Below are 57,671 nucleotides of genomic sequence, written 5' to 3' on the forward strand. Positions count from 1 at the left end.
CGGATTCTAAATCCCCTATATGTACCGCACTGGGAGAGCGCGTCGCTCTTTTCTTTTCAACCTAGAACAGTCAAATGAAGAAAACATTATTTTTGCTTTCTTGTGTAGTAGCTTCTTCCCTCATGGTTCAGGGGGCAACCGTCCTTACTTTGGATTCCAGTGAATTGCAGGCAGCAGGCGGATCATATACCCTGACGGAGGGTATAAACTCCGGTTACGGCAATTTCTCCGTGACCATGGCCCTGGACGCTCAGGCTTTCCAAAACGCCATTCTGGCAGGTAACGTCAAGGCGAATATTTTTTCCGCCAATAATAATATGATCGGCCTGGGCCTCAACTACGTTTCTTCAGGAACTCCCACGGCGGGCATTTATGGTTCCTGGCAAGGAGAGAACTACAACCGCACGATTACTTCTGTCAACGGTTCTGAACTCAATTTGAATACGGGATTGAAGGAATTGTTCACCGAAAACAGCTATGAATCCGCCGCCATCACTTATCAGATTACCAGCACCGGAACCTGGACTTACCTGACCCTGGTTGATTCCGAAGGAACCGCCACCACTTATGGTGGTCAGGATTCAGGGTTGAAAGCGAGCGGGTTCGGAGCCCTGACTTCATTTACCTATGGCACGGATTACGTCAAATACCTTGTCGTGGATAATACCACGTTGCAGGCTAATGCTTCCCAGGAAGCCAATCTTAATGCCATTGAGGCGGCTGCCGTTCCCGAACCGGCCACGGCATCCCTCAGCCTGATTGGTCTGGCTGCCCTCATGATGCGCCGCAGATGTGCCTGAGCCGGGGAGTCCAATTGCTGTTTTACAGGAGGCGGGAAAGATCCCGCCTCCTCTTTTATTATCATCAGGAGGGAAGTATCCGTATCCGTCAAATCATTCCGGGAACTCCCAGGCATGGGCTTTCCAACGGCAGCTTCACCAGTTCCGCTGGGCTGTTTTGGATGATATTTATTTGTTTTTTCCTGACCTGGAAGCGGCAAAATTGCCGTTTTCATGTGTTTTAGAGGAGGCATTTCCGCGCTTCATGCAAAGATGCAGGGTGGAAAATAAGTTTTTCCCATGCCGCTGCCGTGGAGAAACGGTGGCGGAGAAAGCGTTGAAACGTGTGTTCGGCCTTTATTAGCTGACAATAAAAAAGCAGTTCCGCCATGTATGCGGAACTGCTTTGAAGGAAATAATAACGAGAACTGCCGAGGTTTATTGCACGGCAATCGTCTGTTCGCGGTCGGGGCCTACGCCCACGGTTGTGACGGGGCAGCCGATGAGCTCGCTCATGCGTTTGACGAATTTCTTGGCCTGTTCCGGAATCTCTTCCCAGGAACGGCAGGAGGAAATGTCCTGCATCCAGCCGGGCACCGTTTCATACACGGGCTTGCAGCGTTCCCATTCATCCACTGTGGCGGGCGGATAAGCCAGGATTTCCCCGTCCAGATCGTAACCCGTGCAGATTTTAATTTCCGGGCACTTGTCGTAGCCGTCCAGGTTGGTCATGGCCATTTCATCAAAACCGTTGAACATGGCGGAGAAGCGCAGCAGCACGCCGTCAGACCAACCGCAACGGCGGGGGCGGCCCGTGGTGGCGCCGAATTCGCGGCCCATGCTGTGCAGATGGTTGGAGATGTCTTCATCCTCCGTGACGAAGGGGCCTGCGCCCACGCGGGTGGTGTAGGCCTTGCAGACGCCGATGATGCGGTCAATTTTGTGCGGAGGAACACCCGTGCCGGTGCAGGCGCCGGCGGAAGAGGTGTTGGAGGAGGTGACGAACGGATAGGTTCCGAAGTCCACATCCAGGTAAGCTCCCTGGGCCCCTTCAAAGAGGATGCTTTTTCCGGAGGCCACGGCTTCGTGCATAACCGGAATGGTGTTGGTGATGTGGGGGCGCAGCACATCCGCGGCGGCGCTTACTTCCGCCACCATTTTTTCTTCATCCATAGCGGGAAGGCCCATGCGTTCCATTTCCGCATTCGCCATCTTGATGCGGCGGCGCAGCACTTCGTCAAAAATCGCGGGATCCCTCATATCCGCCATGCGCACGCCGATGCGGCGTGCCTTGTCCGCGTAAGTGGGGCCGATGCCGCGCTTGGTGGTGCCGATGGCTTTTTTGCCGAGGGCGGATTCCTGGGCGGCGTCCATTTCCTTGTGGAAGGGAAGGACCACGTGGGCGCGGTCGGAGATGAGAAGGTTGTCTTTTGTAATGGTCACGCCCTGGCCGCGGAGTTCATTGATTTCCTCCACCAGGCCGATGGGGTCCAGCACCACACCATTACCGATGACGCAAAGCTTGTCCGGCCACAGGATGCCGGAGGGAACCAGGTGGAGAATATATTTCTTTCCATTGGCAATTACAGTATGGCCGGCGTTGTTGCCGCCCTGGCCGCGTGCCACCACGTCGGCGGATTCCGTCAGGAAATCGATCATTTTGCCCTTGCCTTCGTCGCCCCATTGGGAGCCGATAATAATGGTATTCATGATAAAAATGGAACTCGAAGACCTTAATGAGATTCCTGCCTTATGGCAAGACAATCTTACGGAATTGTTAAGTTTTCCTGACCAGTGGCGGGAAGCCCGGCAGGGCAGGCGGGAGGGGCCGTGCCGGATTATCCGGTTTCAGGAACGGAGAGACCGCGGCATTGGGAGGGCCGTGCCGCGGGGAGGAAGGGGCGGCCTGCTGAAAAGGAACTCAGCGGAAGTGGAGGGCGGAACGGTGCGCTTCCTCCGGAACCAGCGTTTTCCAGATGTCTTCATCCGCAGCGATCATGCGCTGGATGTCCCGCGGCGTGTGGCGCAGCAGGAATTCATTGAAAAAGGGCACGTCCACCACCAGGCCGTTCGCCAGGAAGTGCTGGTACAGGTGCACGTATTGTTCCGGCGCGCGGAAAGTGCGTGCCGTGACGAATTCCCCGGATTTGCGGTTGAGCCACGGGGAGACGTACAGGCGCGTTTTGTTCTGGAAGGTGCGTCCGAAGGATTCCAGAATGCCTCCGGGAATGTCCTCCGTCCATTTTTCCTTGAACAGCTCATTCAGCAGGCCGATGGAGAGGGCGATGGCAATGGGTTCTCTCGTGTAGCGCGCCAGCAGCCCGGACAGGTTGTCGAAACGGGCCATTTTGGTAATCAGAACGTTTTTGCCGAGAGCCTTGAGGCTGTCCGCCCTGTCCAGGAATTCCAGATGGTCCACATCATCGCCGCGGAGCAGGTTATTCATGGATATTTCACAAATTTCCATGCAGCGGTCCGCCTGCGTCTCATTGATGTGGGAGAGGAAGGTTTTTTTCACCTGGGCCATGACTTCCAGATGCAGATTGCAGACGGGGTTGAAACTGCCCCTCATCAACACGATGGGGCGCTTGTACAGCACATCCGCCGCCTGGGCCACCTGGCCGTTCGCCAGGAACAGGGTGGCCGGCGTCAGGCCGGACTGGACGAGCTGGAGCGCGAAAAGACGGTTGTCCACCATGGAAAAACCGTGGCCTTCAAAACGGACGACATCTATTTCCACCAGCCGGGGATCCAGATTGTCCACCAGGGATTCAATGAATTCCTCCAGACGGTCCCTTTTGAAAAAGACGGCGTGCAGGATGTTGACGCCCAGGATGCCCAGGTCCTTCATCTGGCGGTCGTGGTCCGGGTCGTTCAGGCGAACGTGAATAATCAGGTCGGACGGTTTTGCCTCCGGTTTCAGCTGGAAGCGCACCCCTATCCAGCCATGCCAGGGGCCGTTGTCCCGGTAGCCTTTGACTTTTACCGTATTGCAGAAGGCAAAGAAGCGGGTGTCTTTGCCACGCTGGGGGCCCAGGCGGTTGACGAGCTGGGTAAATTCGTAGTCCAGCATGCCTTTCAGTCGTTCTTCAGAAACGTAGCGCTTGACCGGCCCGTACAGGGTGTCGCTGACGGTCATGTCATAAGCGGAAATGGTTTTGGCCACTGTTCCGGCGGCTCCGGATGCCCGGAAAAACCAGTTGGCCGTTTCCTGTCCGGCTCCGATTTCCGCAAAGGTGCCGTAAATGGTGGAAGCCAGGTTGAGTTGGAGGGCTTTGTCCTGTGTTTGCGCTAGTGCTTTGGAACTCATGGAAAGCGGGAACCGATTTTTGATTTTCAATTATTGGTGGGAAGAAGCCTGCGGGTGGCGTCGCTCATCCAGCCGGAGTGCAGAAGCTGGTCAATAATAACGGCCCGGTTTCCGGGCAGGTCTTCCGGATAGCGGATGAGCACGCAGGTGCGCACGGGGCCGTTGTAAAGCAGCCTGGTCAGTTCCAGGGCAAGCGGGGAATACCTGTCCACGTACGCATTCAGGCGTTCCCCGTTGGGGAACTCAAGGGTGAAGTTGAGATATGACGTGTTGCGGTAGCTTTCCGCGGAGGATTCCTCCAGGAAAGGGGGCTGATAAATGCCGGACATGCTTAGGATGATTCTGACGGGAACGGGGGTGGAGGGCTTTTTGGCTTCCAGCTCCGCCGGAAGCATGGGGGAATAGCCCTCCCAGGCTTCCCAGTCCAGCTTCCATTTTCCTGAATTCCGGTCATACAGGAAAACCGCAGGGCGGATAGTGTTGTCGTCCATCAGCACGGAGATCTGAAGCAGGTCCCCGTTTTTGGAGCTTCTGCCCGCTTCCTGGGGCAGGTAGTCCTTGTATTGGCCGTAGGAGGCCCAATAGGCCATTTTGGGGGCTACGGCTGCGGGATTCATTACGTAGTTGAGCCTCTCTTCATCCGATTCCGCCATGCAGTAGAGGGCCAGTTCATTCATGGCCGCCGTAATATGGGGGGAAATGGATTCCGCCTTCCGGTCTTCCTCCCTGCGGCTGTGGGCTATGAGGTATTGCCGCTCCCTCTGCTGCAATTGCTCCAGCAGGTCTTTATTCACTTCCTGTGAAAAGAGCGCTTCATGATCCACGAACCGGTCTGAGATATTCAGAAGTTTGGAGTTTTCCGCTTCCATATCCCTCCCGCGCAGGAACATGAACACGCCCAGAAGGGAAAGAACCAGTCCCGCGACAAAAAGCCATATATGCCAGGTGGGCCGGCGTTCACTGCGCATGGTATCCGCGGCGGCAGCGCGGTATTCCGGCTCTTCCGGGGCCAGGGCGGCGCAGCGTGGCGCGGCAATGGCCGGAGCGGCGTTTCCCTCTTTCCTTTTACGGATTTTTGTCGTGGATTTATTGGGGCCCGGAGTGGTGGGCCCGTGAACGGAAATGGTCCGTTTGTCCGTCTTTTTCTTTGGTGCGAGCGGTGTATGCGGAGCGGAGTACGCGGAAGTGTGCGGAACACCGGCGGCAAATGGCGGAATAGCCGTGTGTTTCGGATTTCCGGGCGCTTTCTCTGCAGCTTCAGGCGTCCGGCCCGGGAATGTTGAAAGCGCTTCTTCCCGTTTGACGGCCGTGACAGCGGAGTGGCAGACGGGGCATTCCACACGGCTGCCTACGCAGGCGGCCCTGACGGCAAAGGAATTGCCGCAAATATGGCAGAGGCAGGGGACGGCGTCCTGTTCTTCCGTTTCCGGCCTGGGCTTTTCTTCCTGCCTGGCTGTGACTGAAGCGGTGCAGATGGGGCATTTTACCTGGCGTCCCAGAAAAGACGCCTTCACGGCGAAGAGGTTGCCGCATGACGGGCATGTGCAGGCTACCGTGTCCTGGGATGGGGAAGGCATGAGGGGAAAAAGTTACAGGTGGATGAATTCCGGCACGGGAATGGTGATGGGCCTGGGCGCCGGCAGCGTAATGCTTGTATCCGTATGGTCTGAAGAAACGGGATCTGCGGAAATGGCTTGCGCTTCCGGCACGTTTTCGCCAGCCCCCAGCAGTTCAAAGTTGCGGTTGGCCGGGACCTGGTTCAGCTCCGTATGGTAGGGATCGTCCCCCTGGAGGATGGGCCTGGTGGGCAGGATGGGCGGCAGGGGAAGAATGCGGTTCTGGGCCGTGAAGGTGGAGACGGGTGCGGAGACGTCCTCCCCGTGGAGGTCGCAGAAAGGCAGGCTGGAATCCCCCTTGCGGAGGTATTCGAATATGGTGTGTCGGCGGTATTTTTTATCCGACGGGTCAATGTCATAACAGCTGTGCGTGGCCCTCTTCCCGGTGGTCAGGCAGATTTCCACCCGTTCTACGCTGGGGGGAGGGGCCAGTTCTCCGGCAGGGAACTGCCGTTCCGCTTCCGTGATGGCGGCGCCCAGCACGGAAGCGCAGGTGTCTGACGAGAAGGCTCCGTGATAAATGGGCTTTTTGCCTTCCAGGAACCCTACCCAGATGCCGCAGGTAATGCGGCTGTCATACCCAAACAGCCAGTTGTCCGCGAAGTCGTACGTGGTGCCTGTTTTCACGCCGCCCTTGAAGTTTTTCGGCAGATACGGGGCAACGCGCTGGGCTGAACCGTTTTTCAGGGAGGAATTCAGGATGTTGTGAAGCTGGAAAGCCGTGGCTGTGGATGTGGCCCCCTTCCGTATCTGGGCATTGTTCCGGGTTTCAATCGCCTGGGTGGATTCCCAGATCAGCTGGCCGTCTTCATCTTCTATCCTGTCCAGATAGTAAATATCCTGAGGGCGGGAACCCCCGTTCGGGATGGCAGTGTAGGCCAGCGTCATTTCCTTCAGGGAGGCAGGCTCCGTGCCCACGAAAATTTTGGGGCGGTAAACGGGATTTACTTCCGTGCTGCCCGCTTCCCTCACGGGCTTGCGGATGCCGAAATCCGTCAGCTTCTTGACGAACGGGGCCGTGCCCATCTCCATCCCCATGCGCAGGGATGCGGCGATTTTGGAGGCGGACAGGCCGCGGTGGGCGGTAATCATGCCTTCATAACGGTTTTTGGAGTTTTCCGCCCCCCATTCCCCCAGGATTCCTTCCGAACCGCCGATGCCCGTCAGGCGGTTGTCGATGGCATCGTCCAGAATGCGGGTGACAGGGCTTTTTCCCGTGTCAAAGGCTGTAGCGTACAGGAAAGGGAGGATGGAGGTGCCGGTGGGGCGGGCTCCGTCCCTGATGGCGTCATACTGGCGCTTGGTGTAATCCCTGCCTCCGTGGTAGGCCAGGACGGCGCCTGATTTGTTGTCCACCACCAGCAGCGCTCCTTCCAGATAGCGCGGCTTGTTCGCGGAACCGCTGTGGTAGTCTGCGGCCTTCTGATGACGGTAACCGGGTTGTTTTTCAATGTTTTCCAGAGCCTGTTCCAGGGCTTTTCCGGTAACTTCCTGGAGCTGCCTGTCAATGGTGGTGTAAATTTTAAGCCCGGCGGCATTGACGCGCTCCTCCCCCAGGTATGCGGTGATTTCTGAGGAAATGCGGTCGTAAATGTGGGAGACGCCGCGTTTCAGCGGCTTGGGATTCAGCCCCAGCTCCATGGCGGAGAGGCGTTCCGCTTCATCCGGCGTAATGTATTTCTCCTTGGCCATGCGGTTGAGAACGTGGTTGCGCCATTTCAGATTGCTAGCCGGATTATTCAGAGGGGAAAGTCCGTTCGGGTTTTTGATCAGGGCGGCGATGGAGGCGGCCTCCCGGGTGGTCAGATCCGCCGGCTCTTTGCCGAAGTAGCCCAGGGAAGCGGCCCGGATGCCGTAAAACCCACTGCCGAAGTAAACGCGGTTCAGGTAAAATTCCAGAACCTGGTCCTTGCTGTACCGTTCCGTAATGCGGCGCGCCAGCGCTATTTCCACGAATTTGCGGCCAAAGCTGCCCTCATTCCTGGCTTTGGCACGGTTTTTCAGGTCATACGCATTTCTGGCAAGCTGCTGGGTGATGGAGGAGGCGCCCTGGTTGGCGTCCCCGCTGTTGTGGATATACTCCCGGCCTGCCCGCAGAATCCCCAGGAAGTCATAGCCCGGATGTTCCCGGAAGCGGGAATCTTCCTGGGCAATCAGCGCATTAATCATGGCGGGGGAGATTTTGTCCAGCGTGACGTAGCTGCGGTTCTCCACATAAATACGGCCTATTTCCTCCCCGTTCCGGTCATAAATAATGCTGGGTTTTTCCAGGTCATTGATGCGTTCCAGATCAAATTCCGCCGCCCAGTTGTCATAACGTTTCCAGGCCATCATGAATCCGAAGTATCCCACGGCCGCGCCGATAGCCGCCATCACCAGGCACCACAGGACAAGCTTTCGGATAAAGCTCCAGAATCGTTTCCTGGGCTTTGCCTTGGGATGCCGCCTTTTGTTGGCCTGCATGTGCCTGCGGGGAGCTTGTGAACTTAATTCAGCCATGAAGATGAAGCAGGATTGGTCCTGAGGAGAGGGGAAAAGGTGCAAAAATCCTAACGGATTCCCGTTTGTTTAGCAATACCGTACATGGCGGGCGGGCGAAAAAAGAAGGCATGCGCGCCCCCTGAGTATTCCTGGACGCCGCCGGGCGCCTGAGGCAGCCGTATCATCCTGCAGCCCGGACTGCTCCGTCTTCAGGAAAAAACGCTCTCCGGCCCGTCCAGGGATGCGTCATGGCGCAAATGGGGCGGCCTTTCATGCGGCTGTCAGCCTGGAACAGCGTTGAAAATATTGCCTGCCCTGGTAATGCCGTGTTCCATGGTGTACAGCACGGCGTCCTCCGCCTTGCCAAGCGTCACGTCCAGAAGCTCGCGTTCCTCCGGGCGGAATTTGCCCAGCACGTGCCCTATCATTTCCCCTTTGCCACGGGGCTGGCCGATGCCGAAACGGAGGCGCGGGAATTCCTGGGTGCCCATGTGGGCGATGAGGGATTTAATGCCGTTGTGGCCGCCTGCGGAGCCTTTTTCCCGCAGCTTGATCACGCCCAGGGGGAAATCCACTTCATCATGAATGACGAACACGCTGCGGGGATCCAGTTTGAAAAACCGCATCATGGGGCCCACGCACAGACCGGATTCATTCATGAACGTGGAGGGTTTCACCAGCAGGACGCCGGGGCCGGCGGCCACCTCGCACTTGCGCTGCCTGTCCGCCTTGAATACGGCCCCCCACCGGGCGGCCAGGCGGTCAAGCACCATGAACCCCGCGTTATGGCGGGTGTCTTCATAGGTTCTGCCCGGGTTGCCCAGGCCCACGATCATTTTAACGGGTGCATCCACAATGGAAAAAGGGAAAGAGATGAAAAACAGACGCTTCCTGCAATCCGGGGAGCGTCTGGGTGCATCCTGCATCCGTTCCGCGGAGCAATCAACCGTTCCGTGAGACAGCCGGGCATTTATCCGGCCGCCTTCTTTTTCTGACGTCCCATCAGGAAGCCGGTCAGCACGTCTTCCAGGGAATCTCCGGTTCCGACCAGGCGGTAGTCCGCATTGATATCCGTGCAGATCCGGCGCGTTTCTTCCAGATAGCTGGCCACGATAGCCCGGTACTCGTCCGCGATAAGGTCCGGCTCCGTAATCAGGGAGCCGCCGCCTTCCATGTCCACGAAGCGGATGGGGCGGTCAAAGTCAAAATCTATTTCCAGCTGGTCCACCAGATGGAATACGGCTACGTCATGCTTGCGGAAATGGAGGTGGCGGAGGGCGTTTTTAAGCTCCGCCGTATCTGTGAACAGGTCTGAGAAAATCAACACCAGGGCGCGGCGGCCGACGCGTTCCGCCAGTTCATGCAGGGTATCGGGAAGGACGGTCTCCCCCTGCGGAGAATGCGTGTCCATCTGGCTGATGAGCACGTTCAGGTGGGCGGGGCGGCGGGAGGCGGGGATGTGCAGCGCGGCGCCGTCCTTCGTCTGCCGGGCAAAACTCAGTCCCACCGCGTCTCCCTGCCGGATGGCAATGTAAGCCAGGTTGGCCGCCAGCCTGCACGCGCGCATATACTTGGTCTCCACCTGCTCCGGATGATAATTCATGGAGCCGGAAAGATCCATGACGATGTAGGCGCGCAGGTTGGTATCCGCTTCAAACTCCTTGATGTAATACCTGTCCGACCGTGCATACGCTTTCCAGTCCAGACGGCGCGTATCGTCTCCGGCCACGTATTTGCGGTATTCCGCAAACTCCACGGAGGAGCCGCGGCTGGCGCTTCTGTGGCGGCCGGATACGTTCCCCGTCATGCTGTGGCGCGCTTCCAGGGGAAGGTTCCCCAGGCGGCTGAGCAGGTTGTGATTCAGGTATTTCATGGGGCAGGGAAAGGGGATTGATGATGCCGGGACGGCGGTCAGATTTCCGCCGTCAGGCGCGCCACGGCCTTACGGGGCGTGATGCCCTGGGATTCCGCGGCGAAGTTGGTGACCACGCGGTGCATCAGCACAGGTTCCACAATGGCGTCTATGTCTTCCCTGCGGACGATGTAGCTGCCCTGGAGAGCGGCGCGGGTCTTGGCCCCAAGAATCAGGAACTGGACGGCGCGGGGGCCTGCGCCCCAGGCTACATACTGCTTTACCCATTCCGGGGAAGTTTCCAGGGTGGGGCGGGTGGCGCGCACCAGTTTCACGGCATACTCGTAAATATGTTCCGGAACGGGAACGCGGCGCACCAGATCCTGGTAAAAGATGATTTCCTCCCCGGAGAGGATGTGCTTGAGTTCCTCGCTCCGGGTTCCGGTGGTTTCCCGGGCGATGCGCATTTCCTCCTCCTCCGTGGGGTAGTCCACTTCAATCAGGAACATGAAGCGGTCCAGCTGGGCTTCCGGCAGGGGGTAGGTGCCTTCCTGTTCAATGGGGTTTTGGGTGGCAAGCACGAAAAAGGGGAGGAGCAGGGTGAAGGTGCGGCCCATGACGGTGACGCGGCGCTCCTGCATGGCCTCCAGCAGGGCGGACTGGGTTTTGGCGGGGGCGCGGTTGATTTCGTCCGCCAGCACGATGTTGGCGAACACGGGCCCCTTGATGAACTCGAACTGGCGCTTGCCGCCGGCGGAATCATCCTGGATGATGTCCGTGCCGGTAATGTCCGCGGGCATCAGGTCCGGCGTGAACTGGATGCGGTTGAAACTAAGGTCCAGCGTTTTTGCCACGGAACTGACCAGCAGCGTCTTCGCCAGGCCCGGAACTCCCATCAGGAGGGCATGCCCGCGGGAAAACAGGGCGATGCTCAGCAGCTCCACGACGCGCTGCTGGCCAATGATCATTTTGCTCAATTCCGAGGAAAGCTCCTTGTAAATGGCGCCGAGCCGGTCAATGGCGGCTACGTCGTCGTCGGGCAGAGTGGGGGGGACGGGTTCCATATTGCAATTTCATAGCACTTTCCGGGCCGTTTTCCACCAAATAATCGCGCCACGTTCATTTTCCCTGCTTGGAATGGGAAGGGAAACGGGGTAAGGAAGGGGCATGCCGAAAATTGCACTCATTCAACTGTCCGTAGATGCCCGGCCTTCCGTGAACAAGGAAAAGACGGAATCCGCCATCCGTGAAGCCGCCGCCAACGGCGCGCAGATTGTCTGCACCCAGGAACTTTTTACCACGGAATACTTTTGCAGGACGGAGGAATGCGATTTATTCGACCTGGCGGAACCTGTTCCCGGGGAATTGACGGAAGCCCACAGGAAACTGGCGGCGGAACTGGGCGTGGTGATTGTTGCCTCCGGCTTTGAAAAGCGCGCCACCGGGCTTTACCACAATACCGCCTGGGTGGTGGATGCGGACGGTTCGTTCCTGGGCATGTACCGCAAGATGCATATTCCGCAGGATCCCGGGTTTGAAGAAAAATTCTACTTCACCCCCGGCGACCTGGGCTATAAGGCGTTCGACACCAAATTCGGCCGCATCGGCGTGCTCATCTGCTGGGACCAGTGGTACCCGGAAGCCGCGCGCCTGACGGCCATGCAGGGGGCGGAAATCATTTTTTACCCCACGGCCATCGGCTGGCTGCCGGAGGAAAAGCCCCTGCTGGGGGAACAGCAGCACTGCGCGTGGGAAACCGTACAGCGCGGCCATGCCGTAGCCAACGGCTGCTATGTCTGCGCCGTCAACCGGGTGGGGACGGAAGGGGAAAGCGAATTCTGGGGGCAGTCCTTTGTGGCGGACTACTATGGCCAGATTGTGGCGAAGGCTCCCGTCAGCGATGAAGCCATCCTGTACGCGGACCTTGACCTGGACGCATTGGAAGACCACCGCCGCATCTGGCCCTTTTTCCGTGACCGCCGCATTGACTCCTACGGCGGCATTACGGAACGCTGGGGCAGGTGAACCTTCCCCCTTTGCCCGGTTTATGTATTCCGAGGAACCATTGGAGCGGCAGTGGGCGCAGGTCCGGGAAGTTCTCCTTGACATGGAAGAACAGTGTGATGATTTGGTCATCGACTGCCTTCAGGGCATGGTTGGGGAGCTGGGATGCCAGGTAACCGTGCGGAGGCGTGAGCATATTCTGACCCTGTTGAGGGAACTCAATCATCTGTATGATTGCGGAATTCCTGCCAGGGAAATGATTTGCGAAGAGGACGAAGAATACTGTTTTTCCTGGATTTATGAGTTTGATTTCTACCTTGGAGATGCTGATTATCTGCTGCATTTCGTCGTTGACGCCGCCCTGAATTCCAATGGCATCGTCAATAAATATCTGACGTTGGAAAGGCAGGTGTACCGGAAAGGTTTGTGCCTTAAAGCGAGCGAACCCATGGTTCTTGACCCTGATGCACTGGAGCGGTTGAAGGAAAAAATCGTTTCCGCTATGGCCTGTCCTCCCAATACGGGCCGTTTTCTGGATTGGGATGATGATTAATCTTTGGGAGGCTGAGTGTTTTTTACGGGGAAAGATGGCGTAAAAAAGCCGCCGTTTTTGAAAAACGGCGGCATGGGAAGAAATGAAGAGTTTTCCGGCTAGCCGCAGATGACGGCAATCTTGATGCCTTTCATCTGGACGTTGGTTTCCAGGGCTTCCGCGATTTCATCCAGCTTGAAGCGGTGGGAGATCAGCTTGGTCAGCGGCAGGCCGATGCCGTAGGCTCGCTTCAGAAAGTCGAATGTAGTTGGGTAGTCCTGCGGGGAGTACACCCAGGAGCCTACAGCGGTCACCTCCTTGTTGCAGAGGTCGTAATGGTGGTTGATAACGCTTTCCCCTCCATCCATGAAAAAGCCCACTTCGCACAGGCCGCCGCCGCGCTTCACGAACTTCCAGGCGTTGGCCCCGGCCTTGCCTACGCCCGTGCACTGAAAGACGAAGTCCGCCAGGCGGCCGCCGTTGTCCTTTTTCACGGCATCCAGCAGTTCGTTCAGATCCGCGTACCGGGTGAAATTATACGTGCGGGAGGCTCCCATTTCCCTGGCCAGTTCCAGGCGGGAGTCATTGCCGTCCACAGCGATGATGGTTTCAATGCCCAGCGTGCGCAGCGTGGCGATTTGAAGAAGGCCGATGGGGCCGCAGCCCTGCACGAGCACCACGGAATTGAACTTGAGGAGCCCGGTGGACTTGGCGCGTTCCAGGGAATGGACCACCACTGCGGCGGGTTCCACCAGAATGCGCTGGTCCAGCGTCATGCCGGAAACATTGAAAAATGTGGAGCCCTTGCGGATGACGAGGTACTCCCCGAAGTAGCCGTTCAGATGCACGTCGTCGTCAGGCATCAGGCCATACACGCCCACATTTTCGCACAGGTTGGTGCGGGCCGGAGTATTCAGGCAGGCGTCACAGGTGCCGCAGGGAATGATGCAGGTGACGATCTTGTCCCCCAGCGCTACGGGATTTCCGGCGGTGTCTTTAGTGATATTCCTGCCCATGGCGACGATTTCCCCGGTGCCTTCATGGCCCAGAACCACGGGGCAGAGGCCGAAGGGGTCCCGGTTGTATTCGTGGCCGTCCGTTCCGCAAACGCCGCAGGCTTCCACCTTGATCAGCATTTCATCGTCTCCGATGGCGGGAATGGGATATTCACGGATTTCAAATGTCTTTGGTGCTGTCAGGACAGCGGCGCGTGCGGTTTGTTGCATGATGTCCTTACACTATCCTTAGCCGCCCGGATTCTTCAAGAACAAATAGTGATGAAAGGAACTCCGCCTGTTGAAAACGGGAGGAATTTCCTTCCCGGTCCTTCCTGCAATACACCCTGGCGCCGGATGTCCATGATTCCCGGAAACATGGAGAGTCCGGTCCTCCTGCTGTACGGTTTTCCTGAGAAGGAAAAAAATCATTGTCTGACACGGGAAAAACGGTAGTTTCCGGAAAGGGGCGGCATTCGGGAAAGCATGCCTCTGCGCGCAGCGTTTTTCCGTGAAAGGGTAACGTTTTTCCATGGAAGGCCGTTCATTTGGCTTGCGTGGCGGGGGGATGGAGTGCAAGCTGTGCGCGTTATGCTCGACATCCGTGTAATACGAGAAAATCCGGAAGAAGTGAAAGCGCGGTTAAAGCCCCGCAGCGGCGACGCGTGGAAGCTTGTTGATGACGTTCTGGCCTGCGATGAGGCGCGCCGCAATGCCGAAACGGAAAAGCAGGCCTTGCAGTCCGAGCGCAATGCCACCTCCAAGCAGATCGGCATGCTCAAAAAGAAGGGGGAAGACACGTCCTCTATTGAAGCGCGCGTGCGCGAAATCGGGGACCGCATCCGGGAACTGGACCGTGTCGCGGAGGAAAATGCAGCCCAGCTCACCTCCCTGCTGATGAACATTCCCAATCTGCCGCACCTGGAATGTCCCGTGGGCGCGGATGAAACGGCCAACCCGGAAATCAAGCTGTGGGGAGAAAAGCCCGCCATTGAAAACCCGAAGGACCATGTGGAACTGGCCGCGAATCTGGGCATGATTTCCTTTGAAGACGGAGCGCGGATTACGGGCTCCGGTTTTGTGGTGTACCGTGGGGCGGGCGCCCGTCTGGAACGCGCCCTGATCAACTTCCTGCTGAATACGCAGACCGTGGAAAACGGTTATCAGGAAGTGGGCGTTCCGTTTGTGGTGAAGAGGGAGTGCATGGAAGGCACCGGCCAGCTTCCTAAATTTGAGGAAGACATGTACGGCACGGAAGACCAGCAGATGTTCCTGATCCCCACGGCGGAAGTTCCGGTCACCAACCTGTACCGGGATACCATTTTACAGGAAAGCGACCTGCCCATCAAGATGGCCGCGTACACGCCCTGCTTCCGCCGGGAAGCCGGAAGCGCCGGCCGCATCAACCGCGGCATGATCCGCGTCCACCAGTTTGACAAGGTGGAACTGGTGCAGATTTTAAAGCCGGAAGACTCTTTCCGGGAGCTGGAAGTTCTCCGCGGCCATGCGGAATCCATCCTTCAAAAACTGGGGCTGCATTACCGCGTGATTGAACTTTGCACGGGCGACCTCGGCTTTTCCTCCGCCAAGACGTATGATATTGAAGTATGGGCTCCGGGACAGGGGCAGTATCTGGAAGTTTCCTCCTGTTCCTGTTTTACGGACTACCAGGCGCGCCGCATGCGCCTGCGTTACAAGGATGCCGACGGCAGGAACCAGTTCTGCCACACCCTGAACGGTTCCGGCACGGCTCTGCCGCGGCTGTATGTGGCCCTTCTGGAAACTTACCAGCAGCCGGACGGCTCCATCCGGATTCCGGAGGCGCTTGTGCCGTATTTCGGCGCGGACTGCATCCGCCCGGAACAGGCCTGAACCGACGTTTCTCCCGTCCCAACCCTGAATCAGCCCATGCCTGACGAGGGCCCTCTGGAACATTACCTGACTGTTTCCCATGAGCCGGAACCGGACATTTCGGAACCGGCTCCGGAACGCAGTCCTGGACCGTGGCGGGAAAGGGGCATCATGCTGGGCCTGGGCTTTCTGCTGGGGTGCATCGGGGCTTATGCGCTGGTTTACTCGGAAATGTCCGGCGGCATGCGGTCGCTGAAGCAGTCGCTTTCAGAAGAACGCGACTTGAACGCGTCCCTGCAGAAAGAACGTGCCCATCTGCGGGAAACGTTGGAACAGGCACGCATGGACGCTCTGCTGGAGGAACGCTCCCCCCTTTCCGTGACGGTCGGCGGTATTCCCAAGACAAGCCGCAGGCCCGTTCCCCAGCCTCCGCCGCTTACGTCATTATCCTCCGGAGGGCTGGCATCCCCGTCTTCCGCGCCGGTTCCCGGTTCTTTGGATGACCGTCTGGTCAATCCGGGGCCGGAGGACTGGAAGGAGCGTTACCAGTACGCCGCTTTGAAATATAACCAGGTGGTGGAGGATTACAACAGGCTGAAGAAACTTTACATGAACCTGGTGGGTCGGAGCGGTGCAGCCGGCGGGCTGGTGACGGGGGCCCAGTTTTACAAAGCTCTGCGGAAAGATACCCGTGCGGAGGCGCGCAAGCTGGATGAACGCTATATGAAGGGAGGGATGCGGGGCAGCGAGCTTCGGGAACTGGAACGCAGCCGGGACGAGATGAGGCACCGGGACTGGTGGTTGAAAAAAATGGCACGCCAGTTCCAGATTGATTAGATACGTGGGTGTTGCCGGCGTGAAGTATTGTTTTTGTGAAGCGCCCCTTGCTGAAATTCCCGTTGCATGGAATCTTTTTGCAGAGAGCCGCATGGTCACAAAAAGAAATCCCTTTCCCAAAGAGCCGGGATAAAAAAACAAAATCCGAATACGCAGATACCGGTATCTTTTTTTGCGGGATGCTCCTTGGATATTGAAAATCAGGGAACAAAGTAGACCATGCCCGCTTATTTCAGTGTTCGGTTCGCATCGGATTCCGCAGACTGCTGATCTCTGAGGCGGAAAAACTATCCGTCAGCACAGTTCCGCTGCAATGGCGTCCACGAGCAGGCGTCCGCGGCCTTTCAGGATGAGCCTCTGTTCCGGGGAAATGTCCGCCAGGCCCAGTTCCCGGTATTGTTCCAGCAGAGGACGGGATTCCGGAAAGATGCTTTTCACATCCTGCGCCAAATAAAGGTTAGAATAGTTGCACTATTAATAATTTATTCGGCAGATGTGAACCAGGGCTCTTTAAATGAAGCTTCTATATGCTCTTGGGATTCATTCCGGGAATCAATGAATTTGGCAACGTCCAGGGCTGATTGAGCTGTAGGTTCCAGAATAGTATCGAAAAGAAGATCACTGCCTCGGTAACAGGTGTTGTCGTCCATTTCCCTTTCACTCTGCATAGGTAGGAAAATGACCAGCAGACGGCTTTGAAGCTGAAGAATGCGCAAAAGAATAAATTTTTGCATCTCGGATGAAGCAGGAATAGATAAAACCTGCTTTTTCATATCGGCAGCGGGTCCTGTAAGTTTTTTAAGGATAGGTGAAACTTCCGTAGAAAAAGATTTTGCCGCTGCGTCTGCGGAATTTTTATCCACGATGGAATTATACCAATTCTGTACCTTGCCTACAGGTATTTCATAGGTTTCAACGAATGTCTGCCATGCCTTTTTATCTTGTGCCTCAGAAAGCAATTCATTCCTTGGAGGGTCATAAGAGAGATTTTTCAACTCTTCCTGGCTCAGACCGTTAATTTGGCAGGCGTCTCCATAGCATGTTGAATCATAAATAAGGAGGGAAGATGCAAATGTGAGGATGATGGAATATTTCATGATTATCAGGTATTGAATCATGATGGAACGGAAAGGGGAGGAAATGGTAATCAGCACAATTCTGCTGTAAACTGCTTTTTAAGCAGATGGAGTTTCAGGCCATGATTCCTTGAAAACGGTTTCAAAACTTTCCTGTGATTCGTTCTGAGATTCAATAAATTTTGAAATGTCAATCATTGATGGGGATGTTAATCCCAGAATAATTTCAAAAAGTTTTGTGCTTCCACGGTAGCATGTTTCTGGACTCGCCTTTTCTTCATTTTGCATAGGCAGGAAGATAATTAGCAGTCGTCCCTGCAGCTGAGAAATGCGTAAGAATATGAATTTCTGCATTTCAGAAGAAGCTGGAATAGCAAGAGCCTGTTTTTTCATGTCTGCAGCTCGTCCCGTTAGTTTTTTAAGAATAGGCAGAACATCCTTGTTGAAAGAATCGGCTGCGGCATCGGCAGATTGTTTATCGACAATGGAATTATACCAATCTTGAACCTTACGGATAGGGATTTCATAGTTTTCAATGAAAGTCTGCCATGCTTTTTGATTTTGTCCGGTGGAGAGCAATTCCTTGTTGGGCGGTTCGTAAGAAAGGCTTTTCAGTACTTCCGGCTCCAGTCCATTGATTTGGCAGGTATCCCCATAGGATGCTGAACATAAATAAAAATGGAAGATGCAACCGGTGAGGAAGATTGAGTATTTCAAGATCATCAGATTATGGAAGCATGACAGGGTTCCTGAATGAAGGGGAATAAAAGAAGGATGGAAATTCAATAGAGATCAACGCAATTTCTATGTAACCTGCTTTTTAAGAAGATGATGTCTCTGTCCATGGTTCTTTGAAAGCTGCTTCAATGCTTTCCTGGTCTTCATTTTGAGTTTCAATAAATTTTGAAATATCCATGGCTGTTGTTGACGTTAGACCTAGAAATATGTCAAAGAGTTTTTCACTGCCATGATAATAAGCATCGGAACTTGACTTTTTACTGTCTTGCATAGGAAGAAAAATTATTAGCAAGCGGCTCTGCAATGTGAGGATACGTGAAAGAATCAGTTTTTGCATTTCAGAAGAAGCTGGAATAGCAAGGACTTGTTTCTTTATATCAGCAGAACGTCCCGTCAGCTTTTTAAGAATGGGCAGGACATCTCTCTTGAACGCATCGGCTGCAGCATCAGCGGAATCTTTATCCCTGATGGAATTATACCAATCCTGTACTTTACCTACAGGCACTTCATAGGTTTCAACGAATGTCTGCCATGCCTTTTTATCTTGTGCCTCAGAAAGCAATTCATTCCTTGGAGGGTCATAAGAGAGATTTTTCAAATCTTCTGGACTCAGACCATTGATTTGACAAATATCTCCTTGGCAAACTGAGAAATATATAAAAGCCGACGATAAGAATGCTATGGTGGTTGATTGTATCATGAAAATTAGGGATTAAAACGTTTAATAGGGATAAGATGGCGTTCTCCAACATCAATGCCGTTTGTGTCAGCTGATTCAAGTATCTGTTCCCAAGTGGCTCCGCTATACTGTAAAATAGAAGAAACTAAGGAAGCACAATTTGATCCATTTTCTGTACTTTCTGGATTTCGGTTAGTTGATGGATTGGTTAGATATCGTTCCTGCTCATTATAACTTTGTGAAAAATGAAGAACTTTTTGAAATAGTTCCTTGTTTTGAATGGCTATGATATTTGTAAAATTTGTAAATTTTTTATCATGGTTGTTTTTGAACCAGTTTTCAACAGCTACTATATCAGGATTGTCATTTTTATGGTAAACCATGTTAGTTAAGCAATCAATATATTTGCTGGCTACACCTGCTTGAGCAAATGGAGGAGATAGGGATTCATAAATCCACTTATAATAAACGGTTCCGGCAGCTGGGATGATTTTGAGTTTTTTTCGGTATTTGATTTCTGGCCCTGCATCCCCTCCGATAGTGATGATTTTCATTCCGGGGATAGCGGTGCAGTTAGCAAGCCCAGGGTTCGGAAGATTTAATTTTACCGGGTCGTCAGGGACAAAGAGCAGAAAGTGATGGTTTGCCATGGGCAGTCCCTGGCAGGGGCGGATGGCCCAGTAAATTTCTCCTAAACGATTGGGAATGCCTTCGTAATAAAAGCTTTTATCACCGATGGTCACACGAATTAGTTCTGCTTCCGTTGGAGTATAGGTGATGCATGGGCCTTTGCCGATGGGTTTCCAGGCGCCGTTGTTTGGTTGGAACGTATGGTTGCACGCCAGAATAACTCCATTAAATCGTTGCGGGCATTTGGAGTAAGTTTGAGCTTCCCATGTGATGGATATGTCTTCGGAGTTTTCGGAAGGCCCTTTTGCCAGGTAAATTTTGTTGATAGCGAGCCGGAGTTCTGTTTTTTTCTCCAAGAAAAGGTGGCTTTTACTATATGGGATCGATTTTTCTCCAATGCAAATGTCCACGACAATGGGAGCGACTACAAGGCTGATGCCGTCCAAATCACTTGTGCCCGGCTTGGGATTGTAATAGGTTTGCGAATATTTGATTTGGAAATTGTAAGAACCTGCTTTCAGGACATGCGGGCAATCCCGGCGCCCTTTGGAAATGTCATGCCCTTTTCCGTATTCTTTTAACCAGTCTGTTTTTTCTCCGTTCCCTGTGGTATAAGAAATGTCGCACCCATCGTCGGAAACCAATGAAAGCCACGCAACAGTAGTAGGTTGGCTAATACGTTCATCCTTAAAATCCTTGAGGGAAATTTTTCCATTATAAGGAATAGTAGAGGGAGATTTTGGGTCAGTGACTTTCGTTGTATTTGGGATTTTCACTTCTCCGGCGCAGCATTGTTTCAATTTATCTGCAAGCTGGGAAAGATTGGCTACCACTTCAACCGGAGACAGGGAATATTCCAATGTTGTCTTCCCTTCATAAATTTGTTGTCCTTTTGCGAGGAGGGCAGATAGTGCAGCAATGCCGGCAATTGCAAGCAAAACAGGCATTTGAAGAAAACATCGGGAGATGAATGCGTTGTCCATATGATGATCAGGCAGGTTGAATGAGATTATTTTTTACGCTTTTTTTTGTTGGAAGCGGGTGTTGTCCATTTCCGGATTAAAGCACGGGCGCCTTCCATGCCCCGAATAGGCGGAATAAAGGATGCTGCCCACTGGGCTTTTTGCGGTTCATTCATGCGTATATAAAGATTGGCTAACCGGTATCCGCAACGGGCCATTAAATAAGGATCTTCTTTTCCATGCCGCAGTGTCCTTATAAATAAAAGAGCTGCCAGTTTTCTTTGCATGCCGGTTCCTTTTTCCATGGATATAGCTGCGCTTTCCCAAATTTTTAAAATGCGAGACCGAAGGATCAATGGGCATCCTTCCTCCATTTCCAGTTCCATCAGGGCGCAAAGCGATAAAGCTTCCATATCCAAGGGGGAGTACGTCCGGAGAAAGGCATTTTCCAAAAATCCGGTAAGGCAGGAGCGGCGTTGCCCTGATTGCATATTTTTATGCTGCATCAGGGCTGTCAATTCATTGAGGCGGGCACAAACATCACCAGGTGTTTGTCCCATGGCGGTCCGTTGAACGAAAAGAGATACGCCTTCGTCAAAGGTCAAAGCCGGATATTCCCGGACAAATTGATGGATTCTCGGATTCTTTTTAGCAAAAGGAAAGGCGGATAGGGATTTCCGGAAGACCTGCCTTTTTTCAGAAAGAGGCGTGGATTTCAGGTAAAGGGGCAGGATGAACGTTTGGGGCTCCTGTGGTGATGCCGGCGGCTTACTACTTCCCCATGCGTGGTTAAAGGAGGCCTGCAACAGGAAAAGAAGTCCTGCCAGCAAAGAAACAGAGGAAATGTTGAACAGCGGATGCATGGAACATATCTGTCTATTTATGGAATAATGGGAGATAAAAATTGAAAAATGTCAAGAAATTAATTTTAATCGTTTTTCTAATTTATTTCCAACTTATTGATATTAAGTTAGGAAAATAATGCCATTCAGCACAGTTCCGCCGCGATGGCGTCCACGAGCAGGCGGCCGCGGCCTTTCAGGATGAGCCTCTGTTCCGGGGAAATGTCCGCCAGGCCCAGTTCCCGGTATTGTTCCAGCAGAGGACGGGATTCCGGCAGAATGTATTTCAGCGGCAATCCTTCATCCGTCCGGAGCATCAGGGCAATGCGTTCCAGACGGTAGTCTTCCTCGGTGACGGGTTCCTGTTCGGAAAGGGGGAGGCCGTTTTCCAGCGTGCTGCGTATGTAGGCGTCCGTATCCCGCGTGTTGGAGTACCGTATGCCGTTGATGGTGCTGACCGCGCCAGGCCCTATGCCTACATAGTCTTCTCCCTTCCAGTAGGCCATATTGTGGGGGGAGAGGCAGCCCTCCCGGGCGTAGTTGGATGTTTCATAGTGGCGCATGCCTGCCGCCTCCAGCATGTGTTCCGCCAGTTCAAAAAAGGATGCGTCTTCGTCCGGATCCTGCCTTTTCTCCCCCCGCAGCAGGCTCCGGAAGAATTCCGTGTCTTCTTCATAGGTGAGGTTGTAGGCGGAGATATGGTCCGTTCCGGCGCGGACAGCTTCCTTCAGGGTGGCTTCCCATATGGAGAGGGTTTGCCCCGGAATGGCGAACATGAGATCCATGTTGATATGGGCCATTCCCGCATTTTTCAGCATTTCCACGGAGTGCAGAGCCTGGGCCGGGGTATGTTCGCGCCCCAGCAGATGCAGGATGCCGGAATCCAGGGATTGCACACCCAGGGAGACGCGTGTCATGCCCAGGCTGCGCCAGAAGCGCACTTTTTTTTCCGTAAAGGTGGCGGGGTTGGCCTCAAAGGAGAATTCGTCCAGTTTGTCCACGGGCACGAGACGGTCCAGGGTTTCCATGAGACGCCCCAGATGCGTGTCCGAGAGCATGGAGGGCGTTCCCCCGCCAAAGTAAAGCGTGGCCGTTTCCCCTCCGCGGTTCGTGGCCAGAGCGGTTGCGCGGGATTCCGCCTCCCTGCCCAGAGCTCGGATGAATGATTTCATGTCCGTGGAGGCCGGCGTGTGCTTGAAGAAAGCGCAGTACGGGCAAATACGGTGGCAAAAGGGAATGTGGACGTAGAGGTGCACGGAAGCGGGGGATCAGCGTCTCCGGCGGCGTCCGGAGGACCCATTCCCATCGCCTTTCTTGTCCTGGGAAAGCTCCAGAATTCTGTCGGAAGCCTCTTTCATTTCCGACTTGACGCGGGATTTCTCCGAATCGTCAGCCAGAGACATGTAGTTTTTCGTCAGGGCGCTGTAGAATGGGTGGATTTTCGTTTCCTTCTTGTTTTTGGGCTTGTATTTGAACCCGTCCGGACAGGTGTCCAGCATGTTTTTCATCCAGGGGACCAGTTCTTCCTTGGGCAGGGCCTGGCACAGGGCGTCCAGAGAAAAGGACATTTCCTCCTGATCCACATCCTTAGGCTCCTTCAGGGCGTTGTTGTCGTCCCGGTAGAAGTTGAGGGCTTTCTTGAATCCCCTGTCTACGGTTCTTTTGAGCCTGTCTGCGCCTTGGGCCTTGGCATACGCTATCTGATACGCGGCCTGAGGCTCCGGGTAGGAGTTGCGCTTGGATTCAGACTTGAGCCAGGACATGAGTTCGGCCCACTGGAAGGTCTTATAGTCATATTCCTGTTTCAAGGCATTTTCCAGAATTACGGAGCAGAGCACATTGACGTATTCCTTGGCGTGGCTGGCAAGCATTTCCTTGCCGTTCTTGTCGCCACGGCCTACAGAGGGAACGTATTTGCGCGTTTTCCAGAGTTTTCTGATGCCCATGCCGTCCGGCAGGGCCTCCCTTACTTCATCCACCATCTTGGTGGCTCCCATGAGGTCCTGAGGTTCCTGCTTGAAGAGCGTGTACCAGGCTTCCGTATAAAACGGGTTGGCTTTGAGCACGGTCCTCATGGCGGTCTGCGTGAATTCCTTGGGGAGCGTGACGGAAGGGGCGGCCGTCTCTTCCGTGGTGGAGCCGATGGCCGCCAGTTTGTAAATGTTCATGGCGAAGCGGCTGTCGATGAACTTTTCATAGTCGATGTTCATGGACAGGGCCAGTCCGGACTGGTATTCCGCATTGCCGGTGCGCGGTGCGTTGGAATCCCGGAAGTACCAGAATCCCGTGGTGGCTTTCAGGGTGTCCACGCTTTGCCCCACGCTCAGCCAGCAGCCGTTACCGTTGAAATGGGTGGTCATCAGATTGCCGTGGCCGGGCTGCCCGGCGGGGGCGGCGGGAATGCCGCGCGCAATCTGGGAATTGCGGGAGATAAGGGACATGGTGCCGCACACACCGCCTTCATGAAGCTTGCGTTCGTTGGATTCCCTGGACCATTCCGGATCCGGGTCAAAGCTGAACAGGATGGGCGGTTCCTTGTCGTCATCCGCCCGGTAGGGGCCGTACAGCCACAGGCGGGTCGGGCCCCGCTGGCCCATGTAGCGTTCCCACACGCTGTCGCACTCACGCAGAGGTCGCGTTTCCGAAAGGGCCATCATGGCCGGCCAGGGCGTTCCTTCCAGGGAAACGCCGGTCCATTCCACACGCTTGCGGTCCACGTCGCGCAAATCACCGCAATGTTCATATTTATCCACAAGGTAGGAAAAGAATTCCACCGGAGTGGGGAAGGGGTCCCTTTTGCGCCTCAGCTGGCCGTGGCGGTACATGTATTCGTGCAGAAAGCCGGCCAGGTTGTCTTCCGTAATGGCGGAGTCCCCGATTTCCGAGACGGTGGGGTATTTCCTGAGCCAGGCCTGCTTTGGGGTGATTTTTTTGCGGTCCAGATAGGCTTCCACCTTTTTGTAGCATTCCTCATCCACGGTGCGGGGAGCGTTCCCATACCAGTTGACGGGCGGTTTTCCGGCGCAATACAGGTCCGCTGGCGGAGGCATGACTCCGGAGGATCTCAGGTCATTCAGCTTGCCCTGGGCATCAATGTAGCGGCCCTGCTGGGTAAGGTCGAAGGCCCCCATGCCGAATTCGCGGCGTCCTACTGCGAACGCCAGAACGAGCTGGTCATATTTTTCCGTCGTTTCCAGCCCCAGTTCATCAATCATGAAAGCCACATTGGTGGCGACGCTGGGGTCCGGCGGGAAAAACATGGCGAAGACCTCACGATTGTTTTTCGTGTTTTTCAGCCATTTTTCAAAATCCGGAGAAAAACTGCCTCCGCGTTTTTTTACGTAATCCCGTACGTAGGCTTCCGCGTAATAGGGATATTTGTTCAGCAGTTTTTCAGAAAATTTCCCCTTGGACGCGATAGCTTCCTCCCGTAAAGCCTTTTCCATGGCAATGACTTCCGGGGAGGGGGAAAGGTCGGGAGCAGGCGGTTCCGGTTCAGGCTCCGGTTCCGGTTCGGGAGCGACCACCACGGGTTCCGGTTCGGGAGCGACCACCACGGGTTCCGGTTTTGGCGCAGCGGGCTTGGATTTGGGCTTGGGCGGAGCCGGTACGGGCACGGTAACGGCTTTAGCGACGGGTTCTTCTTTATCCTTGAGTATCTGGTAGCCCAGAAATCCGAAGAGGGCGAGCATCCCGGTCACAATGACCGTGATGACCGGGAACCCTCCGGAGTGCTTTACCCGCGGCAGCGGCGTTCCGGGGATGGCGGCGCCGACTACGGGTTTCCGCAGTTGCGGTTGCTGCGGTTTTTTGGCGGGATGGAGAGCCTGGGCATGCGCTACAGCCGGCTGGGGCTGCGCCGGAGAAAGCGGGTAAAGGAAGAGCACGGTGCCGAATCCCCTCAGCTTGCTTTCTGCATTTGCTGCGTATTGGGTTTCAAAAGCTTCCCGGGCCTGGGCGAATTGGGATTCATTTTCCGGAAAGACAGCCAGTTCTCCGCTGGCCAGGTCACGCGTAACGAGGCCCCCGGGGCAGAATTCGCGTATCAGGACGGCATGGCCTTCCGGGGAAAGAGCCTGGTACAGATGATAGTCCGGACCGCTTTCTACAAGCGCCGTGATTTTATAGCCGCCTATGTTGAAATGGGGCGGCAGGGCAGGGGGAAGAGGGATTGTCATGACTAATCAAGAGGTCAAAGATCCCGTATATTCAAAAAGGTTCGGAGCCGTTTGTCAATGCCGGAGTGAGGAAGCTGCGCCATGAAACGGGAGCAGTTATCAGCACGGAACGCTTCCGGACGGCGGGAATACGAAACACGCCGGTTTCCGGAAAGTGTGGCATTTCTGCGGCGCGATGCCGCGCAGGAAACGGCTAACGGATGGTGACCTTGGTGCCGATGGGAGTGTGTTCAAAGAATGTCTTGGCCATGTCCTCCGGCAGGCGCACGCAGCCGTGGCTGACCGGATATCCGGTGACAAAACCCACATGCATGCCGTAGCCTCCCGTAATCCGCATCCAGTAGGGCATGGGGGCGGGGTCGAAGTAGGTTCCTGCCGGCGCTCCGCCAGCCCTGGCGTTGTAATCCCCGTTGACGACGGCTCCGGTGGATTTGCTGCGCAGAACGCCGTATGTGCCGGATTTGTAGTTGGCGTCTTTCTGGATGATTTTGTATGTTCCCCTGGGAGTGCCGTAGCCTTCCTTGCCGGAAGACATGGGGGAAACGCCCACGAGCGTGGTTCCCACGTAGTAGAAGACTTTCTGCTGCTTGAGGTCAATGATGATGTGCTTTTCCCCCTGGGTGCCCGCCGGCAGGTCCCAATATCCCTGGCCCAGACGGGCTTCCGGAGGCAGGTCCGTGTTGACGCCGGAGGTAGAGCCCACCCCGGACAGGTAATCGTCCCGCCCGGACACGCCCTGGATTTTTCCGGCGATTTGGTCAAACAGCGGGGGCCTCTCGTACGATGTGCAGGAAACAAGAGCGGAACTGATAGAAACTAGCGTCAATATGCCGGATTTCATGGGAACGGGAAAATGACAGGCAGGTTATGGGGCCTGTCCTCCTTTTTGTCAAGATTTGCATGCTGTTATCCGTTGCTTATTCCAAGGGTATCTGTTATATACGGCGGACCACTTCATTCATCCCTATTTTCATGAGCGAACAATACGATCTTCTTAAAAGCATTCTTCTGGAAAAATCCGTGCGTACGGGAACCTTTACGCTGGCTTCCGGCAAGGTGTCCGACTTGTATGTGGACTGCCGCATGACAGCCCTGGACCCCGTAGGGGCCACCCTGGTGGGCGCTCTGGGCTGGAAGCTGGTGAAGGAGGATATTCTGCCCCGTTTCCCGGAGGTGGCGGCCATCGGCGGCATGACCATGGGGGCGGACCCTATTTCCCTGGCCGTCGGCATGACCAGCGCTCTGGAAGGGGCGGAAAAGAAGCTTCAGGTGTTCACCGTGCGCAAGGAGCCGAAGGACCATGGACGCGGCCGCCGCATTGAAGGCAATTTCCAGGCCGGGGATACCGTGGTCGTGGTGGATGACGTCATCACGACGGGCGGCTCCACATTGAAGGCTATTGACGCCATTGAGGCGGAAGGGGGCAGGGTTGCCGCCGCCCTGGTGCTGCTGGACCGCGAGGAAGGCGGACGCCAGGCGATTGAGGAACGCGGCATTCCCGTTTACCCGCTGTACACCAGGACTTCCCTGTTGGGCCGTTAATCCTTTTCCATTCATGCTCCCGGCCCTGATCGGCATAAGCGGCCATGAAGTGGGCGCGGAGGAAGAGGCTGCTATCCGGCGTTGGCAGCCGGCGGGTTTTATTCTGTTTTCCAGGAATATTGATTCCGTAGAGCAGGTGCGCGGGCTGACGGAGACACTGCGGAAACTTTGCCTCCACCATCCTGTCATTGCCGTGGATCAGGAGGGAGGCCGGGTGGTGCGCACCGCTTCCCTGGGCCTGCATCTGCCCTCCCCGGCTTCGCTGGCCCGGCTTGGTTCGGTTGGCGGCATGGTGGAACTGGCCGCGGTGACGGCCCTGGCTCTCCGCTACCTGGGGGTGAACCTGAATTTTGCCCCGGTGCTGGATATCTGCCATGATCCGTCCGCGGCCAACGCGCTTCCCGGCCGCTGCTGGGGAGACAATGCGCAGGACGTCATTTCACGCGGCGGCGTTTATGCCTCCAACCTGCGCCGGGGCGGCGTGCAGAGTTGCGGCAAACATTTTCCCGGCATGGGCCGTGCCCAGGCGGATCCCCATTTCAGCCTTCCTGTGGTTGACCTGGATGAACGGGAGTTGTTCAAGACGGATTTGCTGCCTTTTCTGGCTCTGTGCCCGGCATTATCCTCCATCATGTCCGCCCATATCATGCTGCCTCAGATTGATCCCGATTATCCCGCCACCTTGTCCGAACGGGTGATCCGGGGGTTTCTGCGCGACCGCCTTGGCTTCCGGGGCGTGGTGTTTACGGATGATTTGTGCATGGGGGCGATTGCGGCGCAGTATTCCCCGGATGACGCCGCTTTCCTGTCCTTGCGGGCCGGATGCGATCTGCCCCTGATTTGCCATGACCCTCTTCCCTGGCTGGATGGGCTAGCTTCCCGCCTGGAGGGGTTGAACGCCTATGACCGGGAGGATTCTTTTAAACGGGTGGAAAAGCTGAGCGACTCCCTGTGTTTCCCGTTTCCGGAAAAGGCTTCCCTGTGGGATTCCTGCCTCCGCCGTGCGGAGGCCCTGTGCCGTCTGGAAGAAAAGGGCGGAGGTGGAGAACATCTGCCTTCATCTCCAGTTCTGGAGTATTGATGTGAACGTCAAGGATGATATCATCCCAGAAAGAAAGTCAATCAATGAAAATTTATGACAATATACGGGAGATTGTAAGAGATGATATGCTCACTACCATTTCCAGGGGCAGCAGGGTTTCTGTAGCGGCCGCCTGCTTCTCTATGTATGCCTATAAAGAACTGAAAAAGCAGCTTGATTCTGTTGATGAGTTCCGCTTCATTTTTACCTCTCCGACTTTTACTACAGAGAAGGCTTCCAGGGCAAAGCGTGAATTCTATATCCCAAGGCTCTCCCGTGAGACCAGTTTGTACGGTACGGAATTCGAAATCAAGCTCCGCAACGAAATGACACAGAAAGCCATCGCAAGAGAATGTGCTGATTGGATTCGTAAGAAAGCAACCTTCAAATCCAATATCACAGGCGAAAACATGGGTGGCTTTATGACGATTAACGCTCCTGCGGAGCAGGTTGCCTATATGCCGTTGGGCGGTTTCACTACCGTTGACATTGGCTGTGAGCGTGGTAACAACAGCTACAACATGGTAAACCGCATGGAGGCGCCGTTCTCCACACAGTATATGCAGTTGTTTGAGTCCTTGTGGAACGACAAGTCCAAGATGCAGGATGTTACCGAGGAAATCATCGAAAACATCAGTAGTGCCTATAACGAGAACGCTCCGGAATTCATCTACTTCATGACTCTGTACCATGTATTCAGTGAATTCCTGGATGATATTTCCGAGGATGAACTGCCGAATGAGGCTACCGGATTCAAGGAGAGCAAGATTTGGTCCATGCTGTATGACTTCCAGCGTGATGCCGTTCTCGCCATCATCAACAAACTGGAAAAATACAACGGCTGCATTTTGGCAGACAGCGTTGGTCTTGGCAAAACATTCACAGCGTTGGCTGTTGTGAAATACTATGAAAATAGAAACAGGTCCGTTCTTGTTCTTTGCCCGAAAAAACTGGCCGAGAACTGGAATACATATAAAGATAACTATGTGAATAACCCCATTGCCTCTGACCGCTTGAATTACGATGTTCTGTTCCACACAGACCTTTCTCGTAGTCACGGCACTTCCAACGGTCTTGACCTGGACCGCCTGAATTGGGGTAACTATGACCTGGTTGTTATTGATGAAAGCCACAACTTCCGAAACGGCATCGGCACACACAGCAACACTGTGGAGAACCGCTATGTAAAGTTGATGGACAAGGTTATCCGCTCCGGCGTAAAAACCAAAGTACTGATGCTTTCCGCTACTCCGGTCAACAACCGCTTTGTGGACTTAAAAAATCAGCTTGCCATTGCCTATGAGGGCGACTCCGAGAATATCAATTCCAAGCTGAACACCAGGAAATCTATTGAGGATATTTTCAAGCAGGCGCAAAAGGCGTTCAATGCCTGGGGTAAACTCCCCGCAGAGGAACGCTCCACAGACGCGCTGCTCCGCACCCTTGATTTTGACTTCTTTGAAGTTCTGGACAGCGTTACCATCGCCAGATCCAGAAAGCACATTGAAAAATATTACAACTCCGCAGAAATCGGAAAGTTCCCGGAAAGGCTGCCGCCAGTTTCCAGGCGGCCATGCCTCACCGATTTGAAGCGTGCTATCAACTATGATGAAATTTATGCCCAACTGATGCTGTTGTGTCTGTCTATCTACACTCCATCCCATTACATCTTTCCAAGTAAGATTCAAAAATATGCGGAATTGACTCACAACAAGGAGGAAAACCTCACCCAGGACGGACGTGAACAAGGTATTCGCCGTTTGATGAGCATCAACCTTTTGAAACGGCTGGAAAGTTCCGTTTATTCTTTCCAGTTGACACTTACCCGTATCAAAGGACTCATCGACAGCACCATTGAGGCAATCAACCGCTTTGAGAAATACGGCACCGCTGACATCGCCATGTACGAAGCTCAGGAGTCTGAGTTCGACATGGACGATGGCAACACCGATTACTTCTCCGTGGGCAGGGAGGTAAAAATCGACCTTGCCGATATGGACTACAAAACCTGGCGCACCGAACTTCAGCAGGACGCAGAAGTGTTGGAACTGCTGACCCTTATGGTGGCAGACATTACGCCGGAGCATGACGGCAAGCTGCAGGATCTCCTATCTCTGCTGTCCCACAAAATTGAGAATCCGATTAACCCCGATAATAAGAAGGTGATCATTTTCTCCGCATTCTCCGACACGGCAGAATACCTCTATGAGAATGTCAGCGCCTATGTAAAGAAGAAATACGGACTGGATACTGCCGTTATCACGGGCAGCATTGATGGCAAGACAACCATCAAAGGCTTTAAGGCAACCCTCAACAATGTTCTGACCTGCTTCTCCCCGGTTTCCAAGGGACGGAATGTTCTGATGCCCGGCAGCAAGGCGGAAATCGATATCCTGATTGCTACCGACTGTATCTCCGAAGGTCAGAACCTGCAGGACTGCGATTATCTGATAAACTACGACATTCACTGGAACCCTGTACGCATCATCCAGCGTTTCGGGCGTATCGACCGTATCGGCAGCCGCAACAATTACATTCAGCTTGTAAACTTCTGGCCCGACCTCACGCTTGATGATTACATCAATCTGAGATCGAGAGTCGAAACCCGCATGAAAATTACGGTGATGACCTCCACAGGTGACGATGACCTCATCAACGAGGAGGAAAAGGGCGACCTGGAATACAGAAAACAGCAGCTCAAACGGCTCCAGGAGGAAGTGGTCGATATTGAGGACATGTCCGAGGGCATCTCCATTATGGACTTGGGATTGAATGAATTCCGCCTTGACCTGCTTGAGTATGTGAAGACCCACGGCAATATGGATAACAAGCCTCGTGGTCTTCACGCTGTTGTTCCTGCTGCTGAGGAATTGCCGAAAGGCGTCATCTTCGTACTGAAGAATATCAATAAGAGCGTCAACATCGACAATCAGAACCGCATCCATCCGTTCTACATGGTTTATATCGGTATGGACGGTGAAATCATCGGTGATTATCTGAACCCCAAAAAACTTCTGGACGATGTGCGCCTCCTTTGCCGTGGCAAGAACGAACCCGTCCATGACCTCTGCCGTCAATTCAATGCGGAAACCGATGACGGCAGGAACATGGCAGAACTCTCTGAACTGTTAAGCGAAGCCATCCGCTCCATTATTGACGCCAAGGAAGAAAGCGATATCGACAGCCTGTTCTCCGCAGGCGGTACTTCTGCCCTGATGTCTGCCGTGTCTGGACTGGACGACTTTGAACTGATATGCTTTCTGGCGGTGAAGTAAAGGAGATCAGGCGATGCTCGGATTACCCAAATCAACGGAGTTCAACAAACGAATTCCCAAACAGAAATTCTATGACAACCTTGCCGTGACCCCGGCTTGGAAAAAGGTATTCATAGAACAGGTAAAGGCCATCTGCTGGAGGAACAAGATTGCCGCCGCCACCATGAACTTAGCCCCCGGCGCCGCCGTGACGGAATTGGTGGTCTTTGAGGTCAAGCTGAACAGTCAGACGCTTGACGACAGCTTTTTGCGGCAGATGGACAAAGAAATACCGTACCACATTCTCTTCATGCTGGAATACGAGGGCAAGTACAAAGCCGTTATCGGCTATAAGGAAGAATCCGGCGGCAACACAGCCTTCAAGGTAAATCGCTACTATTCCACTGAATGGATGGACGAGGATGCCCTCCCGTTGAAATTGGAAGGTTTGTCCGTTGACAGTGTGTATGAAAACTTTGTCCGTCAGATTGCCGGAGACGCCCTCGCTGCCGCCGAAGCCGGGGAAAGCCTCAAGGAGTCCATAGCGAGGGATGAAAAACGGCAGGCTCTTCAAATGCAGATTGCGAAATTGCAAAAGAAAATCAAAAGAGAAAAACAGCTCAACAGGCAGATGGAACTGAATGCCCTGCTCAAGAAACTCAGCAAAGAATGGGAGGAAATTCTGTAATGGAAAAAATGAGAATGGAGTCGATTGATATGACGGCTCAGAACATAGAAAAGATTGGGGCGTTGTTCCCGAACTGTATCACCGAGACCGTGGATGAGAACGGCAAGATGAAGAAAGCCATCAACTTTGACCTGCTCCGTCAGATGCTTTCGGGAGATGTGGTAGAGGGCGATGAGGTATACGAGTTTACCTGGGTGGGCAAAAAGGCGGCTATTGTGGAAGCCAACAAGCCTATCCGCAAGACCCTTCGCCCTTGCAAAGAGGACAGCGTGAATTGGGATACTACCGAAAACCTCTATATTGAGGGCGACAACTTGGAAGTTCTGAAACTCTTGCAGGAAAGCTACCTTGGTAAGGTCAAGATGATTTATATCGACCCGCCGTATAACACGGGTTCAGACAGCTTTGTTTATAATGATTCTTTCACTATGGATGAAGATGAATATGAGACGGGAATTGGTATAAGAGACCAAGATAAAAACAAGCTGTTTCACGAGAATAACAGTAGTAATCCGCGATTCCACTCAGACTGGTGCTCTATGATGTACGAAAGATTTTTGCTTGCAAGAAATCTTTTGTCAGTAGATGGCGTATTAGTTGTAAGTATAAGCGATGCGGAGTTCCATAATTTAAAGAGTATGCTTGATGAACTCTTTGGAGCAGATAATTATCTGGGTGATATCGTATGGAATTCCACAAAATCGGTAACTAATACGGCGCTAATCTCTGTGTCCCATACATATAACCTTGTGTACTTTAAAAGGATGCAGTATTTCGTGGAGAATCGTTCTGAATTTAGGCTGCCAGATGATGGCGAGGGATTTGAAAATCCAGATAACGACCCCAGAGGATCTTGGAAAGCTGATCCGTTTCAAGTTGGTGGGTGGAGACCCAATCAACAGTACGAAATCGTTAATCCCAATACAGGGGTTGTCTATAAACCAAATCCTGACTGTAGTTGGAAAAACGATTATGAACACTACTTGGAATTGGTAAAAGATAATAGGATAGTTTTCGGAAAAACAGGAGATGGTGGTCCTCAAAGGAAGAGGTTCAAGTGGGAGGCTGAGGAAAGAGGCAAGGTAGCAAAAACATGGTGGGATGATGTTGAAACCACAACCAATGGCACACAACTTCTGAAGAAGATGTTTGATGGGAAAATCTTGTTTAGTAATCCTAAACCTGTTGGGCTTCTTGTTAAATTGATTCAATTAGCAGGAAGTAAGGACGGAATTGTTATGGACTTCTTCTCCGGCTCTGCCACTACCGCCCATGCGGTGATGCAGCTCAACGCCGAGGACGGCGGACACCGCAAGTTTATCATGGTGCAGTTGCCCGAACCCTGCGACAAAAAGAGCGAGGCTTTCCAAGCGGGTTACAAGAACATCTGCGAAATCGGCAAGGAGCGCATTCGCCGCGCCGGAAAGAAAATCAAGGAGGAAACAGGTGCGGATATTGATTATGGTTTCCGTGTATTCAAGCTGGATGACAGCAACATGAAGGATGTGTACTATTCCCCTGCCGAGTATGACCAGGGGATGCTGTCCGGTCTGGAATCCAACATCAAGGAAGACCGTACTGACCTTGATTTGCTGTTCGGCTGCCTGCTGGAATGGGGGTTGCCGCTTTCAGAAAGAATGACGGTGTTCCAGATAGATGGGGTGGATGTGCATGCCTACGGAATGGACGCTGAAGAATATCGTGGCTGCAAAGACGGTATGTTTTTTTATGAGGATAATATTCAAATGATTGATAATCATTTATATACACCCACACACACGCGCGTCCCGCTGCTTGCCTGCTTCGCGGACAGGGTGCCGGAGTCTGTTATCCGCGGCATAGCCGGGATGAAGCCCCTCTGCGCCGTGTTTCGTGATTCCTGTTTTCAGGACAGCCCCGCCAAAATCAATGTGACGGAGGTGTTCAAGCTCTTGGCTCCGGATACAAGGGTGAAGGTTATCTAAGGAAGGAGGTTTCAAAATGGATAAAAACGAAATCCGGAAAACAGAACATATGTATTCCACGATTCAAATTGGCGAAACAGTGTTTAGCCAATTTGAAAAAAAACTTCTTGAGGAACAATTATCCGAGGAAGACGGAGGCGAGCTATCATGAAACTGCAATTCAAGCACCAGCAGTTTCAGGAAGATGCGGCCAAGGCGGTGGTGGATGTGTTCGCGGGTCAGCCGTATCTGACGCCGACCTATATGATGGACAGGGGGGACGGGGCTTATCAGATGGGACTGGAGGAGGACAGGAATTTCACGGGCTGGAGCAATCAAAAACTGGTGCCGGAGCTGTCCGATGAGGTGATTCTGGGGCATATTCAGACGATTCAGAGTGCGCATCAGATTGCGCCTTCGCTGAAGCTGGAGGGGCGGTTCAATCTGACGATTGAAATGGAAACGGGAGTGGGCAAGACGTATACCTATATCAAAACCATGTATGAACTGAACAGGTGCTACGGCTGGAGCAAGTTCATTGTGGTTGTGCCCAGCGTGGCTATCCGCGAGGGTGTCTATAAATCTTTCCAGATGACCCAGGAGCATTTTGCCGAGGAATACGGCAAGAAAGTACGATTTTTTGTTTATAACTCCGCCCAGCTGACGGAGATTGATCGCTTCGCCTCCGACAGTTCCATCAATGTCATGATTATCAATTCCCAGGCATTCAACGCCAGGGGCAAGGATGTCAGAAGAATTTACATGAAACTGGACGAGTTCCGTTCCCGCCGTCCGATTGATATGATTGCCAAGACCAACCCGATTCTGATTATTGACGAGCCGCAGTCCGTTGAAGGCAAACAGACCAGGGAGCGTTTGAAGGAATTCTGCCCGCTGTTTACCCTCCGCTACTCCGCAACCCACAAATCAGACAGCATCTACAACATGATTTACCGTCTGGACGCGATGGAGGCGTACAATAAGCGACTTGTTAAGAAGATAGCCGTTAAGGGTATTACCGAAACGGGCAGTACTGCTACAGACGGCTATGTTTATCTGGAAAGCATCAACCTTTCCAAGAAGGACCCTACCGCAACCATTCAGTTCGATATGAAGGGCGCAAGCGGTATCCGTAAAGTAAGCCGTACTGTAGCAGAGGGATTTAATCTTTACGATCATTCCGGCCACATGGAGGAATACAAGAACAATTTTGTCGTTAAGCACATTGACGGCAGAGACGACTCCATTGAGTTCCTCAACGGCATCAAGCTGTACGCAGGTGATGTTATCGGCAAGGTGGATGAAAACCAGCTTCGCCGTATTCAGATTCGTGAAACCATCCTCTCTCACATTCAGCGTGAGCGCCAGTTGTTCTATAAGGGCATCAAGGTGCTGTCCCTGTTCTTCATTGACGAGGTTGCCAAGTACAAGGTGTACGATGCAGCCGGACAGTCTGGTAACGGCATCTACGCAAAAATGTTTGAGGAGGAATACACCGATATTATCGGAAACCTCCAGTCTGTCATCGGCGAGGACGAATACATTAAGTATTTGAATTCCATCAAGCCTTCCGCAACCCACGCAGGTTACTTCTCCGTGGACAAGAAAGGCAAGATGATAGACTGTAAGTTGGCAAAGAAGGAAACCACCTCGGACGATATTGACGCTTACGATTTGATTATGAAAAACAAGGAACTGCTCCTTGACCGCAATCCGAAGCGTTCGCCTGTGCGTTTTATTTTCTCTCACTCCGCTCTGCGTGAAGGTTGGGATAACCCGAATGTATTCCAGATCTGTACGCTGAAACAGTCCGGCTCTGATGTGAGAAAACGCCAGGAAGTTGGTCGTGGTCTGCGTCTGTGCGTAAACCAGGACGGTGAGCGTATGGATTCCGGCGTTCTCGGAAACGATGTTCACAACATCAATGTGTTGACCGTTATCGCCAGCGAAAGCTATGACAGTTTCGCAAAGGGACTTCAGTCCGAACTTGCTGATGCCGTTGCAAACCGTCCAAAGGCAGTTACGCCGGAACTCTTTATGGGCAGGACTATTACCGATGCCCAGGGCAGCACCGATGTTATCACTGAGGATGTTGCCAGAGAAATTTGGCTGGGTATGCGTATGGAAGGCTACATTGACAAGCAAGGCTCGCTGACCGACAAGTATTACGAAGATAAGGCAAATGGCGAAATCAAGCTGACGGATGAGGTTGCAGGTTCTGCCGAAAGCGTTATCGGTATCATCGACTCCATCTATGACGCCAAGGCAATGCAACCCGAAAACGCTCGCAGCAATAATGTGGAACTCACCGTGGACGAGGACAAACTCGCAATGCCGGAGTTCAAGGCATTGTGGAACAGAATCAATGCCAAGAGCGTTTATGTGGTTGATTTCGATACAGATGAACTGGTGCGTAAGTCCATTGATGCGTTGGATAGAAAACTTCGTGTATCTAAGATTTACTTTAAGGTAGAAACGGGCGCTATGGAGCAGATTAAGTCCAAGGCTGAGCTGGAAAGCGGTGCATCCTTTGTGAAAGAGGAATCCGGAACTTACGGTGCAACCATTCACGCAAGCAGTAATGTGAAGTATGACCTGGTCGGCAAATTGGTAGATGAAACTGGACTCACCCGCAAGGCTGTCATTGCCATTCTAAAGGGTATTCAGCCGTCTGTGTTCAATCAGTTCAAGGACAACCCGGAAGAATTCATCATCAAGGCTGCTGCCCTTATCAATGACGAAAAAGCAACCGCCGTCATTGAGCATATTACCTACGATGTTCTGGATGAGCGTTATGGCACAGACATCTTCACCGAGCCTACCATCAAGGGCAAGCTGGGCTTGAACGCAATGAAGGCGAACCGCCACCTGTATGACCATATCGTTTACGACTCTACCAACGAGCGTGACTTTGCAACCGACCTCGACACCAATAAGGATGTCGCAGTATATGTGAAGTTGCCGGATGGATTCTACATTTCCACTCCTGTTGGTAAGTATAATCCGGACTGGGCGATTGCATTCTACGAAGGCACTGTGAAGCACATTTACTTCGTGGCGGAAACCAAAGGCTCTATGTCCTCTATGCAGCTCCGTCTGATTGAGCAGTCCAAGATTCACTGCGCGCGGGAGCATTTCAGGGCTATCAGCAATGGAAATGTGGTCTATGACGTAGTGGACAGTTACAAGAAACTGATGGACATCGTCATTAAGTGACGCTTTTATATATAGAGAAGATTCGAATGATGCGAAATACGCGTGGCATGAGGCGGCTTTGCTTTTCATACTCCGCCCGATGATGAAACTTTACGGAAGCAGCCCGGAAGCAACCGGAGACGGCGCGGAAGATTTATTCCCGCGGCAGGGAGGAACAAAAGGAAAAGGTGTGTGGGCGATCAGATTCTTTTGCGGCGAGCCGCCAGCAAGGCTGCTCCAAACAGGCCCAGAGAAGCCACAGCGGGTTCCGGAACGAGGTGGTTGTAGATGCTTGAGGAATAGACTTTGACATAATCGATGTCGAATGCGGCTCCGGAATTGGCCAGCGTATTCTGGTCGATTCCCTTATTAACTCCTGCATTTTCCACCCAGTTGCCTCCAATCTGCTGGTCGATGATCAGGTAGAATTCGTTTCCGTCCTTGTCAAAGGGCCAGTTTGCGTTATTGGGCTTTTTGAATGAACCGGTTGCTTTTCCATCCACATAAAAGGTGATGCCTTCTTCCGTCCATTCCATCCCGTAGGTATGCCAGTTTGCTTTTTCAGCACCATCGTTCCAACCGGGGGTGACCCCCTGGGATTTATCCTGATTGGGAACGCCGTTTTGCGACCAGTGGATTGTCTGGTAAACACGGCCTTCGTAATTCAGGTGTTCCATGATGTCAATTTCCCCTCCGACAGGCCAGCCGATGCTGTCGGATTTGGGCATCATCCAGATGGCCGGCCAGACGCCCTGCACGCAATCGAATCTGGCGCGGACTTCTACGTAGCCATATTGGAAGGAGAAGGTTTTCAGGGAATATACCCCTCCGCAGGCGTATGTTTTGGCCGGTGCGGTCTGGTTGGTTTGAGTAGTGTAGTCCCCGTATTTTCCCCACAAGGTCATGGCGGAGTTGCCGTCCTTTTCCCGGAATTCCACAAGGCTTTCGTCCCGGGATTGGTACTTGCGCCAGTCCGGGGCGTTATAGCCTACGTAATCAATGCGGCTCCAGTTATGTTCGTTCAGAGATGAGCCGTCAAAGTCGTCTTCAAAAACGAGTTCCCAGTTCCTGTCGGATGCCCAGGGAGTCGCTGCCATGACGGAAGATGCTGAAAGTGAGAGAAAGAGAAGAGGAAAAAGGAGTGCCGTTCTGATGAACATCATGAGAAAATATAGGGCGGGCGCCGCTGAGTGTCAATAGACAAAAAATTGGCAGGCGGCCTCGGCATGGAGAAGGAAATTCCCTCCGTCCCTAAAAGGGATTGCTCTGTTTTCCCGGCAGGGGCGCTGCGATTGGCGCTCCTGCCGGGATTCTCTTATCACAAAGGCTTTTTGTCATTTCCAGCTGCGGGCGGCCGCAGCTTAAGAGCGGAGAGCCATATTTTTGGCGGCGTTCGCTTTGTACACGTGCAGTTCCGCAAGGCGGACTTTTCCGCCCTTCTGGAAGAGTTTGACGCGCAGCCTGTTGGTGGTGACGGGGTCAAATGTTCGCATGCATTTGATGAATCCGTTGCCCGGAAGCTGGAGCATGCGCAGCACTTCCGGTTCATTGGCGTACATGGCTTTCTGCGCATCGCTGACGCCGGCGGTGGAGGCTCCCAGGGAACCCCAGTGGATGGGGATCCACTTGCCTCCCTTGTAGGCCTCAATGATGAGGCGGTTGTGGCCCTTTTCAATCTTGATGTCCACGGCGCGCAGGGCGGCAGGGGATTTCAGGGTGAGTTCCAGCACCAGGGGCTCGTCTTCCGTGGGGGAAGCGTCCAGTTCCTCAACGGTAGTGGCGTCCCGGTCCATCAGTTTGGCCGTGTCCACACGGCCTCCGGTGGAGGCTTTCAGCTTGTAGTCCTCCACTTCCTCCGTGGAACTTCCCAGCAGTTTCAGTTCACGCACGCGGCATTCCAGGCCGTGCCAGTCCGTGGAAACGCGGAACAGGCAGCGGGAACCCTGAGTCAGGCAGGAGTCATTCGGGGAAACCCAGGTTTTTTCCTTCTTTTTATCCGTTTTGTCGTACACCTCTATCTGGTTGCCCTGAGAGGCCGCGGAAATGTAGGTTCCGTCCGGCAGATGGAAGGAGCAGCCCCAGTTGCCGTGATCCCGGATCAGGATGCCCGGCACCCACAGATGGTTGCAGTTGGTGACTGAGAGGGCCTTTTCTGCACATCCCACTTCAAAGCCGCCCACGGCAATGGGGCGGTCGTATTCCACCTCCAGGTCATTGACGCGCCATTTGATTTTGGCGTTCATTTTTTGCACGCCCGGCTGGGTTGGGCCGCTGAGTTCCTTCTTGTAGGAGTAGACGTTCCATTGGCCGCCGAATTTGGAATTGGGCGTCCAGGAAATGGTTTCCATGGGGGAGAAGGTGGTCGTGTCGCTGAATTGCACCGTGCCGGCAAAATCATATTTGTAGGCGGAGTTGGCTTTCCCTTCCAGCTCCTTGTCGCGGTGAAGCCCCAGGGCGCGGCCGCCCAGAGGCTGCTGGACGTCCACGTTCAGAGAATATTCCCCGGGCTGGGGGTTACCGTCGTTGAGCTTGGGTTCAAAGAAAATGCGCACATCCATGCCCAGAATCATTTCCGCGCAGGTAGCCCTGGTGAGCTGGTCCACCCCGGGAATTTCCATGATGGCCTTGGCGATGGGGAGGGCTCGGTTGTTGACGACATTGATAAGCTTAAAGCGGCAGCCCTGTTCCACCGGAATATTTTTCAATTCCCGGATGGCGGATTTCAGGGAGGCGGGGGCCTTGGTTCCAAGCGCAGCGTTTACCATGGACCAGTTGCGCACGTAGGTGTTCAGGAAGCGGGATTCCGTGTCAATGATGGGGGGCACCTTCCGGAACGTTTTGGCCTGGAATTCAGGCTTGCCCGTAATTGCCAGATTCTGGCGTTCCGCGCAGAGGGCCGTGATCCAGATGCTGGTGCGGATGTAGGTGCCGATGACGGAGTCCGCCGTCATTAGTTCCAGGCGGTTGGGGTTCTGCATCATGCCGCCGTCAAAGGGGCGCAGCAGCGTCAGTTTCCACCGGAAAGCCTCCATGTTTTTGTAATATGCTTCCGGATTGGTTCGCCAGTAGGCGGGGAGAGCCCACATGATGGAGAGCGTCTCGGAGGAGTGGCCCTGGTCACAGCCGCCGATGGGGCCTTCCCCATACATGATGCGGCTGTTTTTTGTGTACAGCTCCGGTCCGCCGCAGATGAGGGAGGCGATGTAGTACGGGCCGTGACGGCCGGAGTAGGTTCCCCCGCATTCACGGTCGGGTTCAAAGGTGAAGGTTTCCGTCATGCGGCCATAGGGCCCCATGCCGGTGGGGCAGATGGACTGGGCATGGTCCATCATTTTGTCCAGCACGCCGTCTTCCGTGCGCGCCGGAGTTTTGCTGGCCAGCGCCAGGAACAGGCACATGTGGGAACCTCCGATGCTGACGCCTGTTCCCCGGTAGCCCGGGTGAATGCCGTGGCCGGTGACGAAGTCCCCATAAAGAACTTCGTTTTTCATGCGCTGCACGCTGTTGCGGATGGCCGGAAGCACGGAGTTGTCCCGGTAGCGCAGCCAGTATTCGCACAGGAAGATGCCCGCGGAAGCCTGGGGGACGGCCCACCAGCATTGGGAGCCGGAGAAGGCGATGTACTGAGCCGCTTTTTTAATGGCGGGGTCATACTTAGGGTTGCCCGTGGCCATCAGGGCCAGGCCGGCCCAGCCTGTATCATAATGGTTGCCGCAGTAGCCGCCCGGGCGTTCCCAAGAGCCGTCCTCGCGCTGCTGGGCCGCCAGCCATTCGCTCATCATGTGGACTACCGCCTTGCTCTTGGCGCAATTTTTGGGGAAGCCGAGGGCATAGGAACCAAGCTGGGGGATTTTGAAGGTGACGTTTTTCACATATTTCTTCACTGCGTCCGGCAGGGCGGAGGAGCCGCCCACCTGTACGGTCACGCCCACGGAGGCGGACCACCTGGGGGTTCCCGTTCCTTTAAGGTTCCAGTCACCCTTGGGGATATCAAAGACCAGGGAAGAGACGGCGTGCGCCTGCCATATTTTGCTTTTGGCGTCGTACCTGGCTTCTCCGTAACCCACGGTGTATTGCTGGGCTTTGGTCAGCGGAACGGTTCCGCCGGGGCCTTCCAGCCTCAGATCCGACCATTCGAAGCCGTCGCTGCCGATGCCGTTGCCGCCGTCATCCACGCGCAGGCGCACCTGCTGGCCGCCCTCTACCGGAATGGAAAGGGAAACGGGCTTTTTAGCCTGTTCCTCCCGGAAGACTTCCTTCCAGAGGGGCTGGATGCCCTGGATTTTTTCCACGCTTTCCGCGGGAATGAGGTTCAGGGTGATTTTTCCGGCTCCTTCCGCCTTGTCCACCAGAAGGCCCGCGTGCATGTCCAGGCCGCGCCTGTTCTGATGCTGATAAGGGCCGTAAAGCACGTCCAGGCTTTGCGACGTTTTGAAGAGGTGTCCGTCAATGCCCAGGATCAGGTCTCCTTCCTTGACGTATTTTTCGGCAGGGGAACCCTCAATCACCTGGGTGACCGTGTAAAGGTTCGCCACGGGTTCCCCGTTGGGGTCCAGCATGGTTTTAGGGAAGAAGCCGCGGAAGTTCGTGTCCGGCCAGGAGGCGTCCAGGCCGCGGGCGCGGAAGCCCAGAGGGCCGAAGGTGGTGATCCAGCCTTTGGCTACTTCCTCGGAGTTGCCGAACCAGCTCGTGTACAGCTCTGCGTATTGTTTTCTCCACTGGTTCAGCGGCATGGGCTTGGCGAATTTTTTCACATAGGCGTTCACATCCCCCATATTGGTCGTTTGCCTGGCGGCTTTCCCGCGCGGACGCACTACGGGCGCAGGTTTGGCGGCGGTCTGTTCCGCCTGTGATTCCTTCCGGTTGGCGGGATGCTGCGGTTCCGGCTGTTTTCCGTTCGCAGCGTCATCTGCCGGGGCAGAAGTGTTTTCGTCAGGCTGTGCAGGGTCGGCTGCGGATTTTTCCTCTAAAGCTCCCGGGGCATCTTCATTCCGTTCCCCGGAGGAAATGGCCGGCGGAGTCTTTTCCGGCTGCTCCGCAGGGCCGGATGAGGAGGTGTTCGCGGCGTTTTCCTGTTTGGGGGCGGCTTCCTCCTTCACGGCGGGCAGGGCGGCTTTCTTTTCCGGTTTGGCGTCTTCCTTCTTTTCCCTGTTGGCTTGGGGGGGCTCCGGCTCCTGGGCAGAGGCGGATTTTTCCTCGGGGTTCCGGGTGAAATAGTAGGTCCCGCATGCGCCTCCCAGCAGGAGCAGGATGAGAATCCATATGCCGGCGGAGTTCTTCTTTTTCCGCGGCGGGGGAAGGGTGCCCGCATGAACGGGCGTCGCCCCGGTTCCGGGAGTGGTCAAGGTACGCTGATCACGCTGGAAGCGGGATGCCGGCGGGACGACCGTGCCGGAGGCCGGCTGCGCGGCGGCATGGCCGCCGGGAATGGCATAAACCAGGTACAGGGTGCCCAGAGCGGGGATTTCCCCCAGGGATCCTGTGCGGAACTGCGCTTCGAAATCATTTTTCAGCGGAAGAACTTCCCGTTCAATATCCGTGTTTTCCGGATAGCGCAGTTTTCCGCTTTCCGGGTCGCGCACAGCGAGCCCCTGGGGACAGAATTCGCGGAGCAGGTATGGAACATGGTCGGCATCCGAAGCGTAATAGACATGGCAGAGGGAATCCGTCTGCTTCAGGGATTGGATAAGATAGCCGTTGATATTAAATCCGGAAGGGAGAGAAGGCGTATGTTCCATGGTCACATGACAGGTGATTATCCGACTGCCTATTAGCATATCCGGAGGCTTCCTTCAATGTAAAAAGAGGTTTTCAGGGGCCGGAACGTGTGACGCGATTAATTGATTATTTGCTTGAATGCATGGCGATTATGTGGTGCAAGCAAGGCTCGCTTTTTTGTTTTTCCATTACAATCATGAGTTCCGATATTAGATTAGACGCCTTGCAGTATCATTCCCAGCCCCGCCCCGGCAAGGTGGAAACGCTTCCCTGCAAGCCCTGCTTTTCACAACGGGATTTGACGCTTGCCTATTCCCCGGGCGTGGCCGAACCCTGTCTCCGCATTCAGGAAGATCCTTCCCAGAGCGCCCTGTATACCGGACGTTCCAATCTGGTGGGCGTGATTACCAACGGCACCGCCGTTTTGGGGCTGGGCAATATCGGCCCTGATGCGGCCAAGCCGGTGATGGAAGGCAAGGGCGTTTTGTTCAAGGTATTCGCGGACATTGACGTTTTTGACATTGAGCTGAACGTGAAGGAGCCGGAAAAGCTGATTGAAACGATCAAGACCATGGAGCCCACCTTTGGCGCTATTAATCTGGAGGACATCAAGGCTCCGGAATGCTTCATGGTGGAGGAACGCCTCCGCCAGGAGATGAATATTCCCGTGTTCCATGACGATCAGCATGGAACGGCGGTGATCTCCGGCGCCGCCCTTTTGAACGCAGCCGAGTTGACGGGCCGCAAGCTGGAGGATATGAAGGTCGTCGTCGTCGGGGCCGGGGCCGCCGGCATTTCTTGCGCCAAGTTCTACATGACGCTGGGAGTGCGCCGCGAACATATCTATATGTTTGACTCCAAGGGGCTGATTCATACCGGGCGCATTGACCTGCACGCCACGAAAGCCCAGTTCTCCCAGTCGGAAGATTGTTCCCTGGAGGAGGCCCTCACCGGAGCGGACGTGTTCCTGGGGCTTTCCACCAAGGGATTGCTCACGCAGGACATGGTCAAGCTTATGGCTCCTTCCCCCATCATTTTCGCCTGTGCGAATCCGGACCCGGAAATCACTTACCAGGATGCCAAAAAAGCGCGGCCTGACTGCATCATGGGATCCGGACGTTCCGACTGGCCCAACCAGGTGAACAATGTTTCCTGCTTCCCCTTTATTTTCCGTGCCGCCCTGGATGTGCGCGCTTCTGTCATCAATGAACAGATGAAGATCGCCGCCGCCCGCTCCCTGGCTGATCTGGCGAAGGAACCCGTTCCTCAGGAGGTGATTGACCTTTACGGGGGAGCCCCGCTCAGCTTCGGCATCGATTACGTGATTCCCAAGCCCATTGATCCCCGCATCATTGAATGGGAATGCCCGGCGGTAGCCCAGGCGGCCATGATTTCCGGCGTGGCCCAGTCCCCCATCCGGGATATGGAGGCCTATACGCTGGAATTGCGCAAGCGCATTGCCGCGGCACGTGAACGCGTCGCCGGCGTGGTGCGCAGCTACCTTTAACGGGGATCCCGGCGGGAAGCCGGAAAACCCATGCCTCCGGCGTTCGCGCCGGGCGGTTGCAAAAACCGGGTGGACTGATGTTCCGCCCGGTTTTTGCATGCCCGTACAGGGAAGTGTTTGTTTGGCGGGGATACTGCATCAGAGCATTCTGGAGGCGGAAAGAGGGATTGCGGGCGACGCTTCCTTCCGTATGAATTAAGACGGACATGCTGTTGCCCGGCGTTTCCCTGTTGAATGCGGCTTGGTGAATACCACCATAGTGAGGCTGTTTTCTTCTCTTCGTCAGGCAAGAAAGAAATTCCCCTATGGTCAGATGGAGGAAATGTTATTTTTATCTGGTATTTTCAAGCCATGTGGAGAGAACCGCAAGATATGGCCGGGCGGAGGATCGTCTTCGCTCCGGTCTTTGGTAAAGGCTTGTCTTCATTTAGGCGTTAGCCAGCCGGAGGCGCATCTGTTCCGTCTGTTCCCTGTCCGGGATAAGTTCTACAAGCGTCTGGCTGTTTTCCTCCAGGGAATCAAGCTGGTCGAAGTCCTCCGCCGTGCGGATCGCCAGGTAGCGCATTCCCCATTGTTCCGCAATGGCCTTGAAGGAATGGGCGTGGGGTTGCACCAGCAGTTTCCTCATGGCTTCGGAGTGTCCGTCCGCCCCGGGCAGGGCGCGGAAGATGCCGCCGCCCCCGTTATTGATGACGCCGAGGACGCGGGTGCCCCTGTCCAGTTGGGGAAGGAGCGCCAGGGCATTGGAATCATACATGGCGGTCAGGTCGCCCACGAGGGCCCAGGAACGGGAGCAGCGGGCGGAGACCCCCAGAAAACCGGAGATTTGCCCGTCAATTCCGTTGGCTCCCCGGTTGGCGCGGACGTTTTCCGTGGGGATGGCTGTCTGGGCGAAGCTGTTCCAGTACCGCACGGGCATGGAGTTGCCCAGGTAAATGCAGTCTCCGTCCGCGGCAAAGCAGGAGAAGGAGCGCACCATGGCCTGTTCGCTTTCCGGGCAGGTGATGAGCAGTTCCTCCATCAGGGCTTTTCTGCGTTTGTTCATGGAGCGCAGTCCGTTCACGTCGCCCACGGTATCTATATCCCCCAGCGCATGCAGAATAGCCTCCAGATTTCCGGTGACGACGGTGGAGGGGCGGGCCAGCCCGGAGAAGCCGGTGCGGGTGACGGAGAAGACTTCCGTGGCTGGAATGTCCTCTAGGTCGCGCCAGAAGCGGCCCACGGGCACGTCCCCTAATCTAAGCAGGACGGCGGGCGGATGTTCCCTCAGCAGGGCGTCCGCGTCCGTCAGGGCCAGATGGGCCAGCTCTTCCCGGAGCCCGGAGGTGGCGTCCGCCACCACGGGGGCTTTCAGTTCGTTGGCCAGCCACCGGGCCGGGGCCTGTTCCGTGGGGTCCAGGCCGCCGATCATGACTACCAGCCCGTCGCGCGATTTGAAGCGCAGGACCCGGGCCAGTTCTGCCAGGGAGCCCCGGAATCCGTTTTCCTCCGGAGGTTCCGCCGGGTAAAGGTCGCAGCTGCCGGGGTTCCAGGCAGGGTCCGGGTCCGGCAGGCACACGTTGATGTGGAGGGGGGAGGCGTAATCCCAGTCTTGCAGAATGTCTTCCGGCAGGCTTTCCGGCGTTTCCAGGTCAATTGTGGGTGCGTAAATGCCGAACAGATCCGCCTGTTCGATGGCTTGGGGTGCGGCGGAACCCCGGCAGGCCGCCGGGCGGTCCGCCGTGAGCAGGAGCAGGGGGCGGCGCTGGTAGTAGGCCTCCACCACGGCGGGGAGCAGTTCCGCCGCTGCCGTTCCGGAGGTAGTGACCACGGCCACGGGCAGCCCCATATCCTGAATGCGGCCCAGCGCAAAGAAGGCGGCGGACCGTTCGTCAAAGTGAGTCCATTTCACCAGATCCTCCGCGGCAGCCAGCACCTGAAGCAGCGCCATGTTGCGCGCGCCGGGGCAGACCACCCACTCGCAAATGCCGCCCAGGCAGCATTGGGCCAGCAGGGATTTGACGAAGGATGCGGGGGAGTTCACGGGAATCAGCCTTGTTTTTTTGCCGCCCTGGCCGCTTTTTCAGCCAGTTTGGCCTTTTCCTCATCCGAAAGAATGCGGGGAAAGACGGGGGCGGGCTCATTGATGCGGTGCCCTGCGGGGAGGATTCCCCACTCCAGCGCGGCCGGCGTAAGGCTCCGGAACAGGTCCCCGGCGTTGAGCTGGTCCAGAATGCGGGCGGAGGCGTCAGGGAGGACGCAGCCGATGAGATAGCCCGTCTGGGCGCAGCATTCCAGCAAATGGCGCAGCACGCAGCGGAGGCGTGGGGCGGAGGCTTCATCCTTGGCCAGCTGCCAGGGCTGCTGCTGCTCAATGTACGCGTTGCAGGCGGAAACCTGGGCGTTCAGGGCCGCCAGGGCATCGGAGACCATGTTGTCGTCCATGTATTTGGAAAACAGGGTGACGGCCTGGTCCATGGTGGCGCGCAGGGCCCTGGAGGCTTCGTCATCATATGCCTCCGCGCCGGAGATAACGGAATCGCAATAGCGGCGCGTCATATTGATGGAGCGGTTGCACAGGTTGCCGAGGTCGTTGGCCAGCTCCGTATTGTACAGCATGACCAGGCGGTCCGCATCAAAGTTGGCGTCCTTCCCGGTGGTGATGTCCCGCACCAGGTAATAGCGCACGGGTTCCGGGCCGAACTGTTCCGCCAGCAGGTTGGGGTCCACCACGTTGCCGATGGATTTGGACATTTTTTCCCCGTTGATGTTCCACCAGCCGTGCACGAGCAGGGTGGGCATTTCCTCGTCGGAGAAGCCCATGGCATGCAGCATGGCGGGCCAGTACACGCCGTGGGCGGGCACCAGGATGTCTTTGCCGATGACTTCGCAGTCCGCGGGCCAGAGCTTGGCAAAATCCGGCAGGCCGCTGTCCGGCTCCGCCAGGTAGCCGGCGAAGGAAATGTAGTTGATCAGGGCGTCAAACCAGACGTAGGTGACGAATTCGGGGTCGAACGGGAACTCGATTCCCCAGGAAAGGCGGCTCTTGGGGCGGGAAATGCAGAGGTCCGAGTCAAAGTCAATGGCGTTGAGCACTTCCGCCTTGCGGAAGGACGGAAGGACAAAATCACTGCTCTTTTCCACGAACTGCTTCATCCATTCCACATGGTCGGTCAGGCGGAAATACCAGTTTTCTTCCTCCAGTTCCACCACTTCCCCCCATTCCGGGCCGAAGTTGCCTTCCGCGTCCCGTTCCTTGTCCGTCAGGAACTGTTCCTGGCGCACGGAGTAGAATCCCTTGTAGGATTTTTTGTAAAGCTGGCCCTTATCCTTCAGGTCCGTCAGGATTTTCTGCACGCAGGCCTTGTGGCGCGGATCCGTCGTGGAGGCCCATCCGTCATTGCTGATTCCCAGGCGGTCCCACAGCGCCAGGAATTGCCCCGTGATATTGTTGACATGCTCCTGCGGCGTAATGCCCAGCTTTTCAGCCGTCTGCTGCACTTTCTGCCCATGCTGGTCCACCCCGGTCAGGAAATAGACTTCCTCCCCCTTCATCCGGTGCCAGCGCGCGAGAACGTCCGCCAGGACTTTTTCATAAGCGTGCCCGATGTGGGGCGGTCCGTTGGTGTAGTCAATGGCCGTGGTGATATAGTACATGCGGGGGACGATACTCCTTTCCTGCCGTTTTGCAAGCAAAGTCATGGCGGCATCCCGGGCGTGTTTTTCAGCATGGGATGGGAAAGTAAGGGGGGCCGCGGGCGAAACGGCGGAAGGGGGTGTGCGGATATTCCCTTTCCACCGCGCCGCAGCCTTCTCCGCAAGGGGCTCAACAGGAGAAAATACGGCGGGGCCGGATGTCCCCTGGAAAATTCCCCCAATGCATGGTTCCGGAAATGAATTCCATTGCCGGGGAGCGTGAGGCGTGTCTTTAATTTTGTGATTGTTGTTGCCGGAAGCCGCGGTTTTCATAGGCTTCCTCCAGCTGGCTGAGCGCCCGTTCCAGAATCGAGCGGGGACATCCCGCGTTCAGGCGCATGAAGCCTTCCCCTTCCTTGCCGAAGATGGAACCGTCGTTGAGAGCCAGGCGCGCGCCGTCCACAAAAAACGCCACCAGTTCCTTCTGGGAAAGGTTCAGTTCCCGGCAGTCCAGAAAGACCAGGTAGGAGGCATCCGGCATGATGGCCTTGATTTTGGGCATGCGGCGGCGCAGTTCCGCGTCAATGAAGCGGATGTTTTCCTGAATGTAGTCCAGCGCCTGGGCCAGCCATTCCTCCCCTTCCGGGCCTGAATAGGCGCTGATGAGCCCGTCGTACGCGAAAACGTGCCCTTCCGCAAGCTCCCTGCCGCTGACAAAGTCCTGGTATTTCGCGAACAGGTCCGGATTCTGGCAAATCACGTAGGAACTGCCCAGGCCGGGCACGTTGAAGGTCTTGCTGGGCGCCATGTAGGTGACGGAGTTCATGCGGGCCTGTTCGGAAACGGTGGCGAATACGGTGTGCCTGCGGCCGGGAAGGGTCAGATCCGCATGGATTTCATCAGAAACGACCAGCGTGCCGTTTGCCGTACAGATTTCAGCCACGCGGCGCAATTCCTCCGGACTCCATACGCGGCCTCCGGGGTTGTGGGGATTGCACAGGATGAACATGCGGCAGCCATGCACGGCTTCCTGCATGTGGTTGAAGTCCATGCGGTAGCGGCCGTTTTCCAGAATGAGGGGATTGTTGACGATTTCCCGGCCGTTTTCCCGGATGATCATGGCAAAGGGGTGGTACACCGGAGGCTGGATCATGATTTTGTCCCCCGGTTCCGTAAAGCATTGGATGGCGCTGGAAATGCCGGGAACAATGCCCGGAGCGAAGCCTATTTCCGAGGCGTTCACCTTCCACCCGTGGCGTCGGTCCACCCAGTCCCTGATGGCTTCAAAGAAAGCGCGGGGCTTGACGGTATATCCCAGGATTTCGTGCTCGCAGCGGCGTCGGATAGCTTCCATGATGAAGGGAGGCGTCCTGAAGTCCATGTCTGCCACCCACAGGGGAATCAGGTCGTCCCGGCCCCAGCGGGGAAGCAGCGCTTCATATTTCAGGGCTCCGGTGCCGCGGCGCTCAATTACTTCGTCAAAATCGTACTGCATGGAAGGTTTGTCTGGCGGCCAATGGTCAGGAAAGAGGGGTAACGCCTTTTTTCAGGATGATGTTGCCGTATTTGGCCGTTTCCCCGGTAATAACAACGGCATAGGCCTTTTTGGCCCGTTCATAAAAAGCGTAGCGCTCCATTTGCTCAATTTCCCCGTCATAGTTCAGCGCCTTGCGGTATTTGGCTTCCACCGCAGGGTCCAGAGAGTCCCCCGGAACCGGGGCCATCATGATGACGGGCGTTGCGTAGGCATCCAGTTCAAAGAGGGGGATGACGGCAGCCAGCAGGGCATCCGCTCCCAGTCCGTCCGCCCTCAGCACCGTAGGGTTGAAGGTATGGCCGGGGAAGTGGGAGTCTGAAAAGACGATTTCGTCGCCATGCCCCATTTCCGCAAGAATTTTCAGCAGGGAAGGGCTGATGAGGGGAGAAATATTTTTTAACATGCCCCGCAGTATAGCACCAGCCCGCGTTCCGGTACTATCATAAAATTGGGGTGATGCCGGTCATGCCCTCTCAGCCGTTAACAGTCTGGAAGCATTTCCGGACGCATTCTTCCATTTCAGGCATTTGCTCTTCCATGCTTTCCACCAGCCTGAGCTGGGTGCGGGCCCGGTGCAGGTTGTGCCGTTCTTTTTTCGTTTTGAAATAAACGTCCCCTTCCAGGTAGTCTGTCAGGAAGCGGATTCCCGTTTCCAGCGTGATGAGCAGACCGGAAAAAGCGAGTTTGGAGACTTCCTGCGGCGTGATGAAGTCCCTGGCGGCCTCCAGGTATCCCTTGACGACGGCCTCGAACATGGGCATGCGCAGGAAGGTTTTATCCAGATTTTCTTCATCTTCAGCCGCAGGGGAGGTCATGGTGCGCACCATGTCTCCGAAATCGTACAGGACGCTCCCGGGCATGACGGTGTCCAGGTCAATGACACAGACAGCCTTGTCCGTCTCCCTGTCCAGCATCACATTGTTGATTTTCGTGTCGTTGTGGACGATTCTGACGGGGAGCTCCCCCCGTTCCTGGAGATCCAGCAGCACGTCCACATAACGTTCACGGCGGCGGATGAAGTCCAGCTCCTTGCGGCAGGTATTCAGCCGTCCGTGGGAGTCCGCTGCCGCTGCTTTTTCCAAATGGTCAAAGCGTCTGCGGGTATGGTGGAAGAACGGAATGGTTTCATGGATGTCCTCCGGATTCATGTCACACAGGAGCTGTTGGAAAGCGCCGAAAGCGCGGGCTGCTTCGTAAGCCTGGCGGGGATGGTCCGCCACGTCGAACGTGTGGGTGTTTTCTATGCAGTTGTAGCAGCGCCAGAAGCCGGAACCGGGAATTTCCAGATATTTGCGGCCGCCCCGCGCGGAGTACAGGTTCAGCGTCTGGCGGAAGGGCGTTTTCAGCACCCGGAGCATTTTCCAGCGGATGTGGTTGGTCACCTTTTCCACGTTGTGCATGACATCCCTGGGGCATGGGAACACGGCATCGTTCACGCGCTGGAAGATGTAGCGGCGGGTGGTGCCGTCCGGCTTCCTGTAGGTGGCCCGGAAGGTCATGTTGATATGGCCGCTGTTAATGACGTCGCAATGGAGGAATTCTCCTGCGATGGCGAATGCGTCGCTCAGGGCGGCCACTTGCTTCTGAAGGGAGGAAGTGTGGAAAACGGCGGACAGGGGCATGGGGAGTTAAGAAAAGCTCCGGCATGATTGATGGCACATGCCGGAGCTTGCGTTGGTTGAGTGAATGACAGCCAGATTGTTAGAAGGTGTAGGCAACTCCTACCCCGGCGACGAAGGTGAAATTGCGGTAAACCTTGGAGGGCTCCCTGTAGGGGAAGCGGGCGGAGGCGCCGCGGTGGTTGGCCGCCAGGCCGCCGTTGCCGAGCCATACCGTACCCACGAACGGAGTCACAGTCAGGTCTTTCGTGGCCTTGACAGGGGCGGAAACCGTCAGGGAAATGCCCTGGGTTCCATTGGCGTTCAGGGAATTGCTGTCAAAATAGCCGGCAGTGGCGTTCCAGGTGCCCGCCACGATGACGGAGGTGGATTTGTTGACGTCATACTTGTATCCCAGAGTATTGGTGAACCACCAGCCAGTCATCCAGCGGAACGTATATTGTACGCGGCAGTCCCAGAAGAAGTTTTCCAGCCCTTTGCCGAAGTCATGGTGAATGTCCAGAACGAAGCTGTGTTCTTCCGGCCTGTTGTGGCTGAAAGCAGGGAAGCCGGAGTTGTTGCCTGTATTGTGGATGTTGAAACTTCCGGGGATACCGCCATGAACAAACTGGTAACTCAGAGCCGCGACAGTGGATTTTCCGAATTTGCGGCTGACACCTAAAATGGCCGATCCTTCGTCGCAAATGCCGGAATCATTGTGTTCCAGACCATTATCCGTCAGCCACTGATATTTTAATCCGCCTATCAGGGAATATTGATTGTTCAATTGATAGGCGCCGACGGCTTCCAGGGGAATGACATGATCGCTTGCGGAATTCTGGAAAGCCAGACCGCGGCTGATGTATTTGGTGGCGTAGCCTGCTCCCAGCTGGGCGGAGAATGTCTTGCCGCCGTTATTGGCGTTTAAAACATCCAGGGGAAGCTGGATATCGGCAGTAGCCATGCCGGAAAAAGCGGCCATGGCCGCACATGTAGCAATAATGGTTTTATGTTGCATAATTAGAGGGGAAAAATACAATAACAATATTTTTATTTTTAGCAAGTGTATCTTCAATACCAGAAAAGAAATATGAAAATATGTTCAATGTATGACAAAAAGTGTTAAATATTTGACGCATTATTCATCATGCAAGGACATTTTTTCCAAAAGAAAACTCTATAGCTTCCACAAAAGCCGGTTTTATTTAAATGTTTTCTAGCCGGCTCTGCGGCGGACGTGTTCACGGCTATGGCTTTTATGAACCTGATGATGCCGTGGATTCTTTTTTCAGCGCTTCCTTTAACTGGGGTTTCAGGTACCGGAAGAGCTTGATGGAGCCTTTACTGGACATGTGGTCGCCATCCTTGTACAGGATTTCCCCGTGTTCATAGGCGTTGAACGGCCTGTCTTCCGGTATATAGGGAAGTATGCGCAGGACGGTGCAGAGCCCTTCCTGTTCAAGACGGTCAAGGATGGGAAGTACGGCGGCGTGATCTTCCCTGTATTTTTGCCGCGTGCAGGTAAGGCTTTCCTGGCCTTTTCCCGTTTTCCCTCTGCGTATGAGGTTCCTGATGTACTTGGCCACATCATTTTTCTTGATGAGCGGAGTGGGGGCCAGCAGGATGACTTGCTTGCCCATCGCCCGCAGTTCGGAGATAAACGCACGGAGAGAGTCTGAATAGGCAGGTTCTCCGGAGGGAAGCGGCTTCAGCTTCCAGTCCATTACATTTTTACTGTCGTAACGGGTGCTCCAGTGCTGGGCTATCACCACATGGCTAATTTCCGGATGGACATTCAGCCATGCCATGAGGGCCTTTATTTTTTTCTCGTCGCAATAGTAACTTGCATCAAACGGCAGAGCGGGCAATTCCCTGTTCCAGAATGGGGAAATGACGGAAGAAACGTAAATCCCGGAGATATCCAATTCCCTGCATACGGCGTCCAATCCGCAAAAGGCCGCAGAGGCGTGGCTGTCCCCCAGCAGGACTATGGATGGAGCTTTGGCAGGGGAACCCAGCTGCAGCAGGCCGGGTTCCGCACTTCCCTTGAAATCGGTTTTGCTGACGAAGGCAAAGATGTTGTTATTGAATTTGATGGCTTCCTTATCAAATCCCTGGGCGGCTTCAGGAGATTTGATTTCCGATGCGCCATGCAGCTGGGGGCTGGAAATGGAGTTGATTTCCTGGTTGATGTAGTTCCGGAATCCTTCCGTCTGCCTTCCTGCAACGCATAGAAGCAATGCGAAAAGGTACAGGGGGATAAACCATTTCATCTTCATGCGCTTTTTCTCTACTGCAAGGTACAGGAGACCACCCAGGACTGTGGACGCCGCTCCGATGGCAAGCATGCCGGGCCATCCGGGAGCATGGAGAAACCACGAATGATAGAACGCGATGAGGGGCATATGCCCAGGTAAAGGGAGAATGAGATTCCTCCAATCCACAGCAGAAGTTTATTGTTGAAGCAGTGAGCCAGCCTGCCGGGTTCCGCATACCGGATTACCAGGCATGTCCCCAAAACTACGGCCGCCGAGCAGAGGGAGACATCCTTTCCGCGGGAAAGGGCAGGCACGAGGATGCATAATATTCCAAGAAGAAAGAGGAGAGCGTTTTTCTTGCGGTTTTCGCAACGTGTTGAACTTAAGGGGGGTAGATTGCTAACAAAATCCCCGCGCAAACCTCCCATAAACGGGGCAGCGTCATGTAATGGGAGGTGGGGCGGACCTGCTCCCAGACGGGCACTCCGATTTCCTGCAACAGGTTGTGAATGGGATAGGAATAGGCCCAGAGAAAGGACCCGATGCCGGCGATCCAGAAAAGAGAGGCGGCTGCCCGTTTGGGAAGGTAGCGGTACAGGACGCATCCCCCCGCGAACAGAAGATAAATCTGCGCCGTCACCGCCAGGTACCACATGTGAAGGAACGGATTGCCGGAAGAATCCTGCGCGAAATAGTCGGACTGGATGACGGCCAGGAACCTGTTTGCGGCGCCTATCAGCGTATATCCGCCTGTGGAGCTGGCTGTCGCCAGGTCCGTGTAGTCCAGAAAGAACATGCCGGCCAGGAGGGTAAGCGGAATGATGACGGCAACCGGGGTAAACAGCCTTAACACTTTTTTACGGGCAAATTCCCCCAGACGGATTTGCATCTGCTGTTTCTGGAAGGATTTCATAAGCAGGTAGCCTGAAATCACCAGAAATACTTCTACGCCGAAGTAGCCGTAGGGGAAATGCTCCGGATTGAGATGGAAAAGAATGATCAGAATAATCGCCAGCCCTCTGAGTGAAGTGATTTGCTTCATATGGATGAGAATTTTGGAAAATATCTAATATGTTTTGCGTTTGGCGCTTATGAAACTGGGACTTTCTTTTTTATTCAAGAACCATCCATGGAGCTGTCAGGTATGGGGCGCCGTGAATTTCTTTACTTTGGAGGCGGTTTGACGCCAAACAGCCAGGACGCAAGAAAGTTGCTGGAACGAAATACATTGCTTATCAATAAACAGAGGGTGATGATGGCTGCTGATACGGTGATGCCGACAAACAGTTGAATGATGACCGTATTGCCTGTGGTTAAAAATGGCTGTAAGAATTTCAGATTGGGAAGGAAAAAGAAATGGAGAAGGTAAATGTCCAATGTGCGCCGGCCGATGTATTCCAGAAGATTACCAGAGATATTGCCTTCGTTAAAGTATCTCTCCTTGCTGAAGAAGAATGAAACTACGACTATTAAACCGGCATATCGTACAAGAATGCCGACTATCTTGGTGGAATTGGTGTGGGGATATTTGGGAATTTTCAATTAAATTCATAAAACAAAGACACATCACAAAAATAACTATGAAAAAGGTTTTAAACCAATCCTTTGTTAATAACCGTGCAAACTGGTTCCAGTACTTGCGGCAAAAGATTCCCAATGCAAAAAACTGGAAATAGCGGGTTACCTCATACTCACACAATATGCCTCCCAGCGGGGAATCCCAGAATTCTCTTATTACCGGCACCCCAAAAGAGAGGAAATAGACGGAAGAAACGAGCAGGAGCCCGATGTCCAGCATGCGCTCCGTGCAACATAACCTGGATAACAGAGACAGGAAGATTAAAAACATCTGAAACAGGGTGATGGTAAACCAATATCCCTGGAAACCCGTGTGCAGCCATGTAAAGATTCCCTGACCCTGACAAAACAGGAACAGGGAACAAAACACAATCGTTCCAATTACCTGTGCCTGAATCTTCCTTTTGATGACGTCACCCACAAGGGAGGCGGTCCATTTCGTGCAAACCCTGTAGGCGAAGAAGCCGCTGACAAAAAAGAACAGCGGCATCCGGAAAGTCATGATCACCCAGTTTACAGTACTGTCCTTCACGTCGGTCAGGCCCATGGAGAAAAGTACTACATGACTGAATACGACGAAAATCATGGAAAAGCCCCGGAGGGCGTCAAAGTATCTCAGCCTTCCTGTTTTCTCCTCTATACATTTATTCATGTTGATCGGAACGTGTTTAAATCTGAAAGGTGTCGCATTTCAGACGATTACTATGCAGGTCTTTGATAATCAGTTTATTCAGGCAACTGTTAAGACTTTTCAGAGTGGTTTTTTTCTTTTCTGCCGGCAAGGAACAGTGAGCGGTAAAGAATACATTTCAACACGGATTTTAATTTCGTCTTTATCTTTGCAAGAAGCTTAGGGCGAAAATATGATTCCATCAGATTGACCGCCGCCTGATCGGAACGGCATTTGGCCAGCTTCCGGAAAAAGGAGTCCCGATGAGGGTTTTTCCGGGGATCAAAACGTAATCCCTCATTATGCGCTGCCGCCCATTTATATTCGGCAGGACGTAAAACGGACAGAGAGCCGCGCACAGATTCCAGCAATGCGTGAGCCCTGGGCGTCTTGCAGATAATGATGGAAAGCCCCTCTTGCATGACCAGATCCGGAAAATAGTTTTCCACTCCCCAAAAATCTCCAAGCGTGATATCGCTGCCGCTTTCCATATTTTTGGCAGGGCATTTTTCACATGACGGGCGGGAAAACATGCCTTCCAAAAAACCGCGTCCGTAGGCGGTTTCATAAATGGAATCTTCAAGGGGTGGGGTGTTGGTTGATTCCACCACGAAGGAATCACATCTCCAGCCCCGCGCAGGAGAGAAAGTCTTTTTTCTCATGAAAACGCCGGAAACATCGGAAATCCTGTTCTTGGCGATCAGATTGCGGAAAAAGGACTTCCAAACCTTCGGAGACGGTACGCTATGGCAGGCAATATCAACGGTAATTAAAAGTTCGGAGTTTTTCCGGATGACTTTTTTCAGCCCTTGAATTTGGCACGGAGTTCCGGAAAAAAGGACTTTACGGTTTGATTTCAGAAAATCACGGACCTGAAAGAATGCGTTTCCTATGGTGGATTGGACATATTTGCTGCCTTGGAAAAGATACAGGTCTTTTTTGTCTGTGATGAAATCGTGCCGGACTCCCATGAAATCTTCGTCCCACCTGGCTCCAAAAACGACTCCTCCCTCATTCAATACCTTCTCTGCCAAAATGGGAAATATTCCTCCGGAAGCGCTGTTCTGCGCCGTTAGGCTATCTCCGCTGCGTGCGGCATACGCTTTGATTGGTTCTCTGTCTGCCTCTTCCGCGGCGTTTTTTCTTTCTTCCTTCTGTGAAATCATGGGGCAGACGTTCTCGCACAGATGGCAGTCCACGCAGAGGTTTTGATCAGTTGACGGATAAAGGAAGCCTTCCTGATCCGGATGCATGGAAATGCATTTCCGGGGGCAGATTGTCACGCAGGCGTGGCAGCCGCAACAATCGTATTTGTTTTCCAAAATGATCATGTTCGTGAATGAAGAGTTAACGGTGAAGGTATTTTTTTGCCTGCACGATGACAATGCGGCGTTCTTCCGAGTTGAGGCCTAGGATGTAAATGCCTCCCATGGAAATAAGACAGGAGAAGAGAAGCACGAGGATATTCCCATATGGAAGGAGTGAGCGAAGATTCAGCAACATGAAATTCAACGCGCTGACCAGGAGAATAGTAAGAAGCGTTTTGAGAAAGACGGAACGAAGAAAGAGAGTAATGGAGAAGGAAAATCTTTTCTTTAGCAGGAAAAGTCTCAGGGCAGACGCAGCGAACGTCAGAATAATGGATACTACAAGGAAAGAAACGGGTGGATATCCCCATTGGAAGGCCAGATAGCTTAACGGGACGTTCAACAGGAGGATTGTTCCCACGCTGGCCTGGTAGAAAGCGATTTTCCCTGTAGCAAGGAGAACGGTGATCAAATAGGTGGAGTAGCTTTCCGCCAGCACATTGGCCAGGAAAAGGATAACGAAGATGTTGGTGTACGCGGGAATTTCCTTGAGCCAGAGAGATAGGATGAAATCAATGTTGAAGCACAGGGGGAGAATGAAGACGGCCAGCAGAAAGAAGCTGTAGCGCGTTCCGTTGAAGACAAGTTTCCACATGTGTTCGTAGTCTCCCGCCGCGTAGCTTTTCGTGATTTGCGGCTGCATGGCGCTGGAAAAACTTCCCATCAGGGCCGTGACCCCGGCGGATACCTGGGACGCCACGGCCTGCGCGGCGTTGATGAGTACGCCGAAAAAGAGGTTGATGACCACGTTGATGCCG

Annotated in this window: 45 protein-coding genes (1 of these 45 only partly in view); 15 read left to right on the forward strand and 30 right to left on the reverse strand. The window is 54.3% G+C overall.

What is annotated here, in order from left to right; translation table 11 throughout:
• Positions 1–74: 74 nt before the first annotated feature.
• Both WW58_RS02400 and WW58_RS02405 read left to right on the forward strand, forming a co-directional pair.
• Positions 75–800 carry a PEP-CTERM sorting domain-containing protein gene (locus WW58_RS02400; RefSeq protein WP_046435116.1) on the forward strand — a complete coding sequence of 242 codons (726 nt, stop codon included), beginning with the start codon at positions 75–77 and terminating at the stop codon, positions 798–800.
• 157 nt (positions 801–957) lie between these two features.
• Positions 958–1,143 (forward strand): hypothetical protein, encoded by a 186-nt coding sequence (locus tag WW58_RS02405; RefSeq protein WP_046435118.1) that lies wholly within the window; start codon positions 958–960, stop codon positions 1,141–1,143.
• A gap of 74 nt (positions 1,144–1,217) precedes the next feature.
• On the opposite strand, the gene WW58_RS02410 is transcribed toward WW58_RS02405, so the two are convergent.
• The 7 genes from WW58_RS02410 to WW58_RS02440 all read right to left on the reverse strand — a co-directional run bounded on the left by WW58_RS02410 (position 1,218) and on the right by WW58_RS02440 (position 11,102).
• Positions 1,218–2,489, reverse strand: a complete 1,272-nt coding sequence (locus WW58_RS02410; protein WP_046435120.1) for an adenylosuccinate synthase — start codon at positions 2,487–2,489, stop codon at positions 1,218–1,220.
• Positions 2,490–2,700: 211 nt separating this feature from the next.
• A complete protein-coding gene (locus WW58_RS02415; RefSeq protein ID WP_046435121.1) occupies positions 2,701–4,089 on the reverse strand; it encodes a nicotinate-nucleotide adenylyltransferase in 1,389 nt (462 codons plus the stop codon).
• A 26-nt stretch (positions 4,090–4,115) separates the two neighbouring features.
• A complete protein-coding gene (locus tag WW58_RS02420) occupies positions 4,116–5,666 on the reverse strand; it encodes a hypothetical protein (protein ID WP_046435122.1) in 1,551 nt (516 codons plus the stop codon).
• A gap of 12 nt (positions 5,667–5,678) precedes the next feature.
• Entirely contained in the window at positions 5,679–8,204 is a 2,526-nt protein-coding gene (locus WW58_RS02425; RefSeq protein ID WP_128153562.1) for a transglycosylase domain-containing protein, read from the reverse strand.
• 263 nt (positions 8,205–8,467) lie between these two features.
• The gene (pth, locus tag WW58_RS02430; RefSeq protein ID WP_012421144.1) at positions 8,468–9,040 is read right to left on the reverse strand and encodes an aminoacyl-tRNA hydrolase; all 573 of its coding nucleotides are present in this window, start codon (positions 9,038–9,040) and stop codon (positions 8,468–8,470) included.
• Positions 9,041–9,156: 116 nt separating this feature from the next.
• Positions 9,157–10,059: a DUF58 domain-containing protein gene (locus WW58_RS02435; RefSeq protein WP_046435124.1), complete on the reverse strand. Its 903-nt coding sequence runs from the start codon at positions 10,057–10,059 to the stop codon at positions 9,157–9,159.
• Positions 10,060–10,097: 38 nt separating this feature from the next.
• On the reverse strand, positions 10,098–11,102 hold the full coding sequence (locus tag WW58_RS02440; protein WP_046435125.1) for an AAA family ATPase: 1,005 nt from the start codon (positions 11,100–11,102) through the stop codon (positions 10,098–10,100).
• Positions 11,103–11,205: 103 nt separating this feature from the next.
• Between WW58_RS02440 and WW58_RS02445 the strand changes: the two genes are divergently transcribed.
• Both WW58_RS02445 and WW58_RS02450 read left to right on the forward strand, forming a co-directional pair.
• A complete protein-coding gene (locus WW58_RS02445) occupies positions 11,206–12,063 on the forward strand; it encodes a carbon-nitrogen hydrolase (protein WP_046435126.1) in 858 nt (285 codons plus the stop codon).
• Between the two features lie 82 nt (positions 12,064–12,145).
• Entirely contained in the window at positions 12,146–12,595 is a 450-nt protein-coding gene (locus WW58_RS02450) for a hypothetical protein (RefSeq protein WP_102747872.1), read from the forward strand.
• 98 nt (positions 12,596–12,693) lie between these two features.
• Here the strand turns inward: WW58_RS02450 and WW58_RS02455 are convergent, their stop codons facing one another.
• Complete coding sequence (locus tag WW58_RS02455) at positions 12,694–13,800, reverse strand: zinc-dependent alcohol dehydrogenase (RefSeq protein WP_022197667.1); 1,107 nt, start codon at positions 13,798–13,800, stop codon at positions 12,694–12,696.
• A gap of 360 nt (positions 13,801–14,160) precedes the next feature.
• On the opposite strand from WW58_RS02455, the gene serS reads away from it, so the two are divergent.
• A complete protein-coding gene (serS, locus tag WW58_RS02460) occupies positions 14,161–15,441 on the forward strand; it encodes a serine--tRNA ligase (protein WP_046435239.1) in 1,281 nt (426 codons plus the stop codon).
• A gap of 36 nt (positions 15,442–15,477) precedes the next feature.
• Entirely contained in the window at positions 15,478–16,257 is a 780-nt protein-coding gene (locus tag WW58_RS02465) for a hypothetical protein (RefSeq protein WP_022197665.1), read from the forward strand.
• A 294-nt stretch (positions 16,258–16,551) separates the two neighbouring features.
• Here the strand turns inward: WW58_RS02465 and WW58_RS12805 are convergent, their stop codons facing one another.
• The 9 genes from WW58_RS12805 to WW58_RS12810 all read right to left on the reverse strand — a co-directional run bounded on the left by WW58_RS12805 (position 16,552) and on the right by WW58_RS12810 (position 26,203).
• Positions 16,552–16,695, reverse strand: coding sequence for a hypothetical protein (locus WW58_RS12805; RefSeq protein ID WP_022197664.1), 144 nt, complete (start codon positions 16,693–16,695; stop codon positions 16,552–16,554).
• 44 nt (positions 16,696–16,739) lie between these two features.
• On the reverse strand, positions 16,740–17,354 hold the full coding sequence (locus WW58_RS02470; RefSeq protein ID WP_128153561.1) for a hypothetical protein: 615 nt from the start codon (positions 17,352–17,354) through the stop codon (positions 16,740–16,742).
• A 78-nt stretch (positions 17,355–17,432) separates the two neighbouring features.
• Positions 17,433–18,050 carry a hypothetical protein gene (locus WW58_RS02475; protein WP_128153560.1) on the reverse strand — a complete coding sequence of 206 codons (618 nt, stop codon included), beginning with the start codon at positions 18,048–18,050 and terminating at the stop codon, positions 17,433–17,435.
• A 103-nt stretch (positions 18,051–18,153) separates the two neighbouring features.
• Positions 18,154–18,771: a hypothetical protein gene (locus WW58_RS02480; protein WP_022197661.1), complete on the reverse strand. Its 618-nt coding sequence runs from the start codon at positions 18,769–18,771 to the stop codon at positions 18,154–18,156.
• Between the two features lie 5 nt (positions 18,772–18,776).
• Positions 18,777–20,363, reverse strand: a complete 1,587-nt coding sequence (locus WW58_RS02485; protein ID WP_102739699.1) for a hypothetical protein — start codon at positions 20,361–20,363, stop codon at positions 18,777–18,779.
• 26 nt (positions 20,364–20,389) lie between these two features.
• Positions 20,390–21,205, reverse strand: a complete 816-nt coding sequence (locus tag WW58_RS02490; protein ID WP_046435138.1) for a hypothetical protein — start codon at positions 21,203–21,205, stop codon at positions 20,390–20,392.
• A gap of 125 nt (positions 21,206–21,330) precedes the next feature.
• The gene (gene hemW, locus WW58_RS02495) at positions 21,331–22,440 is read right to left on the reverse strand and encodes a radical SAM family heme chaperone HemW (protein ID WP_046435140.1); all 1,110 of its coding nucleotides are present in this window, start codon (positions 22,438–22,440) and stop codon (positions 21,331–21,333) included.
• A gap of 12 nt (positions 22,441–22,452) precedes the next feature.
• A complete protein-coding gene (locus WW58_RS02500; RefSeq protein ID WP_046435142.1) occupies positions 22,453–25,362 on the reverse strand; it encodes a hypothetical protein in 2,910 nt (969 codons plus the stop codon).
• 193 nt (positions 25,363–25,555) lie between these two features.
• Positions 25,556–26,203 carry a L,D-transpeptidase gene (locus tag WW58_RS12810; RefSeq protein WP_215833545.1) on the reverse strand — a complete coding sequence of 216 codons (648 nt, stop codon included), beginning with the start codon at positions 26,201–26,203 and terminating at the stop codon, positions 25,556–25,558.
• Between the two features lie 131 nt (positions 26,204–26,334).
• Between WW58_RS12810 and pyrE the strand changes: the two genes are divergently transcribed.
• The 7 genes from pyrE to WW58_RS02535 are packed head-to-tail and all read left to right on the forward strand — an operon-like array spanning position 26,335 to position 37,086.
• A complete protein-coding gene (pyrE, locus tag WW58_RS02510) occupies positions 26,335–26,904 on the forward strand; it encodes an orotate phosphoribosyltransferase (protein WP_022197655.1) in 570 nt (189 codons plus the stop codon).
• Between the two features lie 13 nt (positions 26,905–26,917).
• Positions 26,918–27,985 (forward strand): beta-N-acetylhexosaminidase, encoded by a 1,068-nt coding sequence (gene nagZ, locus WW58_RS02515; RefSeq protein WP_215833544.1) that lies wholly within the window; start codon positions 26,918–26,920, stop codon positions 27,983–27,985.
• Between the two features lie 44 nt (positions 27,986–28,029).
• Complete coding sequence (locus WW58_RS02520; RefSeq protein ID WP_046435144.1) at positions 28,030–31,260, forward strand: helicase-related protein; 3,231 nt, start codon at positions 28,030–28,032, stop codon at positions 31,258–31,260.
• A 13-nt stretch (positions 31,261–31,273) separates the two neighbouring features.
• A complete protein-coding gene (locus WW58_RS02525; protein WP_046435146.1) occupies positions 31,274–31,927 on the forward strand; it encodes a DUF4391 domain-containing protein in 654 nt (217 codons plus the stop codon).
• Positions 31,927–33,891 carry a site-specific DNA-methyltransferase gene (locus WW58_RS02530; protein ID WP_046435148.1) on the forward strand — a complete coding sequence of 655 codons (1,965 nt, stop codon included), beginning with the start codon at positions 31,927–31,929 and terminating at the stop codon, positions 33,889–33,891. The genes WW58_RS02525 and WW58_RS02530 overlap by 1 nt, the downstream gene beginning before the upstream one ends.
• Positions 33,892–33,907: 16 nt before the next feature.
• Positions 33,908–34,042 carry a hypothetical protein gene (locus tag WW58_RS12815; protein WP_257228165.1) on the forward strand — a complete coding sequence of 45 codons (135 nt, stop codon included), beginning with the start codon at positions 33,908–33,910 and terminating at the stop codon, positions 34,040–34,042.
• A complete protein-coding gene (locus WW58_RS02535; protein WP_046435149.1) occupies positions 34,039–37,086 on the forward strand; it encodes a type III restriction-modification system endonuclease in 3,048 nt (1,015 codons plus the stop codon). Before WW58_RS12815 ends, WW58_RS02535 begins: the two co-directional genes overlap by 4 nt.
• A 179-nt stretch (positions 37,087–37,265) precedes the next feature.
• On the opposite strand, the gene WW58_RS12820 is transcribed toward WW58_RS02535, so the two are convergent.
• Both WW58_RS12820 and WW58_RS02545 read right to left on the reverse strand, forming a co-directional pair.
• Complete coding sequence (locus WW58_RS12820; protein ID WP_179219194.1) at positions 37,266–38,162, reverse strand: glycoside hydrolase family 16 protein; 897 nt, start codon at positions 38,160–38,162, stop codon at positions 37,266–37,268.
• Between the two features lie 264 nt (positions 38,163–38,426).
• Positions 38,427–42,803, reverse strand: coding sequence for a DUF6288 domain-containing protein (locus tag WW58_RS02545; RefSeq protein ID WP_046435151.1), 4,377 nt, complete (start codon positions 42,801–42,803; stop codon positions 38,427–38,429).
• Positions 42,804–42,979: 176 nt separating this feature from the next.
• On the opposite strand from WW58_RS02545, the gene WW58_RS02550 reads away from it, so the two are divergent.
• Positions 42,980–44,290: a malic enzyme-like NAD(P)-binding protein gene (locus tag WW58_RS02550; protein ID WP_046435244.1), complete on the forward strand. Its 1,311-nt coding sequence runs from the start codon at positions 42,980–42,982 to the stop codon at positions 44,288–44,290.
• A gap of 427 nt (positions 44,291–44,717) precedes the next feature.
• Here WW58_RS02550 and menD read toward each other — a convergent pair whose 3' ends face one another.
• The 8 genes from menD to WW58_RS02590 all read right to left on the reverse strand — a co-directional run bounded on the left by menD (position 44,718) and on the right by WW58_RS02590 (position 54,340).
• Entirely contained in the window at positions 44,718–46,313 is a 1,596-nt protein-coding gene (gene menD / locus WW58_RS02555; protein WP_046435153.1) for a 2-succinyl-5-enolpyruvyl-6-hydroxy-3-cyclohexene-1-carboxylic-acid synthase, read from the reverse strand.
• 5 nt (positions 46,314–46,318) lie between these two features.
• Positions 46,319–47,971 (reverse strand): methionine--tRNA ligase, encoded by a 1,653-nt coding sequence (gene metG, locus WW58_RS02560; RefSeq protein ID WP_046435245.1) that lies wholly within the window; start codon positions 47,969–47,971, stop codon positions 46,319–46,321.
• A 226-nt stretch (positions 47,972–48,197) separates the two neighbouring features.
• Entirely contained in the window at positions 48,198–49,400 is a 1,203-nt protein-coding gene (locus tag WW58_RS02565) for a MalY/PatB family protein (RefSeq protein WP_046435155.1), read from the reverse strand.
• A 25-nt stretch (positions 49,401–49,425) separates the two neighbouring features.
• Complete coding sequence (gene fucU / locus WW58_RS02570) at positions 49,426–49,845, reverse strand: L-fucose mutarotase (RefSeq protein ID WP_046435158.1); 420 nt, start codon at positions 49,843–49,845, stop codon at positions 49,426–49,428.
• 70 nt (positions 49,846–49,915) lie between these two features.
• Positions 49,916–51,064, reverse strand: coding sequence for a phosphotransferase enzyme family protein (locus WW58_RS02575; RefSeq protein WP_022197105.1), 1,149 nt, complete (start codon positions 51,062–51,064; stop codon positions 49,916–49,918).
• A gap of 79 nt (positions 51,065–51,143) precedes the next feature.
• A complete protein-coding gene (locus WW58_RS02580; RefSeq protein ID WP_046435160.1) occupies positions 51,144–52,058 on the reverse strand; it encodes a hypothetical protein in 915 nt (304 codons plus the stop codon).
• 238 nt (positions 52,059–52,296) lie between these two features.
• Entirely contained in the window at positions 52,297–53,388 is a 1,092-nt protein-coding gene (locus tag WW58_RS02585; RefSeq protein ID WP_288143395.1) for an SGNH hydrolase domain-containing protein, read from the reverse strand.
• Positions 53,389–53,680: 292 nt separating this feature from the next.
• On the reverse strand, positions 53,681–54,340 hold the full coding sequence (locus tag WW58_RS02590; RefSeq protein ID WP_046435163.1) for an acyltransferase family protein: 660 nt from the start codon (positions 54,338–54,340) through the stop codon (positions 53,681–53,683).
• Here WW58_RS02590 and WW58_RS02595 point away from each other — a divergent pair, their 5' ends adjacent.
• Positions 54,341–54,589, forward strand: a complete 249-nt coding sequence (locus WW58_RS02595) for a hypothetical protein (protein WP_046435165.1) — start codon at positions 54,341–54,343, stop codon at positions 54,587–54,589.
• Between the two features lie 135 nt (positions 54,590–54,724).
• Here WW58_RS02595 and WW58_RS02600 read toward each other — a convergent pair whose 3' ends face one another.
• The 3 genes from WW58_RS02600 to WW58_RS02610 form a co-directional block, all read right to left on the reverse strand.
• Entirely contained in the window at positions 54,725–55,528 is an 804-nt protein-coding gene (locus WW58_RS02600) for an acyltransferase family protein (RefSeq protein ID WP_046435167.1), read from the reverse strand.
• 89 nt (positions 55,529–55,617) lie between these two features.
• The gene (locus WW58_RS02605; protein WP_102738140.1) at positions 55,618–56,877 is read right to left on the reverse strand and encodes a Coenzyme F420 hydrogenase/dehydrogenase, beta subunit C-terminal domain; all 1,260 of its coding nucleotides are present in this window, start codon (positions 56,875–56,877) and stop codon (positions 55,618–55,620) included.
• Between the two features lie 16 nt (positions 56,878–56,893).
• On the reverse strand, positions 56,894–57,671 hold the 3' portion of the coding sequence (locus tag WW58_RS02610; protein ID WP_046435169.1) for a hypothetical protein. The gene runs 746 nt beyond the window's last position; the window shows 778 of its 1,524 coding nt (coding positions 747–1,524); its start codon lies beyond the right edge, outside the window — the gene reads right to left on this strand; the stop codon is at positions 56,894–56,896.

The sequence above is a fragment of the Akkermansia sp. UNK.MGS-1 genome (genome assembly GCF_000980515.1).
GTDB lineage: Bacteria > Verrucomicrobiota > Verrucomicrobiia > Verrucomicrobiales > Akkermansiaceae > Akkermansia > Akkermansia muciniphila.

Excerpts from the sequence above, each read along its gene's own strand:
- WW58_RS02420 (WP_046435122.1), bottom strand. The coding sequence starts at position 5,666 with ATGCCTTCCCCATCCCAGGACACGGTAGCCTGCACATGCCCGTCATGC.
- WW58_RS02470 (WP_128153561.1), bottom strand. The coding sequence starts at position 17,354 with ATGAAATATTCCATCATCCTCACATTTGCATCTTCCCTCCTTATTTAT.
- WW58_RS02415 (WP_046435121.1), bottom strand. The coding sequence starts at position 4,089 with ATGAGTTCCAAAGCACTAGCGCAAACACAGGACAAAGCCCTCCAACTC.
- WW58_RS02455 (WP_022197667.1), bottom strand. The coding sequence starts at position 13,800 with ATGCAACAAACCGCACGCGCCGCTGTCCTGACAGCACCAAAGACATTT.
- WW58_RS02500 (WP_046435142.1), bottom strand. The coding sequence starts at position 25,362 with ATGACAATCCCTCTTCCCCCTGCCCTGCCGCCCCATTTCAACATAGGC.
- WW58_RS02585 (WP_288143395.1), bottom strand. The coding sequence starts at position 53,388 with ATGCTTGCCATCGGAGCGGCGTCCACAGTCCTGGGTGGTCTCCTGTAC.
- WW58_RS02435 (WP_046435124.1), bottom strand. The coding sequence starts at position 10,059 with ATGAAATACCTGAATCACAACCTGCTCAGCCGCCTGGGGAACCTTCCC.
- WW58_RS02440 (WP_046435125.1), bottom strand. The coding sequence starts at position 11,102 with ATGGAACCCGTCCCCCCCACTCTGCCCGACGACGACGTAGCCGCCATT.
- WW58_RS02600 (WP_046435167.1), bottom strand. The coding sequence starts at position 55,528 with ATGAATAAATGTATAGAGGAGAAAACAGGAAGGCTGAGATACTTTGAC.
- WW58_RS02465 (WP_022197665.1), top strand. The coding sequence starts at position 15,478 with ATGCCTGACGAGGGCCCTCTGGAACATTACCTGACTGTTTCCCATGAG.
- pyrE (WP_022197655.1), top strand. The coding sequence starts at position 26,335 with ATGAGCGAACAATACGATCTTCTTAAAAGCATTCTTCTGGAAAAATCC.
- WW58_RS02490 (WP_046435138.1), bottom strand. The coding sequence starts at position 21,205 with ATGCATCCGCTGTTCAACATTTCCTCTGTTTCTTTGCTGGCAGGACTT.
- WW58_RS12820 (WP_179219194.1), bottom strand. The coding sequence starts at position 38,162 with ATGGCAGCGACTCCCTGGGCATCCGACAGGAACTGGGAACTCGTTTTT.
- WW58_RS02530 (WP_046435148.1), top strand. The coding sequence starts at position 31,927 with ATGGAAAAAATGAGAATGGAGTCGATTGATATGACGGCTCAGAACATA.
- WW58_RS02445 (WP_046435126.1), top strand. The coding sequence starts at position 11,206 with ATGCCGAAAATTGCACTCATTCAACTGTCCGTAGATGCCCGGCCTTCC.
- WW58_RS02520 (WP_046435144.1), top strand. The coding sequence starts at position 28,030 with ATGAAAATTTATGACAATATACGGGAGATTGTAAGAGATGATATGCTC.
- WW58_RS02425 (WP_128153562.1), bottom strand. The coding sequence starts at position 8,204 with ATGGCTGAATTAAGTTCACAAGCTCCCCGCAGGCACATGCAGGCCAAC.
- WW58_RS02545 (WP_046435151.1), bottom strand. The coding sequence starts at position 42,803 with ATGGAACATACGCCTTCTCTCCCTTCCGGATTTAATATCAACGGCTAT.
- WW58_RS12815 (WP_257228165.1), top strand. The coding sequence starts at position 33,908 with ATGGATAAAAACGAAATCCGGAAAACAGAACATATGTATTCCACGATT.
- WW58_RS02565 (WP_046435155.1), bottom strand. The coding sequence starts at position 49,400 with ATGCAGTACGATTTTGACGAAGTAATTGAGCGCCGCGGCACCGGAGCC.
- WW58_RS12810 (WP_215833545.1), bottom strand. The coding sequence starts at position 26,203 with ATGAAATCCGGCATATTGACGCTAGTTTCTATCAGTTCCGCTCTTGTT.
- metG (WP_046435245.1), bottom strand. The coding sequence starts at position 47,971 with ATGACTTTGCTTGCAAAACGGCAGGAAAGGAGTATCGTCCCCCGCATG.
- WW58_RS02480 (WP_022197661.1), bottom strand. The coding sequence starts at position 18,771 with ATGATACAATCAACCACCATAGCATTCTTATCGTCGGCTTTTATATAT.
- WW58_RS02535 (WP_046435149.1), top strand. The coding sequence starts at position 34,039 with ATGAAACTGCAATTCAAGCACCAGCAGTTTCAGGAAGATGCGGCCAAG.
- WW58_RS02590 (WP_046435163.1), bottom strand. The coding sequence starts at position 54,340 with ATGAAGCAAATCACTTCACTCAGAGGGCTGGCGATTATTCTGATCATT.
- WW58_RS02605 (WP_102738140.1), bottom strand. The coding sequence starts at position 56,877 with ATGATCATTTTGGAAAACAAATACGATTGTTGCGGCTGCCACGCCTGC.
- WW58_RS02410 (WP_046435120.1), bottom strand. The coding sequence starts at position 2,489 with ATGAATACCATTATTATCGGCTCCCAATGGGGCGACGAAGGCAAGGGC.
- WW58_RS02525 (WP_046435146.1), top strand. The coding sequence starts at position 31,274 with ATGCTCGGATTACCCAAATCAACGGAGTTCAACAAACGAATTCCCAAA.
- WW58_RS02595 (WP_046435165.1), top strand. The coding sequence starts at position 54,341 with ATGGATGAGAATTTTGGAAAATATCTAATATGTTTTGCGTTTGGCGCT.
- serS (WP_046435239.1), top strand. The coding sequence starts at position 14,161 with ATGCTCGACATCCGTGTAATACGAGAAAATCCGGAAGAAGTGAAAGCG.
- fucU (WP_046435158.1), bottom strand. The coding sequence starts at position 49,845 with ATGTTAAAAAATATTTCTCCCCTCATCAGCCCTTCCCTGCTGAAAATT.
- nagZ (WP_215833544.1), top strand. The coding sequence starts at position 26,918 with ATGCTCCCGGCCCTGATCGGCATAAGCGGCCATGAAGTGGGCGCGGAG.
- WW58_RS02575 (WP_022197105.1), bottom strand. The coding sequence starts at position 51,064 with ATGCCCCTGTCCGCCGTTTTCCACACTTCCTCCCTTCAGAAGCAAGTG.
- WW58_RS02550 (WP_046435244.1), top strand. The coding sequence starts at position 42,980 with ATGAGTTCCGATATTAGATTAGACGCCTTGCAGTATCATTCCCAGCCC.
- WW58_RS02400 (WP_046435116.1), top strand. The coding sequence starts at position 75 with ATGAAGAAAACATTATTTTTGCTTTCTTGTGTAGTAGCTTCTTCCCTC.
- WW58_RS02485 (WP_102739699.1), bottom strand. The coding sequence starts at position 20,363 with ATGGACAACGCATTCATCTCCCGATGTTTTCTTCAAATGCCTGTTTTG.
- WW58_RS02450 (WP_102747872.1), top strand. The coding sequence starts at position 12,146 with ATGGAAGAACAGTGTGATGATTTGGTCATCGACTGCCTTCAGGGCATG.
- WW58_RS02580 (WP_046435160.1), bottom strand. The coding sequence starts at position 52,058 with ATGCAACATAAAACCATTATTGCTACATGTGCGGCCATGGCCGCTTTT.